The organism is Undibacterium sp. JH2W, assembly GCF_049340425.1.
Classification (GTDB): Bacteria; Pseudomonadota; Gammaproteobacteria; order Burkholderiales; family Burkholderiaceae_D; genus Undibacterium.
Genome location: NZ_JBMPOT010000023.1, coordinates 1 through 57,671 on the forward strand (window position 1 = coordinate 1; position 57,671 = coordinate 57,671).

Sequence of the window (57,671 nt, forward strand, 5' to 3'; positions counted from 1 at the left end):
ACGATTGTTAAGCGAACTCTCTTATCACCAGGGCGGCTGGCTGCCAGCAGTGCCAGTACGATCGGTGAAGTTGCGTTCAAATCTTTGCGTCCAGATGCGCGTATTCCAACGCAAAACCTCAAAATCGTCGCTCCTGCGCAGGCAGGAGCCTAGTGGCGTTCGTGGATCACAGCGATGTTGGATTTGATGAGAGGGGAGCAAAAACTAATACAGCAGGGAAGTTGAACGGCATGCGTAGTGCGGCATGCCGTTCACCTGCGTAACGAAGGCTGCTTACAAGTAGGCTTTCCTTTCTCTGTGAGGTCTTAAAGGATAAAAACTTGCACGTACAAATCCGTGTACAAGCAATCTTCCATCCGCTATGTCGAGAGGCCTTGAGGTTTTAAAATGAATACTCAGCCTTCAGCATTACAAAAGCCGGAGAGCAGAATTGCTGGCTCAGCTCTTAAAACAAGCCGCCAAACCTTTCCTGCAAACTAAGCCCATTTTTTTTGCTGTGCTCAGGATCCAGTGCCTGGCTCAGTAAGTCTTCAGCTGGTCTGAAGCAAGCCTGGTACAGGTCACGGCAAAGTCGGTAGGCCTCGTCGCCTAGCCAGCCTGCAGGGCGTAGTACCGGGGGCAAATTAGGGTCATGCAGTTGCGTGCGGCGGAAGCTGTGTATCAGCAGGCTACGGATAACAAAAGCAGCATGTTCAGGAAGATGCTGTCCTTGTACCAGTTTTTTTAGAGGTGAGAATACTTCAATAAAATTCTTGTAGGCGATATTCACTTCATCAAGTTGCCAGTGGCTGGCAATCAATGAGGGTAGTGGGCGGGCATTGGGCAAATTCAAATCGCTGGTACGACATACTGTGCATAATCCAGCAAAGCCGTTGCGCCCAAGCACATTCTGTAAGGCGGCAGTATCTGCCTGGGGATGGGCAAATACCCCGGCATTGATCATGCGAAAACCTTCCCACAGCAATTCTTTTTTCAGGCTGGCTTTATTGCCCGTTGATGCATCGTCACCGCTCATGATGACCAGTGTCCAGTAATGATCCCACTTGCCAGTATGGGGCACGTATACCCGCTTATAAGCATGCTGGAACCTGGCATAGCTAGCTGTCGCCAATTGATATGTGCTGCGCCGCCCATCCCGCTTGGCTTCCAGCCAGCCTTCTTCGGCCAGTCTGAACACGCTGGTACGTACTAATCTGTCATTAATTTCAAAATGACTCATTAATGAGATTAAACTACCTAGCCATATCGTGCCGCCATGCGGGGCAATGGCATCGCCGAATACCGTCATCACCAGAGATTTTGCTCTGGGCGGATTATTGGCGAGTTGCTGGTCTATCCAGGTTTGGATGGCAGTGCTAGTCTGCATGCGGCTGTGCGAGTATGTATATTGGTTGTTGTTTAGATTTTACCTATTGTGTAGCTCATCAAGAATGAAAATCCTGGTAAAAATCAAAATGATACAAAAAAACTTCAACGTCAATAAAAACTGTATCATATAATTGTTTGACGCAGATCAATCTTCCATGTTCGTATCTTCAGATGCCTAGGAGTGTTTCATGTATGCACAATTAGTCGAGACCGGCTTGAGCAAACTCAAAACTGCAGAAGAGTTGAGCGATGCCGAGCGCGCTTTTCAAGAACGCATTGATGCTGGTATCCGTATTGAAGCCAAAGACTGGATGCCAGACGCCTACAGAAAAACCCTGATACGGCAAATCTCCCAGCATGCGCATTCCGAAATCGTTGGTCAGCTGCCCGAAGGCAACTGGGTTACCCGCGCACCTACTTTAAAACGCAAAGCCATCTTGCTGGCAAAAATCCAGGATGAGGCAGGGCATGGTTTGTATCTTTACAGCGCTGCCGAAACCCTGGGTGTGTCACGCGATGAGCTGCTGGCCGACCTGCATTCCGGTAAAGCCAAGTATTCTAGCATCTTCAATTACCCAACCCTCAGTTGGGCGGATATGGGAGCGATAGGCTGGCTGGTTGATGGCTCAGCCATCATCAACCAGATACCTTTATGCCGTTGTTCTTACGGCCCGTATTCACGCGCCATGATACGCGTCTGCAAGGAAGAATCCTTCCACGCCCGCCAGGGTTACGACATCATGATGACACTGTGCCGTGGCACGGCAGAGCAGAAAGCCATGGCGCAAGATGCATTGAATCGTTACTGGTGGCCAGCGCTGATGATGTTTGGCCCCTCTGATGCTGCATCGGTTAATAGTGCCCAATCCGCTCAGTGGCGTATCAAGCTTTTTTCCAATGATGAGCTGCGCCAGCGCATGGTAGACCAGACTGTGCCGCAGATAGAATACCTGGGACTGCAACTGCCTGATCCTGCAATCAAATGGAATGAAGAACGTGGCCATTATGATTTTGGTGAAATCAATTGGGAAGAGTTTTACCAGGTCTTGAAAGGCAATGGCCCCTGTAACCGTGAACGCCTGCGTACCCGCGTCAAGGCGTATGACGATGGTGCATGGTTCCGTGATGCCTTGCAGGCACATGCAGATAAGCAGCAAGAAAATAAAAGAAGCGCATAAAAAAGTACATAAGAAGAAATAAGAGAGCAGGAGACAGATCATGAGCAAAGAATGGCCCTTATGGGAAGTATTCATCCGCAGCCAGCACGGCCTGGCGCACAAGCATGTAGGCAGCCTGCATGCACCGGATGCAGAAATGGCGATCAACCATGCGCGTGATGTCTATACGCGCCGCAATGAAGGCGTCAGCATCTGGGTGGTGAGAGCCGGTGATATTTCTGCCAGCAGCCCCGGCGATAAAGACGCCCTGTTTGAACCATCGAACAGCAAGGTCTATCGTCATCCAACCTTCTTCCCCATGCCGGATGAAGTCAAGAATTTGTAGTTGAACTCTTTCTATACATCATAGCCAACTAATTTCTGGAGAACTGAGATGTCAGAGGATAAGTTCAATCATGTTTTGCGTCTGGCAGACCATGCCATGATACTCAGCCAGCGCCTGTCGCAATGGTGTGGCAAAGGGCCTGCGCTGGAAGAAGACATGGCATTGACCAATGTTGCTCTTGACCTGATAGGCCAGGCGAGATTGTGGTACGCCTATGCGGCAGAACTGGAAGGCAAGGACCGTACAGAAGATGATCTGACGTTCTTGCGTGATGCCCACGACTTTCACAATTTTTTATTGCTCGAACAGCCAAACGGCACTTATGCCGATACCCTGATGCGGCAATTTTTATTTGATACCTGGCATTACCATTATCTGCAGGCACTGAAACAGTCCACTGATCAGCAGATTGCTGCCATCGCAGAAAAATCACTGAAAGAAGTCACTTACCATTTGCGTCGCAGTAGCGACCTGGTGGTACGTCTTGGTGATGGTACTGCATTGAGCCAGCAAATGATGCAGGCAGCTCTAGAAGAATTGTGGCGCTTCACTGGCGAAATGTTCATGGACGATGAGCTTGATATTGCCATGCACGCGTCAGGCTTAGCCCCATTGCCCTCCGAGTTGAAAGTCGCCTGGGATACCCATCTGGCCGATGTCATGCATGCCGCCACCTTACGGCTGCCGGATGCCAATAGCTGGATGCAAAAGGGCGGCAAGCAAGGTGTGCATACTGAACACATGGGCTACCTGCTGGCAGAAATGCAGTTCTTGCAGCGGGCCTATCCGGGGGCGCAATGGTAGTCTCATCAACTGATACGCCAGTTGCGAGTGCCGCTCAGATCTGGCAATGGCTGGGTGAGGTCAGTGACCCTGAAATTCCAGTCATTTCAGTAACGGACCTGGGCATTATCCGTGCAGTTGAATGGCAGGGAGGCGAATGTGTCATCACGATTACGCCCACTTATTCCGGTTGCCCGGCCATGGATGTGATTGCAGAAGAGATAGGCAAGACGTTACAGGCGTATGGCATCAAGCCACCCAGCATTGTTTATCAACTGTCACCCGCCTGGAGTACTGACTGGATGACAGAAGCTGGCAAGCAAAAGCTCAGCGGCTATGGCATCGCACCGCCACAGCAACAGGTTGTGGATATTTCCTCCATCCAGCGTTATCGCGAAGTACAGCCAGCCATCGCTTGCCCGCAATGTGGTTCTGCAGATACTCAATTGGTCAGCCAGTTTGGATCAACGGCCTGCAAGGCCCTGTATAAATGCAAGGCTTGCCTGGAACCCTTTGATTACTTCAAACCGCACTGAGCGCATAAGAAAAATAAAAGGAGACGACAATACATGAGCAAATTTTACCCGCTGACAGTCAGCCAGATACGGCCAGAAACCCGTGATGCCGTAGTCTTGAACTTTGCCGTTCCAGCCGATTTGCAGACGCAGTTTGTCTACCGTGAAGGACAACACCTGACCTTACGTGCAAAGATAGCAGGTGAAGATGTGCGGCGCTCGTACTCTATTTGTTCGGCTGTGCAGGATGGGCAGTTGCGGGTTGCCGTCAAGCGCGTACAGGGTGGCGTATTTTCCAGCTGGGTGCATGACAGCTTGCGCCCTGGTATGGAGATTGAAGTCATGCCTGCCATGGGGCATTTCAATTTTCCGCTGGCTGCTGAACACGAAAAACATTATCTGGCATTTGCAGCTGGCAGCGGCATCACGCCTTTGCTGTCCATCATCAAGACTACGTTGCAGGCAGAACCGTGCAGCAAATTCACCCTGGTGTATGGCAACCGGGCATCATCGACTGTCATGTTCAAGGAAGAACTGGCGGCACTGAAAGACAGCTATCTGCAACGCCTGAACCTGGTCTACATCATGAGCCGCGAGCAGCAGGATATAGACTTGTTCAATGGTCGCATCACCGCTGAAAAATGCCTGAATTTATTTGATCAATGGATACGCATAGAAGACATGGATGCCGCCTTCATCTGTGGGCCGGAAGGAATGATGCATGCCGTCAGCGCGGCCCTGCAACAGCGCGGGATGTCCAAAGAGCAGATCAAGGTCGAGTTGTTTGCCGCCAGCATACCGGCGCACCGACATGTCGCCAGCGCCCAACCTTTGCCAGGTAAATCATCCTGTGCCGTGACGATTATCATGGATGGTCATCACACGCATTTCGACATGGAAAAAGACAAGGAGTCTGTGCTGGATGCTGCTCTTAAGCTGGGGCATGATATGCGTTATTCCTGCAAGGGTGGTGTGTGTTCTACCTGCCGCTCCAAAGTCGTGGAAGGCAAGGTCGATATGGACAGGAATTATGCCCTGGAAGATTATGAAGTAGCACGTGGATTCGTGCTGACCTGCCAGAGCTTCCCGGTCAGCGATACCCTGACCCTGGATTTTGATAGCGAGAATTGAATGGACTATTCCCACATCCTGTTTCACATCAGTGACGGCATTGCCCATCTGACCCTGAACCGCCCTGAAAAACTGAATAGTTTCAACGTCGCCATGCATCTGGAAATACAGGATGCACTAGAAAAATTGCGGGCTGACGCTTCGGTACGCGTCATGGTATTAACCGGTGCTGGGCGCGGCTTTTGTGCGGGCCAGGATTTATCTGATCGCGCCGTGAAGGGAGACAATGCGGCAGATGGTGCGCCACCTGACCTGGGTGCATCCGTAGAAAAATATTATGCACCTTTGGTACTTGCCTTGCGGGCCTTGCCCATCCCGGTTATTTGCGCAGTGAATGGTGTAGCAGCTGGTGCTGGTGCCAACCTACCGCTGGCCTGCGACATCGTACTGGCCGCACGTTCAGCCAGTTTTGTTGAAGTGTTTTGCAAGCTGGGCCTGATACCTGATACCGGCGGCACTTATTTCCTGCCACGTGCTTTGGGTACTGCCAGAGCCATGGGTGCAGCCATGCTGGGCGGCAAAATCAGTGCGGAGCAGGCAGAGCAATGGGGGCTGATCTGGAAGTGTGTGGATGATGATCAATTGCAGGCTGAAGCCATGGCGATGGCCACGCATTTTGCATCTGCCCCGACCAAGGGCCTGGCCTTTACCAAGCAGGCAATCTATGCCAGCTCGCAGCATACTCTGGAGCAGCAACTGATATTGGAAACCAATATGATGCGTGAACTGGGGCAAAGTGAAGATTACCGTGAAGGTGTGGCTGCGTTTGTGGAGAAGCGCGCCCCCAATTTTGGAGGCAAGTAAGTTTGATCTGCCCAAGGAAAAGCATAGATGAGCACAGCAACCACGCAATTTGCTAAAGACAGCCAGCACATGGCAGAACTCACTGCCGCGGCCATGTTCGCCAGCGATGCTGCAACGCGCGGACTGGACATGCAGATAGTGCATGTAGCTGAAGGGACAGCAACACTCAGCATGTTGATCAGGCATGACATGCTGAACGGGCATAAGACCTGCCACGGCGGTTATTTGTTTACTCTGGCTGACAGCGCTTTTGCCTTTGCCTGCAATAGCCGCAATCAGGTGACTGTTGCTGCCGGCTGCAGCATAGAATTTCTGTCACCAGGGCGCGAAGGTGATGTCATCACCGCGACGGCGACAGAACAATCACTGACTGGCCGCACCGGCATTTACGATACGCGTCTGACTAATCAGCATGGCCAATTGATCGCGCTGTTCCGTGGCAAGTCGCATAAACTGAATGCGGAAGTTGTACCTGGTCTGGTATTGCAGGGAAACGCAATTCCAAATTGAACTTGTGTTTATCCATCAATCATAGAAAAGAAATCAGGATAAGTGAGCGGGAGACAAAACATGGCAGACAACACAGACAGAAAAACACACGTAAAAAAAACTGCGGGTCTGGATGCAATAGAAACAGCCAGCAAGGATGAACTTCAGGCGCTGCAATTGCAGCGCCTGAAATGGACCTTGCAACACGTCTATAACAACGTCCCGCATTACCGCAGCATTTTTGATGCGGCGGGCGTACACCCAGATGATTTGAAAACCCTGGCTGATCTGGCGAAGTTTCCTTTCACTGGCAAGAAGGATTTACGCGACAACTATCCCTTCGGCATGTTTGCCGTACCACGTGAAAAAGTGGTGAGGGTGCATGCATCCAGCGGCACCACAGGTAAACCGACGGTGGTTGGTTATACGCAAAAAGATATTGATCATTGGGCAGGCCTGGTGGCACGCTCTATCCGTGCTGCTGGTGGCCGTGCTGGTGATATCGTGCAAGTCTCTTACGGTTATGGCCTGTTCACCGGTGGCCTGGGTGCGCATTATGGCGCAGAGCGCCTCGGTTGTACTGTCATCCCCATGTCTGGTGGCCAGACAGAAAAACAGGTGCAACTGATACAGGATTTTCAACCATCCATTATCATGGTCACGCCTTCTTACATGCTCAATATCATAGAAGAAATGACGCGCCAGGGCATAGATGCCGCCAATACCTCCCTGCGGATAGGGATCTTTGGTGCCGAACCATGGACAGATGCCATGCGCGGTGAAATCGAAATGCGTGCCGGTATTGATGCCGTTGATATCTATGGTTTGTCAGAAGTCATGGGGCCAGGCGTCGCCAGTGAATGCATAGAAAGCAAAGATGGCCCAGTTATCTGGGAAGACCATTTTTATCCAGAGATCATCAATCCTGAAACTGGCGAAGTCTTGCCCGATGGCGAAGAAGGCGAACTGGTATTTACCTCACTGAGCAAGGAAGCTTTTCCCGTCATACGCTATCGTACCCGCGACCTGACACGCTTACTGCCACCGACTTCACGCGCCATGCGCCGCATGGGTAAAATCACAGGTCGCTCTGATGATATGCTCATCATCCGCGGTGTGAATTTATTCCCCACGCAAGTCGAAGAACTGATACTCAAGCACCCACAACTGGCACCGCAATATCAACTGGTAGTAACACGGGAAGGTCATATGGACAAGCTAGCTATCGTGGCAGAACTGCGGCCTGAAGTATCAGGCACTTTATCAGAACAGGATGTGAAGCAATTGCACCAGCAGCTTGAACACCACATCAAAACCTTTATTGGCGTCAGTTGTCATGTCAGCATACTGCCAGCCAACAGCATAGAACGCACCATGGTCGGCAAAGCCAGGCGTGTAGTGGATAATCGCCCAAAGACTTGAGCATTCAAAGTAAATAAAATAAAAGGAAGACAAAAATATGGAAGCATGGATATGCGATGCAGTCAGGACTCCATTCGCCCGCTACGGTGGTGCCATGGCCAGCATACGTACTGATGACCTGGCGGCCTTGCCGATCAAGGCATTGATGGAACGCAATGCCAGCGTAGACTGGAAAATGGTTGATGATGTGTACTATGGTTGTGCCAACCAGGCCGGCGAAGATAACCGCAATGTCGGTCGCATGGCTGCACTGCTGGCAGGCTTGCCGGTAGACGTGCCCGCCAATACCATCAACCGCCTGTGCGGTTCCAGCCTGGATGCCATAGGCATAGGCGGGCGTGCCATTAAATCAGGTGAAGCATCGCTGATCATCGCTGGTGGTGTAGAGAGCATGACGCGTGCACCCTTTGTCATGGCTAAGGCCGATAGTGCTTTTTCACGTGCAGCAAAAATAGAAGATACCACCATAGGCTGGCGTTTTGTGAATGCCTTGATGAAGGCAAAATACGGCATAGATTCCATGCCCGAAACCGCAGAAAACGTCGCCGAACAATTTGGCATCAACCGCGCTGACCAGGATGCCTTTGCCCTGCGCAGCCAGCAACGCTGGGCCGCAGCCCACGCTGCCGGTTTTTTTGCCGGAGAAATTATCCCCGTCAGTATCCCGCAAAAAAAGGGTGATGCCATTTTGTTCGCTGCCGATGAACATCCCCGTCCAGATACAGATATCGCCATGCTGACCCGTCTGAAAGGCGTAGTCAAGCCAGATGGTACAGTCACTGCTGGCAATGCATCTGGCGTCAATGACGGTGCCTGCGCTTTATTACTGGCTTCCGATACTGCAGTAAAACAGCATGGTCTGACACCACGTGCCCGTATCGTGGGTATGGCGACAGCTGGCCTGGCTCCACGCATCATGGGCTTTGGCCCTTCACCAGCAACACGTAAACTGCTGGCGCAAACAGGGCTGAGCCTGGCGCAGATGGATGTTATCGAACTTAATGAAGCCTTTGCGGCACAAGGTCTGGCAGTCACACGTGACCTTGGGCTGGCTGATGATGCAGCACATGTCAATCCAAATGGTGGAGCGATAGCAATAGGCCATCCATTGGGCGCATCTGGTGCGCGCCTGGTCACTACAGCACTGAATCAGCTGGAACGTATCAATGGCCGTTACGCCCTGTGTACCATGTGCATAGGCGTAGGGCAGGGTATTGCCCTCATCATAGAACGGGCCTGAAACTAAGGAAGCGGCATGACTATATATGCAATCGATGGCCTGATACCGGTGGTGCACCCCAGCGCCTATGTACATCCCAGCGCCACGCTGATAGGCGATGTGATCGTCGGGCCTGGCTGTTATATAGGCCCATCTGCCAGCTTGCGTGGTGATTTTGGCCGCATTGTTCTCGAAGAAGGTGCGAATGTGCAGGATACCTGCGTCATTCATGGCTTCCCCGATAGTGATACCGTGGTTGAGCAGGATGGGCATATCGGCCATGGCGCGGTATTGCATGGCTGCCGCATAGGTAAAAACGCCATGGTAGGTATGAATGCCGTGATCATGGACAAGGCAGTCATTGGTGAATCTTCGATTGTTGCTGCCATGTCCTTTGTCAAGGCCGGTATGGATGTGCCGCCACGCAGCCTGGTCATGGGTGCACCGGCACGCATTGCACGTATTTTGCGCGATGAAGAAATCGCCTGGAAGACCGAAGGCACGGCGCAATACCATGCACTCACCAGACGCTCACTCGCCAGCATGCAGGAAGTGGAAGCGTTGACTGCAGTCGAAGAAAACCGTCCACGCATTGCGCGGGCAGCAGGCTTGCCAATTTATGGCACCAAGTCTTGAGTCATTGATCTTTTAAATAAAGAGTAGCCCATGAAAATTTTGCAAAGCTGGATAGCCGGTGTATGGACAGGTACAGAAGCCCAACAAGTCTTGCATAGCGCCATTGATGGCAGTGCGATCTACGCCAGCCATGCCGAAGCACTGGACTTTGGTGCAGCGCTGACTTATGCAAGGCAGACTGGCCTGAAAAATTTGCTGGCGCTGGACTTTCAGCAACGTGCCGCCATCTTGCGCACTCTGGCCAAATACCTGACTGAACACAAGGAAGAGCTATACGCTATTTCATCTCACACCGGCGCAACCCGTAGCGATAGCTGGATAGATATAGAAGGTGGAGCGGGCACCGTATTTGCCTACGCCAGCATAGGCACGAATGAATTCCCATCTGGGAATGTGGTACACGAAGGCCCTGCCATGCTACTGGGTAAACAAGGGCATTTTTCTGGCACGCACATCCTGGTGCCGCGCCAGGGTGTGGCAGTACACATCAATGCATTCAATTTCCCAATCTGGGGTTTATTGGAAAAATTTGCGCCCAGCTTTTTGTCGGGCATGCCTTGCATCGTCAAACCGGCGACAGCGACCTCCTATCTGACCGAGGCACTGGTCAGGCAAATTCATGCCAGTGGTTTGCTGCCCGAAGGTAGTCTGCAACTGATCATAGGTTCCACTGGTAACTTGCTCGATCTACTGGAAGAAACTGATGTTGTCACCTTCACCGGTTCTGCTGCCACGGCAGCGCAGTTGAAGGCGCATCCAAATATCGTGCGTCGTTCCATCCCCTTCAATGCCGAAGCCGATTCACTGAATTGCGCAATACTGGGGCAGGATGTAGCGGCTGATGATGAAGAGCTGGATTTGTATGTCAAGGAAGTTGTGCGTGAAATGACAGCCAAGGCCGGGCAAAAATGTACCGCCATACGCAGGGCCATGGTGCCCGCTGCGCAACTGGATGTGGTGGCAGAAAAAATCCGCGCGAGACTGGAAAAAACCATCGTTGGCGACCCGCGTCTTGAAGGTGTACGCATGGGGCCGTTGGCCAGCCGCGCCCAGCAGCAAGATGTACTCGCCAGTATTGAGCAACTGGCAGCAGGCAATCAAATCATTTGTGGCGGCACAGTGCCTGCGCAATTGCAGGGTGAAGGGCTGGAGCAGGGTGCTTTTGTTTCACCAACCCTGATCGTCTGTCGCCAGCCTATGGAAAATTCAGCAGTGCACGAGATAGAAGCCTTTGGCCCGGTAACGACCCTGATGCCTTACAAGGATATGCAGGAAGCCCTGGCGCTGGCCGCAAAGGGCAACGGCAGCCTGGTCGCTACCTTGGTCACTAAAGACCCGCATATCGCGGCTATGGGGATACCGCATATGGCAGCACGCCATGGTCGCCTGATGATCTTGAATGCAGAATCAGCAGCAGAATCAACTGGCCATGGCTCGCCATTGCCGCAATTGAAGCATGGCGGTCCTGGCCGTGCTGGTGGTGGCGAAGAGCTGGGTGGTAGTAGGGCAGTCAAACATTATCTACAAAGAGCTGCTGTGCAGGGCTCACCTACCATGCTGGCAGCAGTGACGGCAGAACATGTGCGTGGTGCGGCCGTGCTGGAGTCTGACATTCATCCTTTCCGCCGTTATTTTGAAGACCTGCAGATAGGCATGTCCTTGCTGACCCACAGGCGCGCAGTCAGCGAAGCCGATATCGTTGCCTTCGGTGGCTTATCGGGTGATTTTTTCTACATGCATTTTGATGAGATCGCTGCCAAGGAAAGCCCTTTCGGCAAACGTATTGCGCATGGCTATTTCGTGCTGTCAGTTGCTGCCGGTTTATTTGTGTCCCCTGCACCTGGCCCTGTCCTGGCCAACTATGGCCTCGATACCCTGCGTTTCATCAAGCCGGTAGGCATAGGCGACACCATACGTGCACGCCTGACTTGCAAGCGCAAGACAGACAGGCAAAAGAAAGATGTCAAAGGTGTCGGGCAGGGCGTGGTGGCCTGGGATGTGGAAGTGACTAACCAGGATAATGAACTTGTGGCGTCCTACGATATTCTGACCCTGGTAGCTAAAAGACAGGAGTGAGTTTGCCTTATACGCGAGTCAATGTTAACTAAAATTTAATCTACTTGCTTTAGCGAAATATCATAAACCCATGCTTAAACATTGTGCATGGGTTTTTTTATTCCATTCACGGCATCGTTTTGTAAATATTGTTCAAAAGCAGTGCGTAATTGATGGATAAGCTCAGGATAAACTTCAAATTTCCTATTGATCTGATACTATTTCTCTAATATCCAGAATCTGAAAATCATCCACCCATAACACTGTTCATCCCATGGAAATGCTCGTTACGAATGACGAAGTCAAGCAATGGGAATGCGAGCTACCTGGTTTGCAGGGGCTGGAATTACTGGATATGTATTTGCGCCTGGCGTGGCATTTACGTCAGCGCGACACTTCCCGTGCGCTTTATCTGGCTGAAGCTGCAGAGCATTTGCTGAGTACTCTCTATCCCGCTTATCCTGATACGAATTCTGGTAGCGAGCAATTCAAGCTCATGCGCACCAGGCTGGTCTTGGTCAGGGCAGAAGCAGCATGGTTGTACGGGGAATTTGACAAGTCATGGCAGTTGTCTGAGTTGGCCTTGCAACTGGTCGCGCAAGGGGAAACTGATGAAGCCGCCAAAGCGGCAGCAGATGCGCATCACTTGCTGGCTTGTGTGGGCTTGCAAAAAGGGGAGGTGCCGGTAGTTGAAGTGGAAATCGGCCTTGCCATGCAGTTTGCACGCCAGGCTCAAGATAATATGCGTGTGACGGTTGCTGAGTCCTTGCTGGCAAATCAAATGGTCTTGCGTAACCTGCCTTTTGCCTTGGAGCGCTGGGGGGCTGGTCGCAACCCGGAAATCCAGTGCGACGATCCCGTCATGCGCAGCTACATCAATGAATTTTTGATTTATACCTATTCCCTGACCAGCGATTTTGGGCAGTCTGCTGCACGTGGCATACAGGTGTTTGAATTCGCTGAAAACTATGGGCAAAAGCGGCGCATGATTAATGTCGCCAGCAATATCGGTGATGCCTTCAATAGTATGAGTGATCACCAGTCTGCATTGCAGTGGATACAAGAAGGGCTTGATCTGGCCAGGACCGCAGGCTGGCCCAATAGCATTGCCAGTTGCCTCATACAAATGTCCGAGACCTTGCGCAGGCTGGGGCGTCTGGAGGCGGCCAAGGACATGCTGGAAAATGCCTTGCCCATACTGGCACACGTTGTTGGCTCACGCTCGCATTTGCTGGCGCTGCGTTATCTGGGGGATTTGTCGCTGGACTTAGGGGATTATGCGACTGCACTGAAAAGCTTTTATGAATTGATTTCCTGGGCCGATAAAAAAAATCACCTGGATTTTCGTATAGGCTCGCGTCGTGGTTATGCCCATGCCTTGTCCATGCAGGGGCAAGCCAAAGCGGCGCAGGACATCGCCCTGGAAGCGCTGGCATTGGCTCGCCAGAGCACGGACAGTTATCGCCACATAGAAGTTTTACGCGTGCTGGCAACATTACATATGCGCCATGCTTTGCCCGAACCGACCGAGATGCACGCCGCCAGCGCACCCTTGCACTACTTGCGTCAAGCCCTGGACATAGCAGGACGTATCAGCAATTTTTCAATCCCGGCTGAATTGTATGAAGAAGTGGCAAATGCTTATGCTGCTTCCGCTGATTTTCAGCGCGCTTACGAGTTTGCCGGGCTTGCATTGGCCGCGCGCGAAAAAAATCATAACCGAGAGGCCGCCAATCGTTTGAATGCCATGCAACTCAGCCAGCAGACTGAGCGCATGAAGGCAGAAAGCGAACACCTGCGTCAATTGGCTGCCGCTGAAGCTGAGCGGGCCGAAGTCTTGCAGCAAACCAGCGTAGTGCTGGAAAAACTGGGTACCATAGGGCAGGAGATCACGGCCAGCCTGGATGCCCCCGCCGTGTTTAAAGCATTGAACCGACATGTTCATGATCTATTGCATGTCACGGCCTTCGTCATCTACTTGATGGATGACGATCAGCAAAGTATGACATCTGCTTATGGTGTAGAAAATGGCATACCGATAGAGCCTGATACGGTCTATATGGCCAGCGCTGTCTCCAACTCGGTGCGCTGTGTCAGGGAGCGCCGGGAAATCGCCATCGAACTCACGTCCGCAGATGAATTATTGCCGACCTTGATCCCCGGTACGGAAATGGTGCACAGCATGTTGTTTGCACCGCTCATCATTGGTGACAGAATTCTGGGGGCAATGACCATACAGTCATCTCGCCAGCATGTGTATGGTGATAGGGAGAAGATGATTTTTCGCTCGCTATGTGCCTATGGCGCTATAGCCCTGGGTAATGCCGATGCCTATATGCGCCTGCAAAAAACTCAGGAACACTTGCTGGCACAAGAAAAGCTGGCTGCCCTGGGTTCTCTGGTTGCCGGTGTCGCCCATGAGCTTAATACCCCCATAGGGAACTGCCTGCTGGTGGCCAGCACCTTGCAAGATGGCAGCCGTTATTTGATAGGCAAACTGGCCGGTCAGACTTTGCGCCGCTCGGATTTGAATAATTTTTGCGAAGAAGTCAAAACCTCGTCAGAAATACTGATGCGTGGACTCAGTAGTGCCGCTACTCTGGTCAGCAGCTTCAAGCAGGTTGCGGTTGACCGCACATCTGAGCAAAGGCGCAGTTTTGATTTGCGCCAGGTCTTGCACGATATCATCGCCACTCTGAATATACGTATTACCCAGACTGGCCACAGCATAGAAGTCAATGTGCCGTATAACATCCATATGGATAGTTATCCTGGTTCTTTGGGGCAGGTGATCAGCAACCTGGTAGAAAACTCTCTTTTGCATGCTTTTGATAAAAAGCATGCGGGCCATATGTGCATCAATGTCACGCAAATAGACGGACAACGTGTCTTGATAGAGTTTAGTGACGATGGCGCTGGCATACCTGAAGCCAATCAAAAACGTATCTTTGATCCCTTTTTTACGACTAAACTGGGACAAGGCGGGAGTGGGCTGGGTTTGAATATTTGCTACAACATTGCCACCTCGATTTTACATGGACAACTTAGCGTCAAAAGCAGTCTGGGTTCAGGGACCAGCTTTTACCTGGATTTGCCATTGCAAGTCTGAATTTGCAAAAACACAAATATCTGAGTCGTTAATATACTAAAGAATTGAATTATCAGGAAAAGTTAACGCTTGAATTTGATCCTTGTCAAGCATCCTTTTTTTGTTGCACTTACTTGAAAATCTAATCGAATTCACCTATTGTGCAATGCACCAATAATAACAAGGTACACAATTGGCTAATCAACATACAAAAAGCAGCCTCGCGGGCTTGACTCTGGCTGCTGTCGGCATCGTCTACGGCGATATAGGTACTAGTCCTCTTTACACGATGAAAGAGGTATTTGCAAAAGAACATGGTCTACCACTCAATGAGGCGAACATCTTTGGCGTTGTTTCGCTGATTCTTTGGGGATTGATCATTATCGTTGCAGTCAAATATGTCACTCTCATATTGAGGGCTGATAATCGTGGTGAGGGCGGTATCATGGCGCTGACTGCTTTGGCGCTGGAATCTGTAGGCAAATCCGCTAAATCTCATTTCACCTTACTCGTTCTCGGTTTGTTTGGCGCTGCCCTGTTTTATGGGGATGGTGTCATTACTCCGGCGATTTCAGTGTTGTCTGCTATTGAGGGGTTGGAGGTGGCAACGCCTGCATTTACCCCTTATGTAGTACCGATCACGCTGGTTGTACTTTTGCTTTTGTATTCTGTGCAATACAAGGGAACTGCAGGCATAGGTAAATGGTTTGGCCCCATCATGGTGGTATGGTTTGTAGTACTGGCCGGAATGGGAATTTATAACGTCGCCAAAATGCCTGGCATTTTATGGGCGCTCAATCCTATGCATGCCTTTGCTTTCATGGCCTTGAACAAGGGGTTGGCATTTTTGGCATTGGGTGCAGTTGTGCTTGCATTTACGGGCGCAGAGGCACTGTATGCTGACATGGGCCATTTTGGCAGCAAACCAATTCGTGCTGCCTGGTTCATGATCGTATTCCCATCTTTGGGCTTAAACTATCTTGGGCAAGGTGCATTGCTACTGGCAAATCCTGATGCTGCTGGTAATCCGTTTTACCAACAACTTGGTGCATGGAGTATTTACCCATTGGTGATTTTATCAACAGTAGCGACAGTGATTGCTTCTCAGGCTACGATCTCAGGTACTTTCTCCATGACCAAACAGGCAATTTCCCTTGGTATCATGCCAAGGATGGAAATTGTTCATACGTCATCGGAAGAGATAGGGCAGATCTATATCCCGGCAGTTAACTGGCTGCAGCTTGCTGCGGTTGTTGCTGCGGTGGTGGGGTTTGGTTCTTCATCGAGCCTGGCATCTGCTTACGGCATTGCCGTAACAGGAACCATGTTGGTGACTTCACTGCTTACTTTTTTCGTTATACGTTATGGCTGGAAATACAATCTCGTGCTGTGCTTCCTTGCTACCGGCTTTTTCCTGTTCATTGATATCTCATTGTTTTCTGCCAACGTGCTTAAGTTATTCCATGGCATAGGCGGCTGGTTCCCAGTGATTTTGGGTGTCGTGATGTTTACCCTGATGATGACCTGGAAGCGTGGTCGCGAACTGGTCTTTGATAATCTGAAAAAACATGCAATCCCACTGGAAGATTTCCTTGAATCCCTGTTTGTCTCTGCACCGATAAGAGTGTCTGGCACGGCAGTGTTCTTGCGTGGCGAAGCCGACGGTGTGCCGCATGCCTTGTTGCATAATCTTTCGCACAACAAGATTTTGCATGAACGCGTGATTTTCCTGACCCTGCATAACCGAGAAATTCCCTGGGTCCCCACTTCGGAGCGCGTCAAGGTCACAGACCTGGGCAATGCTTGCTTCCAAATTGATGTCTATTATGGTTTCAAGAATGAACCAGATATCCCCGCCGCGCTAGCCTTATGTGAGCCATTTGGTCTGACTTTTGAAGCCATGGAGACTTCTTACTTTATCTCACGCCAGACCATTATTTCCAGTCCTGGCAGTGGCATGGCGATGTGGCGCGAGAGTGTGTTTGTGGCCATGTCACGCATAGCTCGCGATGCGGCAGACTTTTATCAAATTCCTAGCAATAGAGTGATTGAAGTGGGTTCGCAAGTAGAAATCTAAAAACTTGGCACAGGTACTTATCAAATCAAAATGCCTGTGCTATACTCTCGGTCTTTCGCGGCTGTAGCTCAGCTGGATAGAGTACTTGGCTACGAACCAAGGGGTCGTGGGTTCGATTCCTGCCAGCCGCACCAGATTCAAGGGACTAGATGAAAATCTAGTCCCTTTTGTCTTTTTAGGACGTGCATAAAATCGCCACAGCTGCGTTGTCGCTCCAGTAGTTGGTGCTCGGTACTAAATATTGCCTTCGTCGCGACGGGGTTTTGGGGTTTTGGACGACATGTTGTCCGCGAGCGAAACGGATCACCCTTGCAGGGGTGGTTTCCTAAAACGATTTTCCGCAAATCCTCCATCCCCTCTATCGGTTTTATTATTTGGCTGGATTTTTGGGTGAAAGCGCTTGATTTGTCCGATTTCAAAATAATCTGAGCTGTGGGGCTTTTCATTTTCCCGCAGTCCAGCTATAATCTTGTTTTTCGCGGCTGTAGCTCAGCTGGATAGAGTACTTGGCTACGAACCAAGGGGTCGTGGGTTCGATTCCTGCCAGCCGCACCAGATTCAAGGGACTAGATGCAAATCTAGTCCCTTTTGTCTTTTTTACGTCTGAATGAACCGGCTTTCTTGATCTGCAGTCTTTTGTTGCTGCAGATATGTGCTGGTCGTTTAGCTGGCGAGTATCAGTTCCCTGATATTCCAATCATCTGGTGCATCCTGGTTCAGTGCGCTGCGTTTGACTTGCTGGTGGGGCGCTTCTGTCGTCATAGCCAAGATCATGCGTTGCAACTGGGCCGCGTCAGGTAAGACGGTACCCAGGAAAACCACCTGATCGCGATGCTGGATCAGGATGGTAGGGAAATTGACGATATCCACTGCATCGACCAGATGGGCCTGGTCTTCTATGTCTAACCAGGCAAAGCATTTGTCTGGATGCTTGTTGGCCAGATCGTCAAAGGAAGCCCTGTAAAAATTGCAGGTATCGCACCAGGCTGCGCACAGGCAGGCGATGAGCCAGTCCTTGTTTGCCAGGTCTGTCTTGATTGAGGAAATGTCTTCGGTATTCATAGTCGAGTTCATCCTGCAATTTTAAACGAAGTGATGCTTCCTGGTGTGAGCTATGGCAAAGTGCCAGTCTTGAAATCGATGGAACACGGTAAAATACGCGTATGACCAGAATTTTAGCAATTGAAACCTCGACAGAACTTGCCACTGCAGCCTTGTTGACTGATAGTGACATGTTTATCCGCGAACTGAGCGGCGTACAAACCCATTCACAAGGTATTTTGCCAGCCATACAAGCTTTGCTGCTGGAGGCCGGTGTACGCTTGCAGGATTGTGATGCCATTGCCTTTGGCTGTGGGCCCGGTGCCTTTACCGGCATACGCACGGCTTGCGGCATCGTACAGGGCCTGGCGTATGGTGCAGACCTGCCGGTAGTGCCGGTAGTCAGTTTGCTGGCGATGGCGGAAGTGGCGCGTGAGCAAGTCACGGCCAGTGAGTTTGTGTGCATACTCGATGCACGCATGAATGAAGTGTATTGGGCGCAATATCGTTTGAGTGAAACCGGCTGGCAAGAGATAAGTGTTCCAGCGCTGGCAAGCCTGGATGCGGCATTGGCTGCCATTACCCTGGAAAATCCGCAACTGGTGCTGGGCAATGGCCTGACTTTGCCTGAGTCTGTGCGATATGCCAGCCTGCTTTGCATGCCACATGCAAAACAGGTGGGTGTGCTCGGACGTGGTGGCTTCACTGCGGGATTGGGTTTGCCAGCGGACCATGCGCAGCCACTGTACTTGCGTAATAAAATTGCCCTGACCACGGCTGAGCGCGAGCAAGTCAAGCTACAGGCTGGTAAAGCATCATTGTGATGGACTTGTTGATGGATTCGAATTTGACAATGCCGCATTATGGCAAGCTTGGTTTTGCCGATGTTGACAGCATGCTCAGCATAGAAGAGAGGGTATATACCCACCCCTGGTCACGCGGAAATTTTACCGATTCCTTATCCAGTGGTTATGAAGCTTTCGGTTTCAGGGATGTAGAGCAGGATTTGTTTGCTTACTTTGTCGTCATGCCCATATTGGATGAATTGCATTTACTGAATTTTGCGGTGGGCCTGCCTTATCAGGGGCAGGGGTATGCAAAATTATTGATGGGCAAATTATTCGCTTATGCGAACGAACATGCCTATGCTTCAATTTTGCTGGAAGTCAGGCGCAGTAATGTGCGTGCAATTAGTGTGTATGAAGGCGCAGGATTTGTATCCATAGGCGTACGCAAGGGCTATTACCCTGCGCACGATCAGCAGCGTGAAGATGCAATTGTGATGCGGAGGATGAGTTAATGCAGACCTTGGATATCCATAACAGACAAAGAGCCTTGCACGAGCTGGGCCTGGGACCCTTGTGGCTTTTGCGCGATGCCGCGCCAGTCGTGCCTGTGGCTGTAATGGAAACTTCAGAAACTCCAGAAGCCTCAGTTGCGCCAGTCCTCGATCACGCTCTGCAGTCAGTCATGGTAAGTGCAACAGCAGAAGTGGATGCAGCCTGGTCGGAGCCTGAAGTGATAGTGCCCAAAGACCAGCCAGAAGCCCAGCCCGTAGCGCCTGCATTTGAAATCAGTCCTGAAGCAGGCGACTGGATTGCGCAAGCAACACCCACAGCCTTGCCAGTGGTGGATGTGCCTTCCGTCAGCCACGAATCCTCTGTCTCCATGTTGTCATGGGATACATTACAACCTATGGTGGAAACTTGCAGGCAATGTGGTTTATGCCAGGGCAGGAAAAAAACCGTATTTGGCACGGGTGATAAACAGGCTAAATGGTTATTTGTAGGCGAGGGCCCGGGTTATAACGAGAACTTGCAAGGCTTGCCCTTTGTCGGTGCTGCCGGGCAGTTGCTTGACAATATGCTCAAGGCACTTGGCGTGCCACGCGGTGAGCAAAGCTATATCGCCAATATCGTCAAATGCCGCCCGACTGATGCGCAAGGCAAGGACAGGCCGCCAACTGCGGATGAAGTCGCTGCCTGTTTGCCATATTTACACAGGCAAATTGACTTGATACAGCCGCAAATCATTGTGGCTTTGGGTAAGACTGCTGCGGTATCGCTATTGGGCATGGATATGGAAACAGCAGTTGGACAATTACGTGGCAGGGTGCACCAGTTCAAGGGCATACCGGTAGTGGCGACTTATCATCCAGCCTACCTCTTGCGCAAACCGGCAGACAAGGCCAAGGCATGGGCTGATTTGTGCATGGCCATCAAAGCCCTGCCAGCAAGCTGAATTGCATGTACAGCGCACAAGCCGCCTTTCATCAACAATGGCAGCATTTACATAACCCCCATGTGCGTGCGCTTGCCTGGATGTTGACTGCACCAGGTTTGCTGGACAGACAGGACGCTGCCTGGAGCGGCGCGCTGAATGTTGCCACCTTCACAGACCCCAAGGCTTTGCCGGGCTGGCTGGGTGAGCTTGATAGACATCCCACCCCCTTGCTGGATTTATTGCAGCGACATCCCTCGCGTCGCCTGGGCTTATATGCTGAGCGACTCTATGAATTCTATTTGACTGCTCATGGCTTGCTGTCTGCGCATGGTTTGCAAGTGCATGACAAAGGTGCGGGCACGATAGGCGAGTTTGATTTTCTGCTGCAAACCAGCTTGGGTTTGCAGCATGTAGAGCTGGCGACCAAGTTCTATTTGTATCATCCTGGCGCAAACGTACGGCCAAATTTGTATGACTATCTTGGCCCTAATCTGGCGGATAGTCTGGGTGCCAAACTACATAAGATCATCGCCCAGCAATTGCAATTGTCGCAGCATCCTCTGGCGCAGCGAGTGTTGCCGCAAGCAGTGCAAAGCGCGCAAGCATTAGTACTGGGCTGGTTGTTTTATCGCGATGAGCAGATAGTGGATGTCTATTGGTCTGAGCATGCGGATATGGCTGGCTTGAGTAAAGAACATTACCGTGGAGTCATTTGGACGCAATCAGAAGTGCAGGCACTGGATTTCGGGCAAGCCCTGCTATTGGATAGGCTGGACTGGCTGGCACCAGCCCAGGTTGGTACAGGCATGACCCAGGAAAAAGAGGTTATTTTGCATGGCATGCAAGCTTATTTTTCCAGTTCGCATACGCCATTGATGCTGGCGCTGATGCAGGAAAACCAGGGAGTCATGCAAGAATACAGGCGCGGCATGGTCGTGCCGGATAACTGGTTTGAACAGGCTGATGCTGTCAAACAAAAGCGTACAAAGTAAATACTGAAACGCTTTTTTTTGAATAAGTGTGCCTGGTCAGGCACACTGTATTTATCAATGCTTGTGTTCGCCTATCAGTGCCAGTGAATCATACTCGCGCTGATTGGCCATATGTTTGCGTATGACAGCATAGATAGTGCTGGACACAAACAGACCGAACAGCACGATGATGACCATGATGTCTATCTTCATGGAATTCAATAGTGTGTACAGTGCCAGCATGGTCAGTACTGAAAGATTCTCATTGAAATTCTGTACGGAAATTGAATGTCCTGCACTCATCAAGACGTGGCCACGGTGCTGCAGCAAGGCATTCATGGGAACGACAAAGAAACCAGCCAGGGCACCCACCAGTATCAAGAGCGGATAGGCGATCCAGACTGTGTGCACAAAAATCATGGTGATGACGACTAAGCCCATGACTACACCTAAAGGCATAACATTCAGGGACTTTTTCAAAGGCACAAAACGGGCTGCTGCCACTGCACCAAGGGCAACGCCAACAGCAACTACACCTTGCAAGATGGCAGCTCTGTCCAGTGTCATATGCAAGGATTTTTCAGCCCATTTCAATACGATGAATTGCAGGGTGGCAGCAGTACCCCACAACAGGGTGGTGACACCCAGAGTAATTTGACCCAATCGGTCTTTCCATAGGGTGGTTACACATTCGGCAAACTCAGTCACCAGCTTGGCAGGGTTGCGTTGCTGATACTTATAGCGTGCTCCCGTGTCGGGAATGCGCATATTGAATAAGGCTGCAGTCGCATAACAGGCCGTGACCACACAGAGTGCAGCCTCGGAAGCTGTGGTGATATTAAAGTCGATGAACGGAAAGTCAAAACTGAGCAATACTGACGATACTTTCGAATTGACCAGTGCTCCGCCCAATACCGTACCAAAAATGATGGATGAAACCGTCAGGCCTTCTATCCAGCCATTCGCAGCAACCAGCTTTTCTGGTGGTAGCAATTCGGTAAGGATGCCATATTTGGCTGGTGAGTATGCTGCAGCACCAAAACCAACGACGGCATAGGCGATCAAAGGATGGACATGAAAAAACATTAATGCGCATCCACCGACTTTGATCATGTTGGTAATGAGCATGACCTTGCCCTTGGGCAGGGAGTCCGCAAACGCACCAACGAAGGGTGCAAGCAAGACATAGGACAGCACAAAAAACAACTTCAATAAAGGAGACATCCAATCCGGGGATTGCATGGATGTCAACAATGCCATTGCGGCTATCAGTAAGGCATTGTCGGCCAGTGAGGAAAAAAACTGCGCCGCCATGATCGTGTAAAAACCGCTCTTCATGCTTTATTCATGCTTTATGTCTACCTGCTACAAAATGTCTCTGGCAGCTTTATACCATGAAAATTGTGCGGAATTAGTGAAATAAGGCAAGCTAATTACTGAATACTGGTTAAAATATCAGTGTTTTTCTGCTCTGCACGTAATTGCTGGCAGATGTTATAAACCCCGCAAATTTCCCTGGTCCGAAGATGGCAAAAGCAAAAACCAATTTTACCTGCACTGAATGTGGTGGTATTGTCAATAAATGGGCGGGGCAGTGTCCAGCCTGCGGGCAATGGAATACCCTGGTTGAAACCATCGTAGAATCTGTCGGCAACCGTTTTAGTGCAAAACCACAGGGCTTGGCACAATCTGCACCGGTTTTGAATCTGGCTGAAATCGAGGCACTGGATGTACCGCGTTTTGGCACTGATATTGACGAATTTGATCGTGTGCTGGGCGGCGGGCTGGTAGCGGGTGGGGTCGTGCTGATCGGTGGTGACCCTGGCATAGGTAAATCGACCTTGCTGTTACAGGCGCTGGCCAACCTGGCTCGTATTAAAAAAGTCTTGTATGTCAGTGGTGAGGAGTCAGGTGCGCAAATCGCATTGCGTGCCAAGCGCCTGTCGCTGGATGCCAAGGATTTGCAACTGCAAGCAGAGATACAACTGGAGAAAATTCTCAATACCCTGGCTGAACACAAGCCCCAGGTTGTGGTCATTGATTCCATACAGACCATGTATTCAGATGCCCTGAGTTCGGCGCCAGGTTCTGTTGCCCAGGTGCGCGAATGTGCTGCCCAGTTGACACGGGTTGCCAAGACCATGGACATCACCATGATCCTGGTCGGCCATGTCACCAAAGAAGGCGCTCTGGCTGGACCGCGTGTGCTTGAGCATATCGTTGATACGGTCTTGTATTTTGAAGGCGATACCCATTCCAGCTTCCGACTGGTGCGGGCGATAAAAAACCGTTTTGGCGCAGTCAATGAGCTGGGTGTGTTTGCCATGACAGAAAAAGGCTTGAAGGGGGTATCCAATCCTTCTGCCTTGTTCCTGTCCCAGCATGACACTCAGGTAGCCGGTTCTTGCGTCATGGTCACGCAAGAGGGTACACGGCCCTTGCTGGTAGAGATACAGGCGCTGGTCGATAGCTCGCATGCACCCAATGCACGCCGTTTGTCCGTCGGTCTGGAGCAAAACCGCCTGGCCATGCTGCTGGCAGTGTTGCACAGGCATGCGGGCGTGGCGGCTTTTGATCAGGACGTATTCATCAATGCGGTGGGCGGTGTCAAGATTGCTGAACCAGCAGCCGATCTGGCGGTGCTGCTGGCGATTAACTCTTCCATGCGCAATAAACCCTTGCCGCGTGGTCTGGTCGTATTTGGCGAGGTTGGGCTGGCGGGCGAAATACGTCCAGCGCCACGTGGTCAGGAGCGTTTGCGTGAAGCTGCCAAGCTGGGCTTTTCCATCGCCATGATCCCCAAATCAAATGCGCCCAAACAAAAAATCGAGGGCCTGACCATCATAGGTGTAGACAGGATAGAAGAAGCCTTGTCCAGAATTCGCGATGTCGATAGTGAAATCCCGGATTAGTTTTTTGCTGCCGCCTTCAAGTCTTTGATGGTGGCCTGGCTGGCTGCGATGCCACTGCGTACTGCGCCTTCCAGTGTGGCAGGGTAGTCGCCTTTGGTGTAGTCACCTGCCAGATACAGGCCAGCGTAAGCAGTATGATTATCTGGTCGGTTCAAACCGGGTGTGCAACTGAAGGTGGCGCGTTTTTCCGAGATGCATTGATGCCAGATGGGTTGCGCCAGTTCTGGCATACCCAGGCTCTGTGCCAGTTGCGCGGCAATATCCATCGCCAGCTCATGTCTGTCAATTTCAGTAGCGGCTTGTGAAACGCTGACTACCACCGCCAGCAAGCCAGCCTGATCTGACTGTAATTGACCGCGGTCAAATACATATTGTCCCCATTTTTTTTGATCAGCATCGTCAAGCAGGGCCAGCATGGGGCGGGGCAATCGCACACTCTGCGCATATTGCAGGTAGCAAGTTGTGATGGGTTCGTAACTCATGGCAGGCAAGGGTGTTGCCGAATCTTTGGCTGGCAATGTGGACAGTAATCTGTTTGCATTGGCAAAATCGCAAGCAAGTATGATAGCGTCATAGAGCGGAAGTTGTGCTTCAGCTTGCTTCAGTTGTATTTGCCATTTGCCATCTTCATTTTGCACAAGGCCTGTTGTCGTATGCGCTGTTAAAACTTGCCCGCCGTGAGCGCGTACGTAGTCAGCCGCTTTTTCTGGGAGGATACTACTCAGATCCAACCGGGGTATCAGCATATCGGACGCTGCACGCTTGGCTCCCAGGCTGTCGCGCAGTACATTTAAAAATACCTGTGCTGAAGCACGCTCTGGTGGTGTATTCAAGGCTGCGATGCAGAGCGGTATCCACATAAGACGACATAAGCGAGGCGTTTGATCAAAGCGCTCCAGCAATTCCATGACGCTGCAATCTTCATTCAGGCGCCAGTCCATCCAGCGTGCTGTAGAGGAAAATCTGGCCAGCGCCATTTTATCGGCAAAGCCCAGGCCACTGGATTTAATCAGCGCCAGTAATAAGTGTAGTGGGGCAGGCAGGCGCGGGGCAATGAATGACATGCCGTCTTCCAGATCCGGGTACACCATTTGCAGCGGCAAATTCAGCAGGGCTGTCTGCGTATCCACACCAAGCAGTCGCATCAGGCGCAGGCTCTGGGTATACGCGCCCAGCAAGATATGCTGGCCATTGTCCAGTTCCTGTCCTTGCAAAGTGACGCCGCGGGCGCGCCCACCCAGGTTGCGGCTGGACTCGAATAAGGTAGCCGTCGCACCTTGCTGTACCAGCTCACAGGCAGCCGCGCAACCAGCCCAGCCAGCGCCGATGACGGCGACGGACTTATTTTTCAGCATATCTTTTTTAGCCACGGACGTAGGTTTTCCAGGCCAGCCAGAGTTTGCGTATCGGTGTCAGTGAAATGCGCTGATTCAGTACATGAAAACCGTCGCGCTGGATTTCCACCAGCAGGGCACGGTAGATCGCCGCCATGATCAGGCCGGTTCTTTGCGCCTTGCGGTCTTCCGGTGGCAGCAGGGCGAAGGCTTCTTCATAGAGCTTTTGCGCACGCTCATACTGGAATTGCATCAGGGTTTCAAATTGTGTGCTATGACGGGCATTCAAAATGTCGGCTGCAGTGACGTTGAATTGCTGTAATTCATTAACGGGTAGATAAATCCTGCCTTTACGGGCATCCTCCCCGACATCGCGGATGATATTAGTCATCTGGAAAGCCAGTCCCAGCTTTTCAGCAAATTGACGGGTTTGCGGGTTGGTGATGCCAAAAATACTGGCCGATAAAATGCCGACAACACCAGCGACATGCCAGCAATATTTTTGCAGAGCATTGAAGTCGAGGTAACGGGTCTGGTTCAAATCCATTTCCATACCATCGATAATCGCCAGCAAATGCGCGCCATCAAGTTGATATTCCGCCATATGCGGCAACAAAGCCTTGGTGACAGGGTGCGTAGGCTGGTTCGCCAGCATGGCCTGGATTTCCTTGCGCCACCAGCCCAGCTTGCTGCGCGCCACCATATCGTCCGTGCTTTCATCAACAACATCATCGACTTCACGGCAAAATGCATACAGGGCGGTAATCGCCCGCCTTCTGGCTTGGGGTAAGAACAGGAAACTATAGTAAAAACTTGAACCACTTTGTGCCGCTTTTTGCTGGCAATATTCGTCTGGGGACATGCTTGGTTTTGTAGTAAGTGGCGGCAGGGGTAGCCAAAAAAGTAGCTATGTTAACAAACTGTGGCAAAGCTCACAAATTTCATACGGATTTTGCCTTTAATGCAATGTACTATTAAGGACTGCCCTGCAGTTTACATGGAAAATATGAAATCATTGTGATGAAAACAAATTCTTTGCGAAGCGGTAACTTATTTCGACCAGGGATTTTTTTGCCAGATTGTACTGTCTGATGGGCTGCAGTTGCAGCGTGCACGAGGGGCCTTAATTTTGTCGTAACATATTGTAATCGAAACGAAGAACTGTCTTCTTGCTCAGGAGTGAACGTATAATAGGCGGCGCTTTACATTGTGCTTCATTTAATGCTGTATTTAGATGGCACGGCTTTTGAAAAAATTATCAATCCGGACAAATATCTTGAATAAATCGAAATTTGCAGCAATTCTGGCTGGTGTAGGCATAGTCCTCGCCGGATGTGGCGGCTTTGTATACACCACCGTAGGTGGTACGGTAACTGGCTTGGGACCTAGTGATACCATCGTCTTGCGCAATGAGGGAAACTATACCCAGACCCTGACTGCCGACGGTAGCTTCAATTTCAATGTGGCCAGCAATGGTAACTATACGATCACAGTTGCAACTCAGCCAAATTCTGTTAATTGCAGTGTAGCCAATGGCACGGGCCGGATGAGTGGCGAAACTTCGGTCAGGAATATTGCTGTGACTTGTACTCCTAATGTTCCGCTGGGTGGTACAGTTGCAGGCATGACTGATGGCGCATCCATGACCTTGGTTAACAATGCCTTGTACAACGCTACAGTAACTGCAAATGGCAGCTTTACATTTGCCAACTATGTGGTCAGTGGCACTACCTATGCAATTACCGTTGGGGTTCCGCCGCCATCACAATACTGTACTGTTGCTAATGGTACAGGCACAGCCAGTAATACCAATTTGCCAGCAGCATTGACATCTGTAGTTACTTGCGTGCCTGCAGTGCCAGTCAAGTTCACGGTCAATGGCCTGACGGCAGGCACGATCCTGACTATGGTTAATACAGTCGATGGTTTCGCTGACAAATACGCTGTTACTGCGCCAGGCAATTATCTGTTCCACTGGAGTTGGTTGAGTGGCAAGGCCTTTAATGCTACGGTGGATACCCAGCCCACAGGGCAGACTTGCAAGGTAACTGCAGGTACTGGCGTGGTTGATGCGGCTAATCTTGCTGCTTCTGCAAACATCATCGTGGATTGCGCCAAGACTTAATCGGTTTTGGTTTGTGAAAAAAGCTGGGCAGATATCAAATCTGCCCAGCTTTTTCGTTTTATGCAGTTATGAAATGGCGATGCAATGGAGCTGAGTTAGGTTACTTATAGTTCTTCCAACTTGCCTTGCTCATTGAAGTAGAAGATTCCTTCATGCTTGAAGCCCCATTTGCCACCCTTGAGGCGTATGAAGGGTTCAAAACTGAAAAGGCCCACTTCGCCTAACTCCAGCTTGTTGTCCGCATGAATATATTGTCTGTCATCTCGGTCGGTGACTATGCTGTGCCCTACATTATTCCGGTAATCCAGATTAACAAAGCCATTTTGCCGTATGCGCAAATTGGCCCAATCAAATAACTGGCCAAAAGTGGTTTTTGGTGTCACAGTTTCCAGCATTTGTGCATGTAAATGCTGCTGAAAGCAAAGACCATTGCGAAACTCCAGTAGCTGGGGAGTTGATGTCACTCTGCCATTTTCTACTGCAAACGAGCGGGCGCAGTCCCCCCAGTAATCTTGCTGGCTGGGGCTTAAATCCACCGTGATCAGATTAGCACTGCCAACAGTCTCCTTGCAGGGTTGATAGTCACTGCCAGAAATCGACACGCAACTGCGCGAGCCCAGCAAGACCAGGGCTGGACATTGATGATACCAGGTGTCGGAATAGCCCGACTCGCAGAGCATGGCATAAGCCTTGTCAGCGATGCTTTGCTCGCTATCTTCTGCGGTAATCATGCTGGCCAGGCGTGCCAGAACCGTCTTGGCAGCGGTCTGTATTTCCCTGTGCTTGGCGATTTGCAATGGGCTGGGCATGATATGGTATGGTTTATCGAACAAAATACTTGGCTTGTTTTCTTACTTGCTTCTCATCTGTTTTGATTGCCACTGGAGTTCTTGCTGTCACTTGAGCTGCCCGTGACTGTCCTCACGCCAGCGCGCGTGACATCCACTGCGGTTCCGACAACAGCACTGCCAACTTTAACTGTGGTGGAAACTGCTGCATCTGCTATGGCAATGACTGTGCAGGCATTCAGCGACAATAGACATAGTAGGAAAGCACAACGGTAGATACAAGTTAGCAAGGCTGACTCCGGATTGGTGGCAAGCTGGGCAACAAATCAACTGAATTGCCAGGCCCATATCTGTTTAGTATGATTTTTAGTCTGATCAATAGATGAATTTTAAGTTCAATCCTGCATATCTCCTACCGCTATCGGAAAATTCCAGGAATGATTGCGGGGCGATCGTTATTTTTGATACAGGTCGATATTCGCAATCGTTTGCTCCTTATTGATACACAGCCATATCATGGCTTACTTCAGGGCTCACTTACATACGTGTAGCACGCCAGGCCAGTTTCAGCCAATCCAGCGCGTTCAATTTTGGGCGATGCTGAAACACATCAAAGTTGCCTGTTTCGATTTTTTCCAATATGCGTAAGCCGCCTTGTACAACCAGGCGTAATTCCCATCCCAGTCTGCCGGGCAGGCGCTTGGCTAGTCCGCTGCCACTGAGCATCATGTTTCTGGCACGCCCCACCTGGAAACGCATCATATTGCGCCAGTCCTCATTTTGCATGCCGTTGGCAATTTGTTGCTCGCTGATGCCAAAACGACTCAGGTCATCTAAAGGCAAATAAATCCTTTGCTTTTGCCAGTCTATGGCGACATCTTGCCAGAAGTTGATCAATTGCAATGCACTGCAGATGGCATCTGAGTCGCGCAAATTGTCTGGGCTGGCGGCGCCATACAGATGCAACATGAGTTTGCCTACCGGATTGGCAGAACGCTCACAATAATTAAGCAGGGCAGGGAAGTCAGCATACCTGACGGTGACCACATCTTGTTTGAATGCCGACAATAAGTCCCGAAAACATTGCAAAGGCAAGTCATATTCACGGGTCACTTTGGCCAGTGCCTTGAATAGTTGTGATTCGCTGCTACTATTTTTCTCTATGTTATTGAGTTCTTGCTCATATTCAGTCAATTCCCTGAGCCTTTTCTCGGGACTGGCATCACCCTCGTCGGCAATATCGTCTGCACTGCGGGCAAAGGCATAGATGGCTTCGACTGCAGGTCTGAGGCGGGCAGGAAGTAAAACCGAGGCAACCGGGAAATTTTCGTAATGGTTAATAGGCATAAACAGGCATAGACAGGCATTATTTGAAATTAATTTCATGAAAAAGCTTAATGACCGAAAAGTCATTGGCAAAAACAGGATGCTTAACTATAATTACTAACCGCAAAGTCAGTTACTTGATAGTAGCATGCAGTCAATATAAAAAGTTATTAAGATATTACATCGTCTTTTAGTTCTTACCGTTTTGTCCCGGCCCGGAAAGCCTGCATAGTAAAGGAAAACTCCTGTGTTAACACCAGAAACCACCAATCATCCTCAAGCGAGGCAGTTTGCTGGAAGGCGTATTGCTCCATTTGCCTTCATCCTTGCGTCCGCAATGTTATTGCAGGCTTGTTCCAAGCCCGCTGCAAAAACGGAAGATATACGTCCAGTCAGGACTATTACACTGGCGAGCAGTAATGTTGATGTCAATGCCGAGTTGACTGGGGAGGTTCGTCCACGTATAGAGTCGCGCCTGGGTTTTCGTGTTCCTGGCAAAATTGTTGCGCGTAAGGTTGATGCGGGTACCCAGGTCAAGCGTGGTCAGGTATTGATGCAGCTAGATCCACAAGATCTGGCCCTGGCGCAGGTTCAAGCCAAGGCTGGTTTGTCAGCGGCGGAGAGTAACCGTGATCTGGCCAAGGCTGAATTGAAGCGCTATCAAGAATTGCGGGCCAAGAATTTTGTCGCCGCCGCAGTGCTTGATGGCAAGGAGGTGGCATATAAGTCAGCTCAATCCACTTATGAGCAAGCACTGGCAGCCTATAAAAACCAATCCAACCAGTCTTCTTATACAAGCCTAGTGGCAGATGTTGATGGCGTGGTAACGGGTATCGATGCTGAGGTGGGGCAAGTGGTCGCTGCTGGTACACCAGTGGTACGGGTAGCTCAGATGGGGGCACTGGATGTCGTAGTGGGCATACCTGAAGATAAAATCAATTCCATACGCCAGATGACCGATGTGAATGTGCGTTTGTGGGCCAATCCTGGTCAGTCCATTCCAGGTAAGCTCCGTGAATTGTCACCGATAGCAGATGCAGTAACACGCACTTATACCGCCAAGGTCAGCCTCGCTGGTGATAATAAGGATGTGCAGCTCGGCATGACTGCTTATGTCAGCTTTAATGCAAAAAATCCTAACAATGCGATCAAAGTGCCTTTGACGGCCTTGTTCCAGGAAAAAAATACTTCTTCAGTTTGGGTGGTTGAGTCTGGCGTAGTCAGGTTGGTGCCTGTGCAAGTCGCTGGCTCTTCTGGTGAAGAAGCTTTGCTGGCCGGCGGCGTCAAGCCAGGTCAGGTCGTGGTCACAGCTGGTGCTAACTTGCTCAAGAATGGACAAAAAGTGACTATTCTCGGTGTTGAGGCGGCGCCTGCTGCGGCCACGGCTCCAGCTCCAGTCAAGGCAGTGGCTGCTGCCAGCGATGCAGCGTCGGTCTCAGGAGCTGCTAAATGAGCGACTCTTCACGTGGTTTCAATTTATCCAGATGGGCGCTGGAGCATATTCCGCTGACGCGCTATCTAATGGTCGTGCTCTTGCTGGGCGGTATACTCAGTTATGGCAGGCTGGGGCAAGATGAAGATCCGCCGTTTACTTTCCGTGCCATGGTGGTGCGGGCTATCTGGCCAGGTGCTACCGCTTTGCAAATGGCCGATCAGGTGACTGACAAGCTGGAAAAAAAACTGCAAGAGACGCCATACATAGACAAAATACGTAGTTATTCCAAGCCAGGTGAAACTTTAATCATCCTGCAATTACGTGAATCGACGCCGCCTAAAGATACGGCGCAATCCTGGTACCAGGTGCGCAAGAAGATAGGTGATATACGCTCGACTTTGCCGCCTGGTGTACTCGGCCCATTCTTCAATGATGAATTTGGTGATACCTACGGTTCTATTTTCGCCTTGTCTGGCGATGGCTTCAAGTATGAAGAAGTCAAGGAATATGCAGATTTTGTGCGTCAGCAATTCTTGCGCATACCCTCTGTCTCCAAGGTTGAATTGTTTGGCGTACAGGATGAGAAAATCAATATTGAATTTTCCCAGAAAAAATTCTCGCAACTGGGTGTGCCTTTTGACGTCATCGTAGGGCAAATCAATTCACAAAATGGCGTAGAAGCTACAGGTGTGTTGACGACCTCTACTGATAATCTGCAGGTGCGCATTTCTGGTGCGCTGATGACAGTAAAAGAGTTGGAAAACTTGCAATTGCGCGCCAATGGTACCAGTTTCCGTCTGGGGGATTTTGCGACAGTCAAACGTGAGTATAAAAACCCGCCGCAAGACAAGATGCGCTTCAATGGCAAAGAAGTTGTTGGCCTGGGTATTTCCATGGAAAAGGGCGGCAATATTATTGAATTGGGCAAGCATCTGCAAATTGATGTTGCTGAAATCAAGGCCAAGTTGCCAGTGGGTATTACGCTGGAACAAGTGACCAATCAGCCAGATGCGGTGAAATCCTCGGTCGGTGAATTTATTCACACGCTGATAGAAGCAGTCGTCATTGTTCTGGCAGTTAGTTTCCTGGCGCTGGGTTTGCACACCAAACCCTTGCGCCTTGATATCTGGCCAGGTCTGGTGGTGGGTTTGACAATACCTTTGGTGTTGGCAATTACCTTCTTGTTCATGCGCATATTTGATATTGACTTGCACAAGATATCCTTGGGCGCATTGATTATTGCCCTGGGTTTGCTGGTCGATGATGCGATTATCGCCGTGGAAATGATGGTCAGGAAGATGGAGGAGGGCTTCTCGCGTTTTGATGCTGCGACCTTCGCCTACACCTCGACTGCCATGCCCATGCTGACAGGTACGCTGATTACGGCGGCAGGTTTCTTGCCTATTGGCCTGGCTAAATCGGCTGCAGGTGAATATACCTTCTCCATGTTCTCGGTGAATGCCCTGGCATTGCTGATTTCCTGGCTAGCTGCTGTTATTTTCACACCTTACCTCGGTTACTTGCTGTTGAAGGTCAAGCCGCATGCTGGTGGCGGTGGTAGTGAGCATGAAATTTTCGATACACCTTTTTACTCGCGCTTCCGCGCGCTGGTGAACTGGTGTGTGACCTGGCGCAAGACGACTATCGTCATTACGCTGGGTGTGTTCATGCTGGGCGTGTTTGGATTTAAATTTATTGAACAGCAATTCTTCCCTGATTCCAGTCGTCCTGAATTGATGGTGGAGTTGTGGTTGCCAGAAGGTTCTTCATTCCAGGCGACCGAGGCACAAGCCAAGAAATTTGAAGCTTTCATGCAAAAGCAGGAAGGTGTGGAAAGTGTCACCAGTTATGTAGGTACGGGTAGCCCGCGTTTCTATCTGCCACTGGATCAGATTTTTCCGCAGACCAACGTCTCGCAAATCGTGGTCTTGCCCAAGGATTTGAAGGCACGTGCAGCATTGCGCTTGAAGATTATTGAAGCCTTCAAGACGGATTTTCCTGAAGTACGTGGTCGTGTGAAGCTCTTGCCGAATGGCCCACCAGTTCCTTATCCTGTGCAGTTCCGCGTAACAGGCCTGGAAGTAAGCAAGGTCAGGGAAATTGCTGATCGCGTGAAAGAAGTCATGCGCACCAATCCAAATACGGTTGGTGTCAATGACAACTGGAATGAATCAGTCAAGGTGGTGCGTATTGATCTGGACCAGGATAAATTGCGTACTCTGGGCATTACTTCGCAATCCGTCATGCGGGCCGCGAATACTATCCTCACTGGTACGACCGTAGGTCAGTTCCGCGATGGCAATAAACTCATCGACATCGTGGTGCGCCAGCCTGTGGACGAGCGCTCTACCATAGAAGCGCTGGGTAATGCCAATGTGCCTACCGGTAGTGGTAAATATGTGCCTTTGTCACAAGTGGCACGTATCAATCTGGTATGGGAGCCAGGCGTGGTCTGGCGTGAAGGGCGCGAATGGGCGGTGACTGTGCAATCTGACGTCATTGATGGCATACAAGGGCCTACCGTATCCAGCCAGGTTTCACCAAAGCTGGATCAGATCAGGGCCAGTCTCTTGCCAGGTTATAAGATAGAGCTGGCAGGTGCGGCAGCGGATAGTGGCAAGGCGCAGGAATCGATTGCAGCCAACGTCCCATTTGTGATTTTCATCATCTTCACCTTGCTGATGTTGCAATTACATAGTTTCTCCAGATCCTTGCTGGTATTCCTGACCGGGCCTTTGGGTGTGGCTGGGGCGGCAATGGCCTTGTTGATATTGCAACGTCCTTTTGGTTTTGTTGCTCAACTCGGTGTGATCGCCTTGTTCGGCATGATTATCCGTAACTCGGTAATTTTGATTGACCAGATCGAGCATGATATAAGTGAGGGCGTTGCTCCCTGGGATGCGATCGTGGAGTCGGCCGTACGTCGCTTCCGCCCTATCATCCTGACCGCTGCTGCAGCGGTGCTGGCAATGATACCTTTGTCGCGCTCGGTGTTCTGGGGGCCGATGGCAGTTGCCATCATGGGCGGTTTGATCATTGCGACAGCATTGACCTTGTTATTCTTGCCAGCTTTGTATGCTGCCTGGTTCCGTGTCAAGAAAACCAGTGTATAGCCTGGTCTATTGATGGCCTTGACCCTGTCAGTGCCTGGTGCTGACAGGGATAAAAGTTTGGAAAACACCTTGAAACAGTAGGTATAGCGCCTGTATTTAAAAAAATAAGGCACATACTGGTAAAATCCAGTAGAATATCGGGCTGGAGTTGTAATGCCACATACATCAGTTTTGGGCGACGCTTGAATTTCGGGTCGCCCTTTGCTTTTGTGACGGCCGTGCTCAACGTGTGGCGGCATTGCGCCGGTGAACATAAACATACATCCCGCGAGGATGGCGAAATTGGTAGACGCACCAGGTTTAGGTCCTGACGCCAGCAATGGTGTGGGGGTTCGAGTCCCCCTCCTCGCACCACAGAATTTTTACTATTTGGACGATTTTCATGGCAACTGCAGTCGAAACTTTAGATAAATTGGAACGCCGCTTGACGATTTCCTTCCCGGTCGCTGATGTGCAATCGGAAGTGGAAAAGCGTTTGAAGCAACGCGCGCGCACAGCAAAAGCGCCTGGTTTCCGTCCTGGTAAAGTACCTATGAAAATGGTAGCTGCACAATACGGCTATCAAGTAGAAACAGAAGTGCTGAACGACAAAGTCGGTCAGGCTTTTGCTGCTGCTGCAAATGAAAATAAATTACGTGTTGCTGGTTATCCAAGCATAGAGCCAAAGTCTGGATCAGACGTGGCTGAAGGCAGCTTGGCATTTGATGCAACTTTTGAAGTGTATCCAGAAATCACAGTTGGTGACCTGTCTGCTGCAGAAGTAGAGCAAGTCAAATCTGATGTGACTGATGCTGAAATCGATAAAACCATCGATATCCTGCGCAAGCAACGTGTGCATTTCCACGTTAAAGGCGAGCAGGGCGCGCATGGTGACGGTGGTGCAGACCAGTCCGCACAAAATGGCGACCGCGCTACTGTCGATTTCGTTGGCAAAATCGACGGCGTCGAATTTGCTGGCGGTAAAGCTGACGGTTTTGCATTTGTGTTGGGCGAAGGCCGTATGCTGCCTGAGTTTGAAACAGCAACTATCGGTTTGAAAGTTGGCGAATCCAAGACTTTCCCATTGGCATTCCCAGAAGACTACCATGGCAAGGATGTTGCCGGTAAAACTGCAGAATTCACAATTACTTTGACAAAATTGGAATGGGCGCATATGCCTGAAGTGGATTCCGAATTTGCCAAAATGCTGGGCGTAGAAGACGGCGACCTGGTCAAGATGCGTACAGACATCAAAGAAAACCTGGAGCGCGAAGTGCGTGGTCGCGTTAAAGCCAAGACTAAAGAAAGCGTCATGGACGCTTTGGTCAAGGTAGTGGCATTCGACGTACCTAAGACGCTGGTTGCACAAGATGGCGAACGTCTGGCAGAAATGACACGTCAAGACATGGCGCAGCGCGGCATGAACGTTAAAGATGTGCCTTTCCCAGCTGACTTGTTCAATGCACAAGCTGAACGTCGTGTTCGCCTGGGCCTGATCCTGGCTGAACTGGTCAAGGCCAACAGCTTGCAAGCGACAACTGAGCAAATCAAGGCACAAGTTGAAGATTTCGCGCAAAGCTATGAAGATCCGCAGCAAGTCGTTAAATATTATTTCAGCGACCGCAATCGTCTGGCTGAAGTTGAAGCCCTTGTATTAGAAGAAAACGTCGTTAACTATGTGCTTGGTAAAGCGAAAGTCACAGACAAGGTTCTGCCTTTCGACGAATTGATGGGTAACAACGCACAAGCGTAACAAATAAAGGAAAACACATGACAGGCATCATCCGTAATTCGGCACTGGACACAAACATGCTGGGCATGGTGCCTATGGTGATTGAGCAAAGCGGCAGAGGTGAGCGTGCTTACGACATCTATTCCCGCTTACTCAAGGAACGTGTGATTTTCCTGGTTGGCCCGGTCAATGATCAGGCCGCCAACCTGATCGTGGCACAGTTGCTGTTTTTGGAAAGTGAAAATCCTGATAAGGATATTTCGCTCTACATTAACTCTCCAGGCGGTTCAGTGTCTGCGGGTATGGCAATTTATGACACCATGCAATTCATCAGGCCCGACGTATCTACCCTCTGTACTGGCCTGGCGGCATCCATGGGTGCTTTCTTGTTGGCTGCTGGCGCAAAAGGTAAGCGTTTTTCACTGCCAAACTCACGTATCATGATCCACCAACCTCTGGGCGGCGCTCAAGGTCAGGCATCTGATATTGAAATCCAGGCGCGCGAAATCCTGTATTTGCGCGAACGCTTAAATGGCATACTTGCTGAAAAAACTGGGCGTAGCCTGGAGCAGATATCTAAAGATACAGATCGCGACAATTTCATGTCGGCAGATGCGGCAGCAGAATATGGTTTGATCGATAAGGTGCTGGCGCATCGCGCTTAATTAGTTATCTTAATTACTTATCCAAGTAGCTTATCAAAAGAAGAACGCCTGTTCCTTGATGGTCCGGGCGTTTTTTTATTCTGTTCTATAATGTCTCATTGCTCCCCATTGTTGCATATTGATGTCATGACGAAAGCCGTTTTTGCAGGTAATATGCAAGACCAAGAAGCTGAGGAAATTTGTGTTGAAATTTGCGCAGGCAAGGCCCAATTAAGATCTTGCCTGGCCGCAGCTTAATCACCAGTTTTATAGATTAATTTTGTTTATTTTATATACGTATCATGCCCGATAAAAAATCCTCCAGCGGAGAAAAGTTGCTCTATTGCTCGTTTTGCGGCAAGAGTCAGCATGAGGTTAAGAAATTAATAGCGGGGCCATCCGTATTTATCTGTGATGAATGCATAGATTTGTGCAATGACATCATTCGTGACGAAGTGTCCGAAATTGATAATATTGCCAGTGCAAAAACTGAATTACCTACACCACAGGAAATCACTGATTTGCTGGATCAATACGTCATTGGTCAGCTCAATGCCAAGCGCATCCTGGCCGTAGCGGTATACAACCATTACAAACGCCTCAAGCACCTAGGTAAAAAAGATGACGTCGAACTGGCCAAGAGTAATATCTTGCTGGTCGGTCCTACTGGTTCAGGCAAGACTCTGCTGGCGCAAACGCTGGCACGCATGTTGAATGTGCCTTTCGTGATTGCGGATGCGACTACTCTGACTGAAGCGGGTTATGTCGGTGAGGACGTAGAAAACATTATTCAAAAATTGCTGCAAAATTGCAATTATGAAGTTGAGCGTGCGCAAAAAGGTATCGTCTATATCGATGAGATCGACAAGATTTCCCGTAAATCCGATAATCCTTCGATTACCCGTGATGTTTCTGGCGAAGGCGTGCAACAGGCTTTGCTGAAGCTGGTTGAAGGCACTATGGCTTCTGTGCCGCCTCAGGGTGGTCGCAAGCATCCCAACCAGGATTTCATCCAGATTGATACCACCAATATCATGTTCATCTGCGGTGGTGCGTTTGATGGCTTGGCCAAGATCATTTCCGACCGTTCTGAGCGCAGCAGCATAGGCTTCTCTGCCAGCGTCAAGAGCCAGACAGAAAAGAGCGCCAGCGAAGTCATGCAAGACGCAGAGCCGCAGGATCTGATCAAGTTTGGTCTCATTCCTGAACTGGTTGGCCGTCTGCCTGTGATTGCTACCTTGAATGAACTGGATGAAGCGGCCCTGATACAAATTCTGGTTGAGCCCAAAAATGCCCTCATCAAGCAATATGCAAAATTGCTGGAGATGGAAGGTACTGAACTGGAAATCCGTCCTGCAGCCCTGCAAGCGATCGCCAAGAAGGCTATTGCACGCAAGACAGGTGCCCGTGGCCTGCGTTCCATTCTTGAGCATGCTCTGCTGGATGTCATGTATGACTTGCCTAGCCACCAAAATGTGGAGAAGGTGGTGATTGACGAAGGTACCATTACAAATGGTGCAAAACCCTTGTTGATTTACCATGAGCAACCCAAGGTAGCAGGCGCCTGATGGCATTGTTTGCCATGAAGTAAAAGAAAATGGAGAGCTTGCTCTCCATTTTTTATTTATTTTGCCTTGTTTTAAATTGATTCGAAGTACAATGGTTTAACAAAACGATTCTGGCTTCATTCGTAAAGCTACCCGGGGAAGCTCTCTGAGTGGCTTTTTTTATTGTTTTTTTCCAGAATGGGCTTGTGTTTCCGCCCAGTGCGCCAACATTGTTAACCAGTATTTATGAAAGGTGCGCCATGACGACTACTCTGATTACCGAACAAACCCAATTGCCGTTATTGCCACTGCGTGATGTTGTTGTATTCCCGCACATGGTAATCCCTCTGTTTGTGGGACGCCCCAAATCCATCAAAGCCCTTGAAGCTGCCATGGATCAAGGCAAGAGCATCATGCTTGCTGCCCAGAAAGCTGCTGCCAAGGACGAACCTTCGGCAGATGACATTTACGAAATTGGCTGTATTGCCAATATCCTGCAAATGCTGAAATTGCCCGACGGTACTGTCAAGGTACTGGTCGAAGGTGCGCAACGTGCGCGCATCAGCAAGATCCATGATTCTGAATCGCATTTCTTTGCTGACTTGACTCCTATCGCCGTTGATGAAGGTGATGAATCAGAAGTGGAGGCGATGCGTCGCGCCATCGTTCAGCAATTTGACCAATACGTCAAACTGAACAAAAAAATTCCACCAGAAATCCTTGCATCCCTGTCCGGCATTGATGATGCTGGTCGCCTAGCTGATACCATCGCCGCGCACCTGCCTTTGAAACTGGAACAAAAACAAGTCATCCTGGAAATTTTCAGTGTGGCAAAACGCCTTGAACACTTGCTGGGTCAGCTCGAAGGCGAGCTCGATATCCTGCAAGTTGAGAAACGTATCCGTGGTCGTGTCAAGCGCCAGATGGAAAAATCCCAGCGCGAGTATTACCTGAACGAACAAGTCAAGGCGATACAAAAAGAGCTGGGTGAGGGTGAAGAGGGCGCTGATATTGACGAGCTGGAGAAAAAAATCCTGGCCGCCAAGATGCCTAAAGAAGCTCGCGACAAGGCGCAGAATGAGTTGAAAAAACTCAAAATGATGTCCCCTATGTCGGCAGAGGCTACTGTCGTGCGCAACTACATCGACACCATCGTCAATTTGCCGTGGAAGAAAAAATCCAAGGTCAATAATGATTTGACGAATGCTGAAAAAGTACTGGAAGACGAACACTTTGGCCTGGATAAGGTCAAAGAACGCATCCTGGAATATCTTGCAGTACAACAGCGCGTTGACAAGCTGAAAGCCCCTATCCTGTGTCTGGTAGGTCCTCCAGGTGTGGGTAAAACCTCGCTGGGGCAATCCATCGCACGTGCCACGAACCGCAAGTTCGTGCGCATGGCTCTGGGTGGCGTGCGTGACGAGGCTGAAATTCGCGGCCATCGCCGTACTTACATAGGCTCCATGCCAGGCAAGATTTTACAAAGCCTGTCCAAGGTCGGTGTGCGCAATCCTCTGTTCCTGCTGGATGAGGTGGACAAAATGGGGGCTGATTTCCGTGGCGACCCATCATCTGCCTTGCTGGAAGTCCTGGACCCTGAGCAAAATCATACTTTCTCGGATCACTATATCGAAGTCGATTTCGATTTGTCCGATGTGATGTTTGTGGCGACGTCCAACTCCTACAATATCCCGCCAGCTCTGCTGGACAGGATGGAAGTAATACGTCTGTCAGGTTATACCGAGGATGAAAAAACCAGCATTGCACAACGTTATCTGCTGCCTAAGCAAATCAAGAATAATGGTTTGAAAGAGGGCGAGATCACTGTGGCAGAAAGTGCTTTGCGCGACATCATTCGCTATTACACACGTGAAGCTGGCGTGCGTTCTCTGGAAAGGGAAATCTCCAAGATTTGCCGCAAGGTCGTGAAAATGCTCTTGTTGAAAAAGACCGAGAAAAAAGCCACGGTCAATTCCAAGAACCTGGATAAATACCTGGGTGTACGTCGCTATGACTTTGGTGTTGCCGTTAAAGATAACCAGATTGGTCAGGTAGTTGGTTTGGCCTGGACTGAAGTGGGCGGCGATTTGCTGACCATAGAAGCCGTGGCTATGCCTGGTAAAGGTGGCGTTATCCGCACCGGTACTCTGGGCGACGTCATGAAAGAATCGATAGAAGCAGCCCGCACTGTAGTGCGCAGTCGTGCCAAGCGTCTGGGTATCAAGGCGGACGTTTTCGAGAAGAGTGATATCCATATCCACGTACCTGAAGGCGCTACACCGAAAGATGGCCCATCTGCTGGTATCGCCATGACCACGGCTTTGGTATCGGTTTTCACTGGTATTCCAGTGCGTGCTGATGTCGCCATGACAGGTGAGATTACCTTGCGCGGTGAAGTATTGCCTATCGGTGGCTTGAAAGAGAAATTGCTGGCCGCTCACCGTGGTGGTATCAAGACTGTGTTGATACCTGAGGAAAATGCCAAGGATCTGACCGAGATTCCGGACAATGTCAAAAACAAACTGGAAATCATTCCGGTTCGTTGGATAGACAAAGTCCTGGAAATCGCTCTGGAAACCCAGCCTGTTCCTCTGATTGATGAACCAGTTCCAGTGGCAGCGGCGACACCTGCAGCCACCTCAACTGAAACGCCTGCAGATACTACCGTAGTTAAGCACTAAAGTTCTTGAACACTAAGTTGTCGCTCTGAAATAAAAAACGTCCGGATATCCGGACGTTTTTTTATGTCTGCTGCCGATGAGTGTCTGTTGTCAGGCAATAATTAATGTGCCTGAGATGCTGACTGGGCATGGTGCAATTGGAAAGGCTGAATCGCGCCCGGTCTGACCTCAAACCCAATTGCGCATAAGGCCAACCGCCAAGCCTTCCAAGGCGAAATCTTCTTCAGTATCCCCAATTTTAATGACAGGGTAATCCGGGTTTTCCGGCATCAGTTCTATCAGGCTGCCAGTCTTCTTGTAACGTTTGACGGTCACGTCATCACCCAGGCGTGCCACCACGATCTGGCCATTGCGAGCACTGTCGGCTTTTTTGACTGCCAGCAAGTCACCATCGAGTATGCCAGCATCACGCATGGACATACCGCGCACCTTGAGTAAGAAGTCTGGTTTGGCAGAGAACAGGGCCGGGTCCACATGGTAAGTAGATTCGATATGTTCGCTCGCCAGTATTGGCGAGCCGGCAGCAACGCGGCCAACCAGTGGCAGGGCAAGTTGCAATAGGGCGGGGTGGGGCAGCGCCAGTTGTTTGCCTGTGATATGGCTGGACAACTCAGACTCCAGCAGGCGTATGCCGCGTGAAGTGCCTGCTGCAATTTCTATGACGCCTTTGCGAGCCAGAGCTTGCAGATGTTCTTCCGCTGCATTGGTTGAGCGAAACCCCAATTCTGTCGCAATTTCTGCACGAGTGGGGGGGAAGCCCGTGTTTTGAATGGCGTCTTTAATCAGGTTCAGGATTTGCTCCTGGCGGGCAGTGAGTTTGAGCATGGCGTTTTCTAGTGTTGAGATGCTGTATATACAAGCAGTCTGTATTTTTATACAGTAAAGCTGAATATGCAAGTGAAAATCCCTGAGATCGCCAGTAAATGTGAAAAAATACCTCACTATTAATGGAAAAACGGCCTATAACTTAGCTAAGCCACTGATCCAATTGATCAATATGAAAAACTGGGTTATTATTATCGGCTTTCCTCTTCCCGCACTCGTCTTGACGCCGAGGCGGGCTATTTTATTGTCCACAAGGAGAATATATGCGTCATTATGAAATCGTATTTATCGTACATCCAGATCAGAGCGAGCAAGTTCCTGCAATGATCGAGCGCTACAAGGCAAGTGTTGTAGCCCGTGGTGGTCAAATCCATCGCGTTGAAGACTGGGGCCGTCGTCAATTGGCTTACATGATTCAAAAACTGGCAAAAGCACACTATGTTTGCTTGAACATCGAATGCGATGCTGAAACTCTGCTCGAGTTGGAAACAGCATTTAAATTCAATGATGCTGTTTTGCGTCACCTGACAGTCAAATTGAAAAAAGCAGAAACAACACCTTCTCCTATGATGAAAGCTGTTCAGAAAGAAGATGCTGCAAAAGCGCAACGTGTTGAAGCGCCTGCTGCTTAATAATTGACAAAGGTCGCGTAAAAAATAGTGAATCAGCTGAAGCTCGTAGCCCGGATTGTGGAAAAAAGCGCATTGCGCTACACCCCGGCCGGTATCCCGATAGCTTCTGCTACCCTGATGCATAGTTCAGAAACTCGTGAGGCGAACGCAGTTCGACAGGTCGAGTTTGAGATTTCTGCGATGGCTGCTGGTGAAATATCCCAGCGTTTTACAGAAATTGCCCTGGAACAGCCCATGGAATTCACCGGTTTTTTAGCGCGCAAAAATCGCAATAGCAAAAGTCTCGTTTTTCACGTCACTGAATTCGGGACACATTTACTAGATTAGGAGCCAAAAATGGCATTCGGTAAAAAATTCGACAAAAGCAAATTGAAGCAAAAGCGTCAACAACAAAACCCTTTGTTCAAGCGCAAAAAATTCTGCCGCTTCACAGCAGCACATGTAGAAAAAGTTGACTACAAAGACATCGACACACTGAAAGATTTCGTGCAAGAAAACGGCAAAATCATGCCAGCACGTTTGACCGGTACAAAAGCGCTGTATCAACGTCAAGTTGACACTGCAATCAAACGTGCACGTTACCTCGCGTTGCTGCCATACACTGATTTGCACACAGCGTAATTGACGACAAGGTAAAGGAGAAAAATATGCAAGTTATTCTGTTGGATAAAGTCGTTAATCTCGGCAATCTGGGTGATGTAGTTCGCGTTAAAGACGGCTATGCACGTAACTTTTTGATTCCACAACGTATGGCTCGTCGTGCTACGACAGCTGCAGTTGCTGAATTCGAAGCAAAACGCGCTGAACTGGAAAAAGCAGCAGCCGCCAAATTGGCAGCAGCTCAAGCTCAAGGCGAAAAACTGTCCGGTCTGACCGTACAAATCACACAAAAAGCTGGTGTGGATGGCCGTTTGTTCGGTTCCGTTACTAATGCTGATATCGCTGAAGCCCTGACTAAACAAGGTTTCGCTTTAGAAAAAGCACAAGTACGTTTGCCACAAGGTCCGTTGAAGATCGCTGGCGAACATAGTGTTTCCGTTGCTTTGCACACTGACGTTGTAGTTGACGTTAACGTTGCAGTAGTGGGCGAACACGCGTAATTTGTTTTTTTGCAAATTGCTGGAAAAAAGCCGGGAATTCCCGGCTTTTTTCATGTTTGGGGGAAATATCACCCGATTTACCTGTTTGTCACAAACTTGTCACAAACTCGCCAATTTCTCGTAATTTGAACGCTCTGGTAGTTTGATTTAACGGTTATAATGCGCGCCATGAAAGCTGGTTCTGATCCTCAAGTTGACGCTCTACGCGTCCCCCCCCATTCCATAGAAGCAGAGCAATCTGTTCTGGGTGGTCTATTGCTGGATAACGCGGCCTGGGACCGTATCGCTGACTTTATTGGCGAAGAAGATTTTTATCGCTATGACCACAGGATTATCTTCCAGTGCATGGTCAAACTCATTAATAGCTCGCGTCCGGCTGACGTCATTACCGTCTTTGAGGCGCTGACGAGCACAGGCAAGGCAGAAGATGCCGGTGGCCTGACTTATCTCAATGCGCTGGCACAAAATACCCCCTCAGCCGCCAACATCCGTCGCTACGCAGAAATCGTCCGTGACCGTGGCGTGTTGCGCAAACTGATTACTGTTGCAGATGAAATTTCCGGCAATGCCTTTAATCCCCAGGGTAAAGAAGTCAAGCAAATGCTGGATGAGGCTGAATCAAAGATTTTCGCGATTGCCGAAGAGGGCGCACGTGGTGCCCAGGGTTTCCAGGCGATTCAACCCTTGCTGACGCAAGTGGTCGAACGTATTGACGAGTTGTATAACCGTGATAATCAAAATGACATTACCGGTGTCCCTACTGGTTTTGCCGATCTGGATAAAATGACTTCAGGCTTGCAGCCTGGTGATCTGGTCATTGTTGCTGGTCGTCCATCCATGGGTAAGACAGCCTTTTCCTTGAACATCGGTGAGAACGTGGCGATAGACAGCGGCTTGCCAGTCGCTGTGTTCTCCATGGAGATGGGTGGTGCTCAACTGGCAATGCGTATGCTGGGTTCGGTAGGGCGCCTGGATCAGAGTCGCTTGCGTGTTGGTAAATTGACCGATGAAGACTGGCCGCGTTTGACTCACGCCATTCAAAAGATGAATGAAGCACAATTGTATATCGATGAAACACCAGCGCTGAGCTCCATAGAATTGCGCGCCCGCTCGCGTCGTCTGGCGCGCCAGTGTGGCAAGCTGGGACTGGTGATTGTCGATTACTTGCAATTGATGTCAGCCAACTCTGCTGGTGAAAACCGTGCGACCGAGATTTCCGAGATTTCCCGAAATTTGAAGGGTCTGGCAAAAGAACTACATTGCCCCGTGATTGCCTTGTCACAGTTGAATCGCTCGCTGGAGCAAAGACCAAATAAACGCCCCGTCATGTCTGACTTGCGCGAATCTGGTGCGATTGAGCAGGATGCTGACGTCATCATGTTTATTTATCGTGACCAGGTGTACAACCCGGATTCGCCTGATAAGGGTACTGCAGAAATCATTATTGGTAAGCAGCGTAATGGTCCTATTGGCAGTGTGCGCCTGACTTTCCTGGGCGAATATACCAAGTTCGACAACTATGTTGGTTCCCTGTCGATTTATGGTGATAGTGAATAATTCTAAGCAAAAATGCTGGTGTTGGTGGGTAGACGCAAAGTAGTAAATCAAGACTTAAAAAGTAGAACAGTGTTGCCAGGCATGCTTGATTGCAGGTGCTTGCCTGGGCAAACCTAGAAATCTTATATTTTCAGTGAGAATAAAATGTTTGGACGCTTGATGCCCACCGAGGGCAAATTTTTTGAACTCTTCAATCAGCATGCAGAGTTATGTGTCAAAGGCTCCAAGGAAATGGTTGCCCTGATGACGAACTTTGATGATCTGGAGATCCGTGTTCACGCCATCGAGAGCATAGAAAAGCAGGCAGATACTGTCACCTACAATACGATAGAACTCTTGCACAAGACTTTCATCACCCCCCTGGATCGCGATGATATTCATAAATTGATCACGCGCATGGACGATATTCTGGATTTGCTGGAAGATGCGGGCCAGACTATCTCCCTGTACGATATCCGCGAAATCACGCCAGAAGCCAAGCGTCTGGCGGAACTGTGCCTGGGCTGCGCTGAGAAAGTTAAAGCTGCGGTAGCCTTGTTGCATAACATGGATAACTCCCGTGAAATCCTGGCCTTGTGCGAAGAAATTGACCGTCTGGAATCGGATGCTGACCATGTCATGCGTGCCGCCATGTCCAAATTGTTCCGCGACGAACCTGATGTTCGCAACCTGATCAAACTCAAAGCGATTTACGAAATACTGGAAACAGTAACGGATCGTTGTGAAGATGTTGCCAACATCATAGAAGGCATTATTGTTGAGAACGCTTAAGCGTCTGACTCTTTTATTTTGACGCCTAACAGTTCTCTGTCAATGCAGAGAGCGAACAAGGGAATTCACTTTTATGCAATCCTTACATATGAGCCTGCACGTCGTCATCTTATTGGTGGTGTTGGCATTGTTATTTGATTTCATGAACGGCTTCCATGATGCCGCAAATGCGATCGCAACCGTTGTTTCAACGGGGGTATTAAAGCCTAGCCAGGCGGTAGCTATGGCTGCCTTATTCAATGTCTTTGCTTTTTTTGTTTTTAATTTGTCAGTCGCGAAAACCATAGGCAAGGGTACTATCGATCCAGTCATTGTGGATCACTATGTCATCTTTGGTGCTCTGGTAGGTGCGATATTCTGGAACCTGGTGACCTGGTATTTTGGTATTCCTTCCTCGTCTTCACATGCCTTGATCGGTGGTTTGATTGGTGCTGCAGTAGCAAAAGAAGGTACCGGTGCCTTGATTGCTTCTGGTCTCTACAAGATCATTTTGTTTATTGTCTTGTCACCATTGCTGGGATTTTTCCTGGGCTCCCTGATGATGCTCATCGTATCCTGGCTGTTCGTTAAATCGACACCAAGGAAAGTGGATAAATGGTTCCGTCGCTTGCAATTGATTTCAGCTTCGGTATTCAGTCTTGGACATGGCGGCAATGATGCACAAAAAACCATGGGTATCATCTGGATGCTCTTGATTGCTGCTGGTTACTCCAGCGAGGCTGACAAGGGGCCGCCAAGCTGGGTAGTGTATTCCTGCTATGCGGCAATAGGCTTGGGTACTTTGTTCGGTGGCTGGCGCATCGTGAAAACCATGGGCCAGAAAATCACCAAACTCAAACCTGTCGGTGGTTTTTGTGCTGAAACAGGTGGTGCAATTACCCTGATCATGGCGACCGTGCTGGGTGTGCCAGTATCGACCACGCATACTATTACCGGTGCAATCGTCGGGGTTGGCTCTGCCCAGAAAATGTCAGCCGTGCGCTGGGGGGTGGCAGGCAATATTGTTTGGGCCTGGATCCTGACGATACCTGCATCTGCTTTTGTCGCCGCGATCGCATGGTGGATAGGTACGCAGATCCTGTAATCTCTTGCTGTAAGAAGATGTTGTAAAAATAAAAAGCGCCTCACTTCACAATGGGGCGCTTTTTTTATTGCTTACGGGTTCTGATATCGGGTGCTTACATTTGCTTGAATAAATGAACAAAGCTGCGACTGACTTCAAGTTTTTCGGTCAAACCCTTGACCTGCACCAGATGGCGACCACGCAGGTCGCGCACCACGCCGGAAATGGCCTTGGCATTCACCAGCGTTGATCTATGGATTTGCCAGAACAGGGCAGGGTCCAGTTCGTCGGCCAGGTCGCGTACTGGTTTGCGTATCAGGGCTTCATAAGACGCCGTTTGTACGCGGGTATATTTTTCATCGGACTGAAAAAACAAAATCTCTTCTACCGGTATCAGGCGCAACTCCTGGCCTATGGATGCCTGTATCCACTGCAGGTAATTGGGCTTGGCGGCAATGCCCATTTGCTTGGCCAGTTGCGAGAGCATGCTGCTCATGTCATTGGGTTGGCTTTGAGCGCTTAATCTGGCCTTGAGCCTGTCAACCGTGCGTGTCAGTCTTTCTACATCGGCAGGTTTCAAGACATAATCGACAGCACCATGGTCAAAAGCCTGTATGGCATACTGGTCATAGGCTGTGATGAAAACGATATGTGCCTTATTGCCTATCTCTTTGGCTGCTTCCAGACCGGTTTTGACAGGCATGCGTATATCCAGGAAAGCCAGGTCTGGCTTATGGGTCTCGACCAGAGCGATGGCTTCTTCGCCATTCTTGGCTTCATCCAGTATTTCCAGCTCTGGCCAGACCTGTTCCAGGCGCGACTTTAACTGGTCGCGCATCAGTCTTTCATCATCAGCAATTATGGCAGTAGGCATGGTCAGCGAAATTGAAATCTAGTTGGCTAATTCGTAAGGGATTTCTATAGTAACGCAAACTCCGCTAGGTTGATTGGGAGTAATGATCATTTGTCCCTTTTCTTTATAAATCAATTTCAGCCGTTCACGTATATTTTGCAGGCCCAGCCCAGTGCCATTGCTGGGCATGGCACCAAATCCCAGTCCATCATCACGGACAGAGACACGCAGCTTATTATGCGCAACCTCGGCGAAGAAGTGTATCGTCCCACCTTCTGCCTTACATTCCAGGCCGTGTTTAATGGCATTTTCTACCAGTGATTGCAACATCATTGGCGGGAAGGATGCACTGCGCAAGCCTTCGGGCATGATGAAGTCGACATTCAATCTTTCTTCCATACGCATTTTCAGCAATTCCAGATAAGACTTGATCATGTCAGCTTCGCGCCCCAGATTGGTGACGCTGGCATTTTCGCGCATTTGCGGCAAGACAGCGCGCAAGTAAGCAATCAGGCTGCGTTGCATGGCAGCGGCACGCGGCGGATCAGTTTCTATCAGATGTTCAACCGAAGCCAGGGTGTTGAACAGAAAATGCGGTTCGACCTGTGCTTGCATCATCTGCATTTGCGCTTCACTGACCTGGCGCAGCAAGGATTCACGCTCAGCTGCCATGCCAGCTTCTTTGGCCTTCTCTTCGGCGCGCACTTTGCCACTCATCAGGGCTTTCATGCCAAACAGGCCCACTACCAGTAAGACGACAAAGTTGGCAAACCATTTTGAGGAGGTGCGTTTATAGCTGCGCACTTCTTCATCGGCGGCATCGGCGACAGCATCATTGATTCCTTCGCTGATCTTCTGGGCAACTTCTGCTGGCAATTTGATGTGAATATCGTCCCTCTCATTAATAGAAGGGGGTTTGGGTGGCGTAGGTACCTCGCCTGTCGCATTGGGCTCAGATGGTGGTGCAGGGGGGGCTGTTGCAGCAGCAGGGGCTGTTTTGCCATCTGTGCGGACATGTATACCACTTTCATCGATCTCGATTTGCTTGCCGCGACCGTCAGCGTTATTTTTGTGGATGCGCAGCCCGGTGTCGTCGATTTCTATGTTGGTGTCACCGTCAGCAATCTTGCTGGTTTTTTTTGCCTTGCCAGGTGAGCTATTTCTGGTGATGACTACATTTTCTTCGGCAGTAAATAGCAAATCTTGCAGCATGCTACCTGCTACTATGGCAATAATGGCAAACAGGAAAAACTTCCACCAGGATAATTTGGTTACCCAGGCGGCCGTTTTATCAAAACTTTTGCTAAGCCAGGCCATGAGTGCGGCGATAAGCTGCTTGATAGTATCTGCATTGGTATTGTTCATGATGCTTCTCTTTTAACGTTTATCCCAGACATATCAGCAAGAATTCGTCATTCTTGCTGCCTGTGACTTTTCAGTCCATGTTGATACTGTAGGGAAAGCGCTCCTGCTTGAATAGCGACTTGCGACAGTCTGCAAAATTGGCGGGATAGAACGAAAAATGCCACATTTAATATGCATGTTTGTTGCTGGAGTGGAGAAGGGGGGAACTACAGATTTGTCGCGCGCAGCAGGTCAGTGATGTGTCCTGCTGCGTGTCAGCGACTTATCTGCTTGCCAGCCAGGCATGCAGGTCATCGCGGGTCAGGGGCTTGGAGTACAGATAACCCTGGGCGATATGGCAATCGTAGGAAAGCAGGGTGTTGGCCTGCATTTCACTTTCTACGCCTTCGGCAATAATCGACAGACCCAGATTTTGGCCGAGTTGAACGATCATCTTGGCTATACTGCCTTCATTCGGGTTTTTCTGGATTTCATTGACAAAGGCACGGTCAATTTTCAATTTATCTACATCAAGTTTTTGCAAGTGGCTGAGCGAAGAGAAGCCCGTGCCGAAATCATCGATGGAGACACTGATGCCCAGTTGTTTGATCTGATGTAAAGTTTTGATCAGTAATTCCGGATCCTTCATGGCCATGGACTCGGTAATTTCCAGCTCCACATATTGAGGGGGCACCTGGGTATCTGCCAATGCCTTGTTCAGTGATTGCATGAACAAGGGGTGGGAAAACTGCGCCTGGGAAACATTGATGGCCATTTGAAAATTGGTATAGCCCATGCTGCGCAAATGCACAAGTTCCAGGCATGCCGTGCGCAACACCCATTCACCTATTTCCACAATCAGGCCAGAATATTCGGCAATAGGAATGAACTGATCGGGTGGAATGAATTTGCCTTCATCTGTTTTCCAGCGCAGTAAAGCTTCTGCGCCCAGCACCCGGCCATCGCGCATATCAATCTGGGGTTGAAAAACCAGGAATAATTTTTTTTGTTCAAATGCAGCCCTGAGGGCATGCATGAGTAAGACGCGCTCACGGATCTCCACACCCATGTTGCGGGTGAAATATTCATAACCACCGCGGCGATTCATTTTCGCGCGCTTGAGGGCGATATTGGTGTCTTTTAATGCTTCCGAACCATCACTGTCATAGTCATCGAGCTTGATCAAGCCTATCGTTGCCGATAACTGCACTTCTTGTTGATCAACATCGAAGGCTGAATTGAACAGCGCCAGAATTTTATCCGGACACACCAGGGTTTCATCACCCAGCAAGGCAAAAGTGTCGCTACCCACTCTGGCCAATTGGCAATGCTCACCAAAGTTGGCGAGTAATCTTTGGGCCACTGAATACAATAATTGGTCACCAAACTGATGGCCGAGTGCATCATTGGTTTCAGCAAAATGGTCTATATCGATGAGTGACAGCGAACTATGGTTCTTGAGCGAAGTGAGCAGGGTCTCGTTCAGTGTCTGCAAGAGTTTGAGACGGTTTGCCAAGCCTGTCAGCGGGTCGTAAAAAGCATAGTTATGCAGACGCGAGGTCAGCATGACATTATCCAGGCCAACTGACACATTGCCACAAAAGACGCCGAGCAGGCGCTTGTCCATCTCATTCAGGTGCAGGCCAGTATTCAGATAAAGCGTGAAATCTTTTTGGGCGACATTATTAAAATAAAGCGCAGTAGATTCAGCTTCAAATATGCTCTGGCGGGCTTCCAGTGAGCGCGAGACGATATCGTTAGCGGATAGATTACTTAATTTTTCCAGTGGTTTATTCAGGCTGCCCAGATACAAATTAGTGGCAGCGATAATGTATAAATCGTCACTGTCTTCCTGCAACTCAACGGGTACTTGCCGGGCGCATACAAAGCCTTCGGTATTGAGGCCCAACAAACCTGCAATTTGTACCAGCACACCTGCAGCAAAATTTTGCAGGCCTTGCAAGGCCATTAACTCAGTGCTGGCGTGAATAATCATTTCCAGGCCACGGCGACTGGCGCTGATGGCACAAATTTGTTCGTAGGAGCGTATCGCCGAGGTGACTGCGGTGTACAGCTTGGTACGCGTCAGTTCTGATTTGGTCTTGTAGTCATTGATGTCGTAATCTCGTATGGCATCAATTTCAGGCGCATATCCTGGTTGCCCGGTGCGCAAGATGATGCGCACATCGGTCAAGCCCAGGGTTTTACGGATATGACTGACTAGTTGCAGGCCAGCGTCTTCTTGTTCCATGACCACATCCAGCAGGATGATGGCAATATCGGTTTCGTTTTTGAGAATGTCGCGTGCTTCCGCCGCAGAGTAGGCATGCAGAAAGCTCAGGGCTCTATGCTGAATTTCCAGGCTGCCCAATGCAAAAGTTGTGGCTGAGTGCACATCTGGATCATCATCAATAATCATGATCCGCCAAGTCTGCGCAGGCCGTGAGGCTGCGGCAGTTTCATCGCTGTCTGGTTCATCAAGAAAAACCAGATCATCTTCAGAAGAGTGGATCGTTGAATTCATCGGTAATGCGGCTCCATGCTTGGCATATCGTATGGTAAGGGCACTGCAAAATTGGTTCCCTTGCGGAACTATGACACTAAATGTAGCGCGAGCCAAGCTTCATATATTTTTCATTGGTAAGAATAAAACAAGATTCGCTTTAAAGGGGGAAAAAAGCCAATAATTTGACCCAAATGTGCGAAAAATAGTGAAATCTTTCCCCCTGCCGGCTGGAAGCTAAATTCTGTGCGGCGCGCTTCACTGGTAAAATGTCTCTCACTCTGTCCAACTCTTCATTTTCGAAATATTATGTCCGGTAATACTTTTGGCACCTTGTTTACTGTTACAACCTTCGGCGAGTCGCATGGTCCGGCCATCGGTTGCGTGATTGATGGCTGCCCTCCGGGCATGGAATTGTCTGAGGCAGACATACAGCCAGAACTGGATCGCCGTCGCCCCGGCACCTCGCGCCATGTCACCCAGCGTCAGGAGCCTGATACTGTTGAAATCCTGTCTGGTGTCTACCAGGGCAAGACCACCGGTACGCCTATAGGTTTACTCATTCGCAATCAAGACCAGCGCAGTAAAGATTATGGCAATATCACAGAAACCTTTCGTCCTGGGCATGCCGATTTTACATACTGGAATAAATATGGCATCCGTGATCCCCGTGGAGGTGGCCGTTCTTCTGCGCGCTTGACTGCACCCGTGGTCGGGGCAGCCGCGATCGCCAAGAAATGGTTGAATCAGCAATATGGCACCGTGTTTCATGGTGGCATGAGCCAATTGGGTGAAATAGTTATTCCTTTTCAAGCCTGGGAGCATGCGGCTGCCAATCCTTTTTTTGCGCCAACCACTGATGCAGCGTTGATACAGCAGCTGGAAGATTACATGGATGCCTTGCGCAAAGATGGCGACTCCATCGGTGCCAAGATAGATGTCGTTGCCTCCAATGTGCCCGTGGGATTGGGTGAGCCTATCTACGACAAGCTTGATGCTGAGATTGCTTACGCCATGATGGGGATCAATGCGGTAAAAGGGGTAGAGATAGGCGCGGGTTTTCGTAGTGTTGCCCAGCGCGGCTCCGAGCATGGTGATGAACTGACGCCAGAAGGATTTGTCGGCAATAATGCGGGCGGCATACTCGGCGGTATTTCTACTGGCCAGGATATTACCGTTTCCATCGCCATCAAACCGACATCGTCCATACGCACCCCCAGAAGATCGGTGGACAAGGATGGTAATCCTGTCATGGTGGAAACTTTTGGTCGCCATGACCCTTGTGTTGGCATACGTGCCACGCCGATTGCAGAAGCTATGTTGGCCCTGGTCCTGATGGATCATGCCTTGCGTCACAGGGCGCAATGCGGTGATGTCAAACATAGCAGCTGATATGATTTAAGTGATACTCTTGATGCTCCTGTTCCCACTTCCTTTTTGACGGTGTGGGAGCAGCTTGACTTGAGCCTTTGTCGCTATATTGGCTGTGTCCCATAAGGGAATACACGTTTTCACGAGACTGGCACTGATATCACTTGCTTTCTTCGGCGGCATGGCTGATGGCAGGGCCCAATTGCCGTATGCCAAAATATTCACTGGCAATTTTCCAGATTCCTCCAAAAAACCAGATGAAAATTTGGTGATTTTCTTTAAATTCCTGCATTTCTATCGAAATTTTCATGCGCCAATTTGGCGTGAGGGTTGGTTTTGCGTTGCACAATTGTGGCATAATCAAATGCGAAAAAAAGATGCAGTACAGGATGTAACAAGAACCAATGACTTATTTCCAGGCTTCAGATTATGCTTAAAACGCTTTACGATAAATTATGGGAGTCCCATGTAGTCCACTCCGAGGACGATGGCACTGCAATATTGTATATAGACCGCCATTTGTTACATGAAGTCACTAGCCCACAAGCTTTTGAAGGCTTGAAGCTGGCTGGTCGTCAACCATGGCGTCTATCGGCCAATCTCGTGGTGGCTGATCATAATGTGCCCACCACAAATCGCGTTAATGGCATTGATGATCCGACCTCACGTCTGCAAGTAGAAACCCTGGATGCCAATGCCAAGAATTATGGATTAACTTATTTCAGTATGGCGGATAAACGCCAGGGCATCGTTCATGTGATAGGCCCTGAGCAAGGTGCAACCCTACCCGGCATGACCGTGGTTTGTGGTGACTCGCATACATCCACCCATGGTGCTTTTGCTTGCCTGGCGCATGGGATAGGGACTTCTGAAGTCGAGCATGTGCTGGCGACCCAAACCCTGATCGCTAAAAAATCCAAGTCCATGCTGGTGCAGGTCGATGGTGCATTGCCTGCTGGCGTGACAGCGAAAGATATCGTCCTGGCCATCATAGGCAAGATAGGTACTGCAGGCGGCACTGGCTATGCGATTGAATTTGCCGGTTCTACCATTCGCAGCCTGTCCATGGAAGGTCGTATGACGGTCTGCAATATGGCCATAGAAGCCGGTGCGCGCGCTGGCATGGTGGCAGTGGATCAGACGACTATCGATTACGTCAAAGGCCGTCCTTTCTCACCGGTTGGCCCGCACTGGGACCGTGCCGTTGAATACTGGCGCACGCTGCACACCGATGCCGGTGCCAAATTCGATATGGTCGTGACCTTGAATGCTGCCGATGTCAGGCCGCAGGTCACCTGGGGCACTTCGCCTGAAATGGTGGTGGCGATAGATGGCCGCGTACCTGATCCGGAACAAGAAAAAGATGCCGTCAAGCGTGACGCGATAGAAAAAGCCCTGGTGTATATGGCGTTGCAGCCCAATACCGCGATTTCTGACATCCGTATTGACAAGGTGTTTATTGGTTCCTGCACCAATTCTCGCATAGAAGATTTGCGTGCTGCCGCTGCGGTGGTACGTGGCAAATATCGCGCATCGAATGTTAAACTGGCCCTGGTAGTACCAGGTTCTGGCCTGGTCAAGGAACAAGCCGAGCGCGAAGGTCTGGACAAGATTTTCAAGGCCGCCGGATTTGAATGGCGTGAGCCAGGTTGTTCCATGTGCCTGGCCATGAATGCCGACCGCCTGGAGCCGGGTGAGCGTTGTGCTTCTACCTCGAATCGTAATTTCGAGGGGCGTCAGGGGCAGGGCGGGCGTACCCATCTGGTATCGCCAGCCATGGCTGCTGCGGCAGGTGTGGCCGGACACTTTATAGACATACGTAGCTTGAATTAATTCATTGCGGAGGAAAGATATGAAAAAATTATTTGCACTGGCGATTTGCGCTTTCATCCTGGCAGGCTGTAATACCGTTCAAGGCATAGGTAAAGACGTTAAAAAGGCTGGCGAAGCAGTCGAGAATGTGGGCAAAAAATAAGTAGCGACATGGAAAAATTTACTTTACTGGATGGTCTGGTTGCGCCTATGGACAGGGCTAATGTCGATACCGATGCCATCATCCCCAAGCAGTTTTTGAAATCCATCAAGCGTAGCGGCTTTGGTCCCAATCTGTTTGATGAGTGGCGCTACCTCGACCATGGTGAGCCTGGTATGGACAATAGCAAGCGTCCATTGAACCCTGAATTTGTGCTGAACCATCCGCGCTATCAGGGTGCATCCATCTTGTTGACGCGCAAGAACTTCGGTTGCGGTTCATCGCGAGAGCATGCGCCCTGGGCCTTGGAACAATTTGGTTTTCGCGCCATCATCGCTCCCAGTTTTGCCGATATCTTCTTCAATAACTGCTATAAAAATGGCTTGCTACCCATCGCCTTGAGCGAGGCGCAAGTTGATGTCTTGTTCAATGAAGTCAAGGCTTTCCCTGGCTATCGCCTCATCGTTGATCTGGAGCATCAAGTCGTGCGCACCAGTAATGGCGGTGCTGGCTACCCATTTGAGATTGATGCTTTCCGCAAATATTGTTTGCTCAACGGCCTGGATGATATAGGTCTGACTTTGCGTCAGGCCGACAAGATACGCGCTTTTGAAGAGCGCCATATCGCTGCGCAGCCCTGGCTGGCCAACACCATCTAAATTAATTGAAAAATATGAAAATTGCTATTTTGCCGGGCGACGGCATAGGTCCAGAAATCGTTGAGCAGGCAGTCAAGGTTTTGAACGCGCTGGGTGAGTCCTTTGAAATGGAAACTGCGCCAGTAGGCGGCGCCGGTTATGAAGCATCTGGACATCCTTTGCCTGAAGCAACTTTGAAGCTTGCGCTGGACGCTGACGCTATATTGTTTGGTGCAGTAGGTGACTGGAAATACGATACCCTGGACCGTCCTTTGCGTCCCGAGCAAGCCATTCTTGGTTTGCGTAAAAACCTGCAATTGTTCGCCAATCTGCGTCCAGCCATCATGTATCCAGAACTGGCAGGTGCCTCAACGCTGAAGCCAGAAGTAGTCTCTGGTCTGGATATCATGATCATCCGTGAGCTGACTGGTGATATCTATTTTGGTCAGCCACGTGGTGTGCGTGTATGCCCGGATGGCCCGTTCAAAGGCGAGCGCGAAGGTTTTGATACCATGCGTTATGCCGAGTCCGAGGTCCGCCGTATTGCTCATGTGGCTTTCCAGACGGCGCAAAAACGTGACAAGCGCCTCACTAGTGTAGACAAGGCTAATGTGCTGGAGACTTTCCAGTTCTGGAAAGAAATTGTCACTGACGTGCATAAAGAATATCCAGACGTAGCGCTCGATCACATGTATGTCGACAACGCAGCCATGCAACTGGTGCGCGCGCCGAAAAAATTTGACGTCATTGTGACGGGCAATATGTTTGGCGATATCCTGTCTGACCAGGCATCCATGCTGACTGGCTCCATAGGCATGCTGCCATCGGCATCTCTGGATGCAAATAACAAAGGGCTGTATGAGCCTTCACATGGGTCCGCACCAGATATCGCGGGCAAAGGCGTGGCGAATCCGCTGGCGACTATTTTGTCTGCTGCCATGATGCTGCGCTATTCCTTGAATAAGGCAGAGCAGGCTGATCGTATAGAAAATGCCGTCAAGAAAGTATTGGCCTTGGGTTTGCGTACGCCGGATATTTACGAGGCAGGTACCACCAAGGTTGGTACTGGCGAGATGGGGCAGGCAGTGTTGCAAGCCTTGGGCTGAGTTTTTTGTTGGTGAAGGGCAGGGACGTCCTGCAAAATTTTAGGGAAAAATGATGAAACTGGTAGGTCTGGTAGGTTGGCGCGGTATGGTGGGTTCGGTCCTGATGCAACGCATGCAGGAAGAAGGTGATTTCGATCATATTGAACCCGTGTTCTTTTCAACGTCCAATACAGGTGGCACGGCCCCTGCAATGGCAAAGAATGAAAAGACCTTGCAAGACGCAAATAATATTGATGCGCTCAAGAAGTGCGAGATTATTATTACCTGCCAGGGTGGTGACTATACCAGCGACATTTATCCCAAACTGCGTGCCGCAGGTTGGAATGGTCATTGGATAGATGCAGCATCCAGCCTGCGCATGAATGATGATGCGGTGATTGTGCTTGATCCTGTCAATTTACCCGTAATCAAACAAGCTTTGCTTAAAGGCCAGAAAAACTGGATAGGCGGCAATTGCACTGTAAGCTGCATGCTGATGGGCGTTGGCGCCTTGTATAAAGCGGGTTTGGTGGAGTGGATGAGCACCCAGACTTACCAGGCTGCATCTGGCGGCGGCGCACAGCATATGCGCGAATTGCTGACGCAATATGGTACGTTGAATGCAGAAGTACGTGCTTTGCTGGATGATCCCAAGAGCGCAATTTTGGAAATCGACCGCAAGATCATTGCCAAACAACGTTCCTTGTCTGAAGCTGAGACGGCCAATTTCGGCGTCCCACTGGGTGGTTCCCTGATTCCCTGGATAGATAAGGACCTGGGTAATGGCATGTCCAAGGAAGAATGGAAGGGCATGGCAGAAACCAATAAAATTCTTGGGCAAGGTGAAGGATTTGGTACTGCAGCCGTACCGGTCGATGGTTTTTGTGTACGCATAGGTGCCATGCGTTGCCACAGCCAGGCGTTGACATTCAAGTTGAAAAAAGACGTGCCGCTGGCAGATATCGAAGCCATGATTGCGGCTGACAATGAATGGGTAAAAGTGGTGCCAAATACCC

At 50.0% G+C, this 57,671-nt stretch carries 50 protein-coding genes and 3 tRNA genes (1 of these 53 running past the window's edge); 41 read left to right on the forward strand and 12 right to left on the reverse strand.

Annotated elements, in window-relative coordinates; all coding sequences use genetic code 11:
* Positions 1 to 445: 445 nt before the first annotated feature.
* On the reverse strand, positions 446 to 1,366 hold the full coding sequence (locus ACO0LC_RS25510; protein WP_423008477.1) for a PaaX family transcriptional regulator C-terminal domain-containing protein: 921 nt from the start codon (positions 1,364 to 1,366) through the stop codon (positions 446 to 448).
* Between the two features lie 190 nt (positions 1,367 to 1,556).
* Between ACO0LC_RS25510 and paaA the strand changes: the two genes are divergently transcribed.
* The 15 genes from paaA (at position 1,557) to ACO0LC_RS25585 (ending at position 17,645) form a co-directional block, all read left to right on the forward strand.
* Positions 1,557 to 2,546, forward strand: coding sequence for a 1,2-phenylacetyl-CoA epoxidase subunit PaaA (gene paaA / locus ACO0LC_RS25515; RefSeq protein ID WP_423008479.1), 990 nt, complete (start codon positions 1,557 to 1,559; stop codon positions 2,544 to 2,546).
* Between the two features lie 40 nt (positions 2,547 to 2,586).
* Positions 2,587 to 2,871, forward strand: coding sequence for a 1,2-phenylacetyl-CoA epoxidase subunit PaaB (gene paaB / locus ACO0LC_RS25520; protein ID WP_423008481.1), 285 nt, complete (start codon positions 2,587 to 2,589; stop codon positions 2,869 to 2,871).
* A 48-nt stretch (positions 2,872 to 2,919) separates the two neighbouring features.
* Positions 2,920 to 3,675 (forward strand): 1,2-phenylacetyl-CoA epoxidase subunit PaaC, encoded by a 756-nt coding sequence (gene paaC / locus ACO0LC_RS25525; RefSeq protein WP_423008483.1) that lies wholly within the window; start codon positions 2,920 to 2,922, stop codon positions 3,673 to 3,675.
* Positions 3,669 to 4,190, forward strand: a complete 522-nt coding sequence (gene paaD, locus ACO0LC_RS25530) for a 1,2-phenylacetyl-CoA epoxidase subunit PaaD (protein WP_423008485.1) — start codon at positions 3,669 to 3,671, stop codon at positions 4,188 to 4,190. Before paaC ends, paaD begins: the two co-directional genes overlap by 7 nt.
* Positions 4,191 to 4,223: 33 nt before the next feature.
* Positions 4,224 to 5,300: a 1,2-phenylacetyl-CoA epoxidase subunit PaaE gene (paaE, locus tag ACO0LC_RS25535; protein ID WP_423008487.1), complete on the forward strand. Its 1,077-nt coding sequence runs from the start codon at positions 4,224 to 4,226 to the stop codon at positions 5,298 to 5,300.
* The gene (gene paaG, locus ACO0LC_RS25540) at positions 5,301 to 6,104 is read left to right on the forward strand and encodes a 2-(1,2-epoxy-1,2-dihydrophenyl)acetyl-CoA isomerase PaaG (protein ID WP_423008489.1); all 804 of its coding nucleotides are present in this window, start codon (positions 5,301 to 5,303) and stop codon (positions 6,102 to 6,104) included.
* A 27-nt stretch (positions 6,105 to 6,131) separates the two neighbouring features.
* Positions 6,132 to 6,614: a hydroxyphenylacetyl-CoA thioesterase PaaI gene (gene paaI, locus ACO0LC_RS25545; protein ID WP_423008491.1), complete on the forward strand. Its 483-nt coding sequence runs from the start codon at positions 6,132 to 6,134 to the stop codon at positions 6,612 to 6,614.
* 60 nt (positions 6,615 to 6,674) lie between these two features.
* Positions 6,675 to 8,015, forward strand: coding sequence for a phenylacetate--CoA ligase PaaK (paaK, locus tag ACO0LC_RS25550; RefSeq protein ID WP_423008493.1), 1,341 nt, complete (start codon positions 6,675 to 6,677; stop codon positions 8,013 to 8,015).
* A gap of 37 nt (positions 8,016 to 8,052) precedes the next feature.
* A complete protein-coding gene (gene pcaF, locus ACO0LC_RS25555; protein WP_423008495.1) occupies positions 8,053 to 9,255 on the forward strand; it encodes a 3-oxoadipyl-CoA thiolase in 1,203 nt (400 codons plus the stop codon).
* A 15-nt stretch (positions 9,256 to 9,270) separates the two neighbouring features.
* Positions 9,271 to 9,870 (forward strand): phenylacetic acid degradation protein PaaY, encoded by a 600-nt coding sequence (locus tag ACO0LC_RS25560; RefSeq protein WP_423008497.1) that lies wholly within the window; start codon positions 9,271 to 9,273, stop codon positions 9,868 to 9,870.
* Between the two features lie 30 nt (positions 9,871 to 9,900).
* A complete protein-coding gene (paaZ, locus tag ACO0LC_RS25565) occupies positions 9,901 to 11,946 on the forward strand; it encodes a phenylacetic acid degradation bifunctional protein PaaZ (RefSeq protein ID WP_423008499.1) in 2,046 nt (681 codons plus the stop codon).
* A 253-nt stretch (positions 11,947 to 12,199) separates the two neighbouring features.
* Positions 12,200 to 15,034 carry an ATP-binding protein gene (locus ACO0LC_RS25570; RefSeq protein ID WP_423008501.1) on the forward strand — a complete coding sequence of 945 codons (2,835 nt, stop codon included), beginning with the start codon at positions 12,200 to 12,202 and terminating at the stop codon, positions 15,032 to 15,034.
* A 172-nt stretch (positions 15,035 to 15,206) separates the two neighbouring features.
* Positions 15,207 to 17,090 carry a potassium transporter Kup gene (locus ACO0LC_RS25575; protein ID WP_423008503.1) on the forward strand — a complete coding sequence of 628 codons (1,884 nt, stop codon included), beginning with the start codon at positions 15,207 to 15,209 and terminating at the stop codon, positions 17,088 to 17,090.
* Positions 17,091 to 17,147: 57 nt separating this feature from the next.
* Positions 17,148 to 17,224 (forward strand) — tRNA-Arg (locus tag ACO0LC_RS25580).
* Positions 17,225 to 17,568: 344 nt separating this feature from the next.
* Positions 17,569 to 17,645, forward strand: a tRNA-Arg gene (locus tag ACO0LC_RS25585).
* A gap of 108 nt (positions 17,646 to 17,753) precedes the next feature.
* On the opposite strand, the gene ACO0LC_RS25590 is transcribed toward ACO0LC_RS25585, so the two are convergent.
* Positions 17,754 to 18,152: a thioredoxin family protein gene (locus tag ACO0LC_RS25590; protein ID WP_423008505.1), complete on the reverse strand. Its 399-nt coding sequence runs from the start codon at positions 18,150 to 18,152 to the stop codon at positions 17,754 to 17,756.
* Between the two features lie 101 nt (positions 18,153 to 18,253).
* On the opposite strand from ACO0LC_RS25590, the gene tsaB reads away from it, so the two are divergent.
* From tsaB to ACO0LC_RS25610, 4 genes are read left to right on the forward strand one after another with little or no spacing between them, the layout of a single operon-like run.
* A complete protein-coding gene (gene tsaB / locus ACO0LC_RS25595; protein ID WP_423008507.1) occupies positions 18,254 to 18,955 on the forward strand; it encodes a tRNA (adenosine(37)-N6)-threonylcarbamoyltransferase complex dimerization subunit type 1 TsaB in 702 nt (233 codons plus the stop codon).
* A gap of 11 nt (positions 18,956 to 18,966) precedes the next feature.
* The gene (gene rimI, locus ACO0LC_RS25600) at positions 18,967 to 19,431 is read left to right on the forward strand and encodes a ribosomal protein S18-alanine N-acetyltransferase (protein ID WP_423008509.1); all 465 of its coding nucleotides are present in this window, start codon (positions 18,967 to 18,969) and stop codon (positions 19,429 to 19,431) included.
* On the forward strand, positions 19,431 to 20,372 hold the full coding sequence (locus ACO0LC_RS25605) for a uracil-DNA glycosylase (protein ID WP_423008511.1): 942 nt from the start codon (positions 19,431 to 19,433) through the stop codon (positions 20,370 to 20,372). The genes rimI and ACO0LC_RS25605 overlap by 1 nt, the downstream gene beginning before the upstream one ends.
* A gap of 5 nt (positions 20,373 to 20,377) precedes the next feature.
* Complete coding sequence (locus ACO0LC_RS25610; RefSeq protein WP_423008513.1) at positions 20,378 to 21,346, forward strand: DUF1853 family protein; 969 nt, start codon at positions 20,378 to 20,380, stop codon at positions 21,344 to 21,346.
* 54 nt (positions 21,347 to 21,400) lie between these two features.
* On the opposite strand, the gene lplT is transcribed toward ACO0LC_RS25610, so the two are convergent.
* Entirely contained in the window at positions 21,401 to 22,663 is a 1,263-nt protein-coding gene (gene lplT / locus ACO0LC_RS25615) for a lysophospholipid transporter LplT (RefSeq protein WP_423008515.1), read from the reverse strand.
* A 188-nt stretch (positions 22,664 to 22,851) separates the two neighbouring features.
* On the opposite strand from lplT, the gene radA reads away from it, so the two are divergent.
* Positions 22,852 to 24,237 (forward strand): DNA repair protein RadA, encoded by a 1,386-nt coding sequence (radA, locus tag ACO0LC_RS25620; RefSeq protein WP_423008517.1) that lies wholly within the window; start codon positions 22,852 to 22,854, stop codon positions 24,235 to 24,237.
* On the opposite strand, the gene hpnE is transcribed toward radA, so the two are convergent.
* Positions 24,234 to 25,607, reverse strand: coding sequence for a hydroxysqualene dehydroxylase HpnE (gene hpnE / locus ACO0LC_RS25625; RefSeq protein WP_423008518.1), 1,374 nt, complete (start codon positions 25,605 to 25,607; stop codon positions 24,234 to 24,236). The two genes, radA and hpnE, sit on opposite strands and share 4 nt — an antisense overlap.
* A complete protein-coding gene (hpnD, locus tag ACO0LC_RS25630) occupies positions 25,600 to 26,433 on the reverse strand; it encodes a presqualene diphosphate synthase HpnD (protein ID WP_423008520.1) in 834 nt (277 codons plus the stop codon). The genes hpnE and hpnD overlap by 8 nt, the downstream gene beginning before the upstream one ends.
* Before the next feature lie 414 nt (positions 26,434 to 26,847).
* Here hpnD and ACO0LC_RS25635 point away from each other — a divergent pair, with 414 nt between their 5' ends.
* A complete protein-coding gene (locus tag ACO0LC_RS25635; RefSeq protein WP_423008522.1) occupies positions 26,848 to 27,696 on the forward strand; it encodes a hypothetical protein in 849 nt (282 codons plus the stop codon).
* Between the two features lie 104 nt (positions 27,697 to 27,800).
* Here the strand turns inward: ACO0LC_RS25635 and ACO0LC_RS25640 are convergent, their stop codons facing one another.
* Together ACO0LC_RS25640 and hpnC are read right to left on the reverse strand one after the other, a co-directional pair.
* The gene (locus ACO0LC_RS25640; protein ID WP_423008524.1) at positions 27,801 to 28,505 is read right to left on the reverse strand and encodes a M24 family metallopeptidase; all 705 of its coding nucleotides are present in this window, start codon (positions 28,503 to 28,505) and stop codon (positions 27,801 to 27,803) included.
* Positions 28,506 to 29,021: 516 nt separating this feature from the next.
* Positions 29,022 to 29,831 carry a squalene synthase HpnC gene (gene hpnC / locus ACO0LC_RS25645; RefSeq protein ID WP_423008594.1) on the reverse strand — a complete coding sequence of 270 codons (810 nt, stop codon included), beginning with the start codon at positions 29,829 to 29,831 and terminating at the stop codon, positions 29,022 to 29,024.
* A gap of 226 nt (positions 29,832 to 30,057) precedes the next feature.
* Between hpnC and ACO0LC_RS25650 the strand changes: the two genes are divergently transcribed.
* The 7 genes from ACO0LC_RS25650 to lon all read left to right on the forward strand — a co-directional run bounded on the left by ACO0LC_RS25650 (position 30,058) and on the right by lon (position 40,941).
* Positions 30,058 to 31,263: an efflux RND transporter periplasmic adaptor subunit gene (locus ACO0LC_RS25650; RefSeq protein WP_423008526.1), complete on the forward strand. Its 1,206-nt coding sequence runs from the start codon at positions 30,058 to 30,060 to the stop codon at positions 31,261 to 31,263.
* Positions 31,260 to 34,358: an efflux RND transporter permease subunit gene (locus tag ACO0LC_RS25655; RefSeq protein ID WP_423008528.1), complete on the forward strand. Its 3,099-nt coding sequence runs from the start codon at positions 31,260 to 31,262 to the stop codon at positions 34,356 to 34,358. The genes ACO0LC_RS25650 and ACO0LC_RS25655 overlap by 4 nt, the downstream gene beginning before the upstream one ends.
* 267 nt (positions 34,359 to 34,625) lie before the next feature.
* Positions 34,626 to 34,712, forward strand: a tRNA-Leu gene (locus tag ACO0LC_RS25660).
* A 28-nt stretch (positions 34,713 to 34,740) separates the two neighbouring features.
* Entirely contained in the window at positions 34,741 to 36,090 is a 1,350-nt protein-coding gene (gene tig / locus ACO0LC_RS25665; RefSeq protein WP_423008530.1) for a trigger factor, read from the forward strand.
* A gap of 17 nt (positions 36,091 to 36,107) precedes the next feature.
* Complete coding sequence (gene clpP / locus ACO0LC_RS25670; RefSeq protein WP_423008532.1) at positions 36,108 to 36,734, forward strand: ATP-dependent Clp endopeptidase proteolytic subunit ClpP; 627 nt, start codon at positions 36,108 to 36,110, stop codon at positions 36,732 to 36,734.
* A 281-nt stretch (positions 36,735 to 37,015) separates the two neighbouring features.
* The gene (gene clpX / locus ACO0LC_RS25675) at positions 37,016 to 38,281 is read left to right on the forward strand and encodes an ATP-dependent Clp protease ATP-binding subunit ClpX (RefSeq protein WP_423008534.1); all 1,266 of its coding nucleotides are present in this window, start codon (positions 37,016 to 37,018) and stop codon (positions 38,279 to 38,281) included.
* Positions 38,282 to 38,520: 239 nt separating this feature from the next.
* The gene (lon, locus tag ACO0LC_RS25680) at positions 38,521 to 40,941 is read left to right on the forward strand and encodes an endopeptidase La (RefSeq protein WP_423008535.1); all 2,421 of its coding nucleotides are present in this window, start codon (positions 38,521 to 38,523) and stop codon (positions 40,939 to 40,941) included.
* A 168-nt stretch (positions 40,942 to 41,109) separates the two neighbouring features.
* Here lon and lexA read toward each other — a convergent pair whose 3' ends face one another.
* Positions 41,110 to 41,766, reverse strand: coding sequence for a transcriptional repressor LexA (gene lexA / locus ACO0LC_RS25685; RefSeq protein WP_423008537.1), 657 nt, complete (start codon positions 41,764 to 41,766; stop codon positions 41,110 to 41,112).
* A gap of 263 nt (positions 41,767 to 42,029) precedes the next feature.
* Here lexA and rpsF point away from each other — a divergent pair, with 263 nt between their 5' ends.
* The 7 genes from rpsF (at position 42,030) to ACO0LC_RS25720 (ending at position 46,910) form a co-directional block, all read left to right on the forward strand.
* Entirely contained in the window at positions 42,030 to 42,398 is a 369-nt protein-coding gene (gene rpsF / locus ACO0LC_RS25690; RefSeq protein ID WP_110252958.1) for a 30S ribosomal protein S6, read from the forward strand.
* Positions 42,399 to 42,425: 27 nt separating this feature from the next.
* The gene (gene priB, locus ACO0LC_RS25695) at positions 42,426 to 42,725 is read left to right on the forward strand and encodes a primosomal replication protein N (RefSeq protein WP_423008539.1); all 300 of its coding nucleotides are present in this window, start codon (positions 42,426 to 42,428) and stop codon (positions 42,723 to 42,725) included.
* Between the two features lie 9 nt (positions 42,726 to 42,734).
* Complete coding sequence (rpsR, locus tag ACO0LC_RS25700; RefSeq protein ID WP_110252960.1) at positions 42,735 to 43,019, forward strand: 30S ribosomal protein S18; 285 nt, start codon at positions 42,735 to 42,737, stop codon at positions 43,017 to 43,019.
* 26 nt (positions 43,020 to 43,045) lie between these two features.
* Positions 43,046 to 43,498: a 50S ribosomal protein L9 gene (gene rplI / locus ACO0LC_RS25705; protein ID WP_423008541.1), complete on the forward strand. Its 453-nt coding sequence runs from the start codon at positions 43,046 to 43,048 to the stop codon at positions 43,496 to 43,498.
* A 168-nt stretch (positions 43,499 to 43,666) separates the two neighbouring features.
* The gene (locus ACO0LC_RS25710) at positions 43,667 to 45,055 is read left to right on the forward strand and encodes a replicative DNA helicase (RefSeq protein ID WP_423008596.1); all 1,389 of its coding nucleotides are present in this window, start codon (positions 43,667 to 43,669) and stop codon (positions 45,053 to 45,055) included.
* 144 nt (positions 45,056 to 45,199) lie between these two features.
* The gene (locus ACO0LC_RS25715) at positions 45,200 to 45,826 is read left to right on the forward strand and encodes a DUF47 domain-containing protein (protein WP_110252962.1); all 627 of its coding nucleotides are present in this window, start codon (positions 45,200 to 45,202) and stop codon (positions 45,824 to 45,826) included.
* A gap of 73 nt (positions 45,827 to 45,899) precedes the next feature.
* On the forward strand, positions 45,900 to 46,910 hold the full coding sequence (locus ACO0LC_RS25720; RefSeq protein ID WP_423008543.1) for an inorganic phosphate transporter: 1,011 nt from the start codon (positions 45,900 to 45,902) through the stop codon (positions 46,908 to 46,910).
* 94 nt (positions 46,911 to 47,004) lie between these two features.
* On the opposite strand, the gene ACO0LC_RS25725 is transcribed toward ACO0LC_RS25720, so the two are convergent.
* From ACO0LC_RS25725 to ACO0LC_RS25735, 3 genes are all read right to left on the reverse strand, one after another.
* Entirely contained in the window at positions 47,005 to 47,763 is a 759-nt protein-coding gene (locus ACO0LC_RS25725; RefSeq protein ID WP_423008545.1) for a LytR/AlgR family response regulator transcription factor, read from the reverse strand.
* Between the two features lie 18 nt (positions 47,764 to 47,781).
* Positions 47,782 to 49,107 carry a sensor histidine kinase gene (locus tag ACO0LC_RS25730; protein ID WP_423008547.1) on the reverse strand — a complete coding sequence of 442 codons (1,326 nt, stop codon included), beginning with the start codon at positions 49,105 to 49,107 and terminating at the stop codon, positions 47,782 to 47,784.
* A gap of 262 nt (positions 49,108 to 49,369) precedes the next feature.
* Positions 49,370 to 51,610: a GGDEF/EAL domain-containing response regulator gene (locus ACO0LC_RS25735; RefSeq protein WP_423008550.1), complete on the reverse strand. Its 2,241-nt coding sequence runs from the start codon at positions 51,608 to 51,610 to the stop codon at positions 49,370 to 49,372.
* Positions 51,611 to 51,898: 288 nt separating this feature from the next.
* Here ACO0LC_RS25735 and aroC point away from each other — a divergent pair, with 288 nt between their 5' ends.
* Positions 51,899 to 52,981 (forward strand): chorismate synthase, encoded by a 1,083-nt coding sequence (gene aroC / locus ACO0LC_RS25740; RefSeq protein WP_423008552.1) that lies wholly within the window; start codon positions 51,899 to 51,901, stop codon positions 52,979 to 52,981.
* A gap of 139 nt (positions 52,982 to 53,120) precedes the next feature.
* On the opposite strand, the gene ACO0LC_RS25745 is transcribed toward aroC, so the two are convergent.
* Complete coding sequence (locus tag ACO0LC_RS25745; RefSeq protein WP_423008554.1) at positions 53,121 to 53,270, reverse strand: hypothetical protein; 150 nt, start codon at positions 53,268 to 53,270, stop codon at positions 53,121 to 53,123.
* Between the two features lie 119 nt (positions 53,271 to 53,389).
* Here ACO0LC_RS25745 and leuC point away from each other — a divergent pair, with 119 nt between their 5' ends.
* The 5 genes in view from leuC to asd are tightly spaced (at most 49 nt apart) and all read left to right on the forward strand, a layout consistent with a single transcriptional unit that may run on beyond the window.
* Complete coding sequence (gene leuC / locus ACO0LC_RS25750; protein WP_423008556.1) at positions 53,390 to 54,793, forward strand: 3-isopropylmalate dehydratase large subunit; 1,404 nt, start codon at positions 53,390 to 53,392, stop codon at positions 54,791 to 54,793.
* Positions 54,794 to 54,812: 19 nt separating this feature from the next.
* Positions 54,813 to 54,935, forward strand: a complete 123-nt coding sequence (locus ACO0LC_RS25755) for an entericidin A/B family lipoprotein (protein ID WP_423008558.1) — start codon at positions 54,813 to 54,815, stop codon at positions 54,933 to 54,935.
* 8 nt (positions 54,936 to 54,943) lie between these two features.
* On the forward strand, positions 54,944 to 55,591 hold the full coding sequence (leuD, locus tag ACO0LC_RS25760) for a 3-isopropylmalate dehydratase small subunit (protein WP_423008560.1): 648 nt from the start codon (positions 54,944 to 54,946) through the stop codon (positions 55,589 to 55,591).
* A gap of 14 nt (positions 55,592 to 55,605) precedes the next feature.
* Positions 55,606 to 56,676 carry a 3-isopropylmalate dehydrogenase gene (leuB, locus tag ACO0LC_RS25765; protein ID WP_423008562.1) on the forward strand — a complete coding sequence of 357 codons (1,071 nt, stop codon included), beginning with the start codon at positions 55,606 to 55,608 and terminating at the stop codon, positions 56,674 to 56,676.
* 49 nt (positions 56,677 to 56,725) lie between these two features.
* Positions 56,726 to 57,671, forward strand: the 5' portion of a protein-coding gene (gene asd, locus ACO0LC_RS25770) for an aspartate-semialdehyde dehydrogenase (RefSeq protein ID WP_423008564.1). 185 nt of this gene lie beyond the right edge of the window; 946 of the gene's 1,131 nt are visible here — the first part of the coding sequence; the start codon lies at positions 56,726 to 56,728; the stop codon falls past the right edge of the window.

Excerpts from the sequence above, each read along its gene's own strand:
- leuC (WP_423008556.1), top strand. The coding sequence starts at position 53,390 with ATGCTTAAAACGCTTTACGATAAATTATGGGAGTCCCATGTAGTCCAC.
- ACO0LC_RS25730 (WP_423008547.1), bottom strand. The coding sequence starts at position 49,107 with ATGAACAATACCAATGCAGATACTATCAAGCAGCTTATCGCCGCACTC.
- radA (WP_423008517.1), top strand. The coding sequence starts at position 22,852 with ATGGCAAAAGCAAAAACCAATTTTACCTGCACTGAATGTGGTGGTATT.
- paaK (WP_423008493.1), top strand. The coding sequence starts at position 6,675 with ATGGCAGACAACACAGACAGAAAAACACACGTAAAAAAAACTGCGGGT.
- ACO0LC_RS25590 (WP_423008505.1), bottom strand. The coding sequence starts at position 18,152 with ATGAATACCGAAGACATTTCCTCAATCAAGACAGACCTGGCAAACAAG.
- paaE (WP_423008487.1), top strand. The coding sequence starts at position 4,224 with ATGAGCAAATTTTACCCGCTGACAGTCAGCCAGATACGGCCAGAAACC.
- clpX (WP_423008534.1), top strand. The coding sequence starts at position 37,016 with ATGCCCGATAAAAAATCCTCCAGCGGAGAAAAGTTGCTCTATTGCTCG.
- leuD (WP_423008560.1), top strand. The coding sequence starts at position 54,944 with ATGGAAAAATTTACTTTACTGGATGGTCTGGTTGCGCCTATGGACAGG.
- leuB (WP_423008562.1), top strand. The coding sequence starts at position 55,606 with ATGAAAATTGCTATTTTGCCGGGCGACGGCATAGGTCCAGAAATCGTT.
- ACO0LC_RS25560 (WP_423008497.1), top strand. The coding sequence starts at position 9,271 with ATGACTATATATGCAATCGATGGCCTGATACCGGTGGTGCACCCCAGC.
- ACO0LC_RS25755 (WP_423008558.1), top strand. The coding sequence starts at position 54,813 with ATGAAAAAATTATTTGCACTGGCGATTTGCGCTTTCATCCTGGCAGGC.
- ACO0LC_RS25715 (WP_110252962.1), top strand. The coding sequence starts at position 45,200 with ATGTTTGGACGCTTGATGCCCACCGAGGGCAAATTTTTTGAACTCTTC.
- paaG (WP_423008489.1), top strand. The coding sequence starts at position 5,301 with ATGGACTATTCCCACATCCTGTTTCACATCAGTGACGGCATTGCCCAT.
- paaA (WP_423008479.1), top strand. The coding sequence starts at position 1,557 with ATGTATGCACAATTAGTCGAGACCGGCTTGAGCAAACTCAAAACTGCA.
- rimI (WP_423008509.1), top strand. The coding sequence starts at position 18,967 with ATGGATTCGAATTTGACAATGCCGCATTATGGCAAGCTTGGTTTTGCC.
- clpP (WP_423008532.1), top strand. The coding sequence starts at position 36,108 with ATGACAGGCATCATCCGTAATTCGGCACTGGACACAAACATGCTGGGC.
- paaI (WP_423008491.1), top strand. The coding sequence starts at position 6,132 with ATGAGCACAGCAACCACGCAATTTGCTAAAGACAGCCAGCACATGGCA.
- ACO0LC_RS25720 (WP_423008543.1), top strand. The coding sequence starts at position 45,900 with ATGCAATCCTTACATATGAGCCTGCACGTCGTCATCTTATTGGTGGTG.
- ACO0LC_RS25655 (WP_423008528.1), top strand. The coding sequence starts at position 31,260 with ATGAGCGACTCTTCACGTGGTTTCAATTTATCCAGATGGGCGCTGGAG.
- ACO0LC_RS25640 (WP_423008524.1), bottom strand. The coding sequence starts at position 28,505 with ATGCCCAGCCCATTGCAAATCGCCAAGCACAGGGAAATACAGACCGCT.
- ACO0LC_RS25610 (WP_423008513.1), top strand. The coding sequence starts at position 20,378 with ATGTACAGCGCACAAGCCGCCTTTCATCAACAATGGCAGCATTTACAT.
- lon (WP_423008535.1), top strand. The coding sequence starts at position 38,521 with ATGACGACTACTCTGATTACCGAACAAACCCAATTGCCGTTATTGCCA.
- ACO0LC_RS25605 (WP_423008511.1), top strand. The coding sequence starts at position 19,431 with ATGCAGACCTTGGATATCCATAACAGACAAAGAGCCTTGCACGAGCTG.
- rplI (WP_423008541.1), top strand. The coding sequence starts at position 43,046 with ATGCAAGTTATTCTGTTGGATAAAGTCGTTAATCTCGGCAATCTGGGT.
- lplT (WP_423008515.1), bottom strand. The coding sequence starts at position 22,663 with ATGAAGAGCGGTTTTTACACGATCATGGCGGCGCAGTTTTTTTCCTCA.
- aroC (WP_423008552.1), top strand. The coding sequence starts at position 51,899 with ATGTCCGGTAATACTTTTGGCACCTTGTTTACTGTTACAACCTTCGGC.
- ACO0LC_RS25510 (WP_423008477.1), bottom strand. The coding sequence starts at position 1,366 with ATGCAGACTAGCACTGCCATCCAAACCTGGATAGACCAGCAACTCGCC.
- paaC (WP_423008483.1), top strand. The coding sequence starts at position 2,920 with ATGTCAGAGGATAAGTTCAATCATGTTTTGCGTCTGGCAGACCATGCC.
- paaB (WP_423008481.1), top strand. The coding sequence starts at position 2,587 with ATGAGCAAAGAATGGCCCTTATGGGAAGTATTCATCCGCAGCCAGCAC.
- rpsF (WP_110252958.1), top strand. The coding sequence starts at position 42,030 with ATGCGTCATTATGAAATCGTATTTATCGTACATCCAGATCAGAGCGAG.
- paaD (WP_423008485.1), top strand. The coding sequence starts at position 3,669 with ATGGTAGTCTCATCAACTGATACGCCAGTTGCGAGTGCCGCTCAGATC.
- ACO0LC_RS25725 (WP_423008545.1), bottom strand. The coding sequence starts at position 47,763 with ATGCCTACTGCCATAATTGCTGATGATGAAAGACTGATGCGCGACCAG.
- ACO0LC_RS25710 (WP_423008596.1), top strand. The coding sequence starts at position 43,667 with ATGAAAGCTGGTTCTGATCCTCAAGTTGACGCTCTACGCGTCCCCCCC.
- hpnD (WP_423008520.1), bottom strand. The coding sequence starts at position 26,433 with ATGTCCCCAGACGAATATTGCCAGCAAAAAGCGGCACAAAGTGGTTCA.
- ACO0LC_RS25745 (WP_423008554.1), bottom strand. The coding sequence starts at position 53,270 with ATGAAAATTTCGATAGAAATGCAGGAATTTAAAGAAAATCACCAAATT.
- tsaB (WP_423008507.1), top strand. The coding sequence starts at position 18,254 with ATGACCAGAATTTTAGCAATTGAAACCTCGACAGAACTTGCCACTGCA.
- hpnC (WP_423008594.1), bottom strand. The coding sequence starts at position 29,831 with ATGCCTATTAACCATTACGAAAATTTCCCGGTTGCCTCGGTTTTACTT.
- tig (WP_423008530.1), top strand. The coding sequence starts at position 34,741 with ATGGCAACTGCAGTCGAAACTTTAGATAAATTGGAACGCCGCTTGACG.
- pcaF (WP_423008495.1), top strand. The coding sequence starts at position 8,053 with ATGGAAGCATGGATATGCGATGCAGTCAGGACTCCATTCGCCCGCTAC.
- ACO0LC_RS25570 (WP_423008501.1), top strand. The coding sequence starts at position 12,200 with ATGGAAATGCTCGTTACGAATGACGAAGTCAAGCAATGGGAATGCGAG.
- rpsR (WP_110252960.1), top strand. The coding sequence starts at position 42,735 with ATGGCATTCGGTAAAAAATTCGACAAAAGCAAATTGAAGCAAAAGCGT.
- lexA (WP_423008537.1), bottom strand. The coding sequence starts at position 41,766 with ATGCTCAAACTCACTGCCCGCCAGGAGCAAATCCTGAACCTGATTAAA.
- ACO0LC_RS25735 (WP_423008550.1), bottom strand. The coding sequence starts at position 51,610 with ATGAATTCAACGATCCACTCTTCTGAAGATGATCTGGTTTTTCTTGAT.
- paaZ (WP_423008499.1), top strand. The coding sequence starts at position 9,901 with ATGAAAATTTTGCAAAGCTGGATAGCCGGTGTATGGACAGGTACAGAA.